A 44,423-nucleotide genomic window follows, 5' to 3' on the forward strand; every position below is an offset into this window, starting at 1 on the left:
ACCCTCACGCCCTTGAGCGCCTGATCGCTGCCAACCGCAGTTGGTACGACAAGGTCCAGGCCCTCGGCGGCACCGCATACCCCACGGGCGCCATCGCCTTCACTCAGCATGACTGGCAGACCCACCACGGGACCTCACTCACCGGCACGCGTCGTCGCTACGACCCCCACGGCATCCTCGGACGAGGCCTCACACTGTGAGGCGCTCGGGCATGCCGCAGTCGAGGGCTGGATGGCGGTGGCCTGATTCACCGCCGAGGACCTCGGTGTTCTGGTCGGTCCCCACCGCGCCGACGACTCGAACGCCCGAGCCCGGGCCCTGGCTGATCCGCGCCGATCGTGTCATCGTCGACGATTTCGGGCTCCTGCCCGTCAGTGCGGACGCAGCCGAGAGCCTCTGTCGCCTGTTCGATGCCACCCCCGATTGGTGGACACTCGCTGTCAGTTCGAACTTGCACCCCTCCAAGCACCCAGACATCCGCGCGGGACTGAGTCTGGCGACGACACCGAAACGTCACAGGTTCGCACGCGCAGACCCCAGGTCCGTTGAAGCGTGTGGACGATAGGGCGTCGGTGTGACCGCAATAGATGCGGTCGCAGCGGGATGCGTTAGAGAGATCTTAGTTCTCACTTTCACTTAGTTCGGTGGACAGTCTTTCGCAAACTATCTTTACTAGTTCCTCTGGGTGTTGATTAACTAATTCTCTCAGTCGTTGCCGCTCAAGTTTGATCAGTAGTTCTTGGTATGGATAATAGTAGCAACTATTCGAAGGACTTCTTGAGTTTTCTATGTTGCTGATAGTTGCAGCAGTTGTCCCCAGCCTGCCGGCAACTTCTTCTCCTGTCGCTCCTAGTTTATCTCTGCGTTCCCTTAGAACTCGCCCAGCGTCTATCTTGACATGCATAGTTATTCCTAATTGTCGCTAACTCTGTCGTAGTTGTATCGAAGATGTTTGGGCTCTTGCTGGCGGGATATGGCGTCTCTTGAGGGATGCGAAAGCTCCACCTCGGTAGCCTCCGATGATCCATGGGCTCTAGTCGGCTCATTCGACGAAGTCGAGAATAGGCTCAGTGTGGACGTTTTGCAAGGTGTGACTTCGATAGCGATCGGGTCGAATCAAAGCGGTCGGCGAACTAGATGAGGCCCTCGAAAGCCCAGGGGTATGTTGAAGGCGGTGAGTATTGGGTCGAGGTTGTTGAACAGGTCGACCAGCCGATTGGAGTGCAGCGTCTTCGACCGGATGCTGGCCGGGGTGAGCACGTGGCTGAAGAGGTAGGCCGAGGCGCGAGGGCTGACTCGCTTGATTTTGGAGAGGTTATCCCGGAGTGACCGATCGGCACCCGGCCATCATGTGGACCAACTCCGGCGTCTGATTGACGAAGCAGTCGCCGACCACGTCACCCTGCCAAGTTCTTCCCAAGTCGGCTGGCGCAAGTCCTGGCCTTGACAGCCCGTTCTCGTTTCTGACGCTGCTCGACCCCATTCCCGACTTCGCCTATGCGGAAGGTCCTGGCGGAGCCCCACACCGCGACCCCAGCGCCATGACGCCGAGGCCACGCGTTGTGGTTCCAGGGCGGGCACGGTCAACTCGGCTGGAAGATGACGGTCGGGCGAGTCACCGTCGCTATCCTGCCCGCTGAGGTCGACCTTCGGGTCGGCCCCGCCCGCCCTGGACATCGTTCTTACGACGGCGATGGCCTACTACGCCAGCCGGATCGGTGTGATAGCCGACGGTGCATCAGGCCCGGATGGTAAGGACCTGTCGGACCGAGTGCATCCCACCGCCATCGAGCACTGCAGGTAGATTCGAGAACTCGCCAGCATCGGAGACAAGGTATGCGACCTGATCGGTATGACTGCGCAGCAGGCCCAGGGCAAGTGCGAAGTCGTCGTGTTGTCTGCGACAGTAGGAGAATGAACCGATCAGGCGGATTGATCGGCGAAAGAGATCACGCAGCGGGACCGGAAGCCTGACGCCGGGGTGGTAAGCGTTTTGGACGATGACGGTGCCGCCATCACTTACGAGTCGCAGCGCGAGGTCGAGTGGTGCTGGGTCGGTCCCGGTAGCCGCGTCCACCACCAGGGCGAAGGTCCTTTCCGGGTGCAGTGTGGCTGGCGATCGGAACGCTGCTGGCACCGCTGTGGTCACGGTTTCATGGGGCGCGCGGCCGTCACGGTATACGACGGTGACATCCCAGCCCTGTTCGTGGGCGTAGAGGGCCGTGAGCAAGCCGACTGTGCCTGCGCCGATGACGGCCAGCCGTCCCGGCTCACCAACCGGGTGGCAGCGAAGGCCGTGGATGGCGACTGCGGCAGGGTCGGTAAGGGTGGCGTGGAGTGGATCAACGCCGTCCGGCACGGGGTGCACGTTTCCCTCGCGAACGACCATCTGCTCGGCGCATCCACCGGGTAGGTCCCAGCCGATTCGACGTAGCGCGCCACAGAGATGGGTGTTCCCTGTTGCGCAGTTCGGACAAACGTTGCATGACACGAGCGGGTCGACGGCGACGGTTCTGCCGGTCGGATCGGTGCCGACGATCTCGTGCCCAGGCCGCCACAGCTTGGGTAGGGCGAAGCTGGCGGGATGTAGCAGTTTGGGGCGATCGCTGCCGCAGATGCCGATGTGGCTGACGCGGACCAAGGTCTCGTCCGCACCCGGCGGGGCCGGTGCTACCTCATGCAGGCCCAAGACGTTGTTTCTGACTTCCCACGCTTTCATGCTCGCTCCGCGAGGTAGGCAGGCACATTTTCCACGGCGTCCAGGATCGGGCCGGGCCATTCGGTGTGGTTGAAGGCCAGGGCGTCGGAGGGACCTCGTCGGTGGACGGCGATGACGGCGCCCATGCCCGCCGTCCTCGCGCCGCGCAGCTCGTCACCCCCTCCGTCACCGACGTACAACGTCCGGTGTGGGAGCACGCGCAGTTCGTCGCAGATCTCACGGTAGAGCCGCTGCTCGGGTTTGACCGCCCCAGCCGTGCAACTGAACACCGCCGCATCCACCAGCGCGGCTAAAGGACTGTTCGGCCAGGCAGCGACGATTTCGGCACTGGCGTCGCTGAGGATGCCGAGCCTTAGTCTCTTGCTGCGCAGGGACTTCAAGGCGTAGACCACCGACGGGGCGGGTACAAGGCGTGCCCGCCCGAGGGCACACAGTTCGTCGGCGACCGGCCCGACCGCCGTGCCCGGCCCGTCGACGGCGCGAACCAGGTGCATGGCGAGGTCGGCGAGCGTCGGCAAGGCGCCGTCATGACGAACGCGCCAGGTGCCGCGGAAGTAGCGTTCAACCGTCGTGGCACTGCGGCCCATCAGGGCCGCTAGCCGTGATGCAGCTCGGGTGCGTTCGTCTGGTGTAGGAGCGCTGACAAGGGTGCCGAACAGGTCGAGGACCACGGCCTCCACGGTCAGCGATCAGGTGGTCGTGATGCGGGCGAGCTTGCGGCCCACCTTGAGGTAGAGCTCGCCACTCTTTGTGTCGAGCTTGTCCTTGACCACGGCTTCCAGCGGTTTGCGAGCGTCGTCGGCGCTCAACGTCACCTGCTCTTGGTCGCCTTCAGACTCAATCACCAGGCGAAGGCCGTTCTGCTGGGCGACGCGCCGGACATCGCCATTGCTCTTGGCGAAGCCCAGAGCCTTGACCACTTCGGCCACCGGCTGACTCAGGTCGGTGATCGTGGGCAGGTCTTCGACCTCGCTGAAGGCGCGCTTGGAGAAGCGGGCCACAAACTCCTCACGAGCCTTCATGGCCGCGTCGACGCCGTGGATGGCAGCGGTGACCTCGCCTGCCAGGATCTTCTTCAGGTCCATCGGGTGCAGCGAGCCGTCCTTGACCCGCTCGCTGGTGATGGCCAGTTCGGAGTCCAGCCACTCTGACAAGGCTCGGAAGTAGGGCTCGAGCAGCCGGTCGGGTACCGACATGATCTTGCCGAAGATCTCGCCGGGTGGGGCGGTCAGCGGCACGTAGTTGCCCTTGGACTTGCTCATCTTGGCCCCGGTGCCGTCCGTGCCCTCGATCAGTGAGGTGGCGACCACGAGTTCGGAGGTCTGGCCGCAGATGTCCATGACCTTGCGGCACATCTGCATGTTGAGGAACTGGTCGATTCCGCCGACTTCGAGGTCGCAGTTGGTCTCTACCGAGTCGAGCGCCATCACGACCGAGTACATCAGCTCGGCTAGCGACAGGCCCTGCCCGGCCTCAAGGCGCTTGCGGAAGTCCTCGCGTTGCAGCGGCATCGACACCGGGATCTGCGCGGTGATCTCGATGATCTTCGGCAGGGTGATCTGCCGCAGCCAGTCGCCGTTGTGCCGGAACTGGGCACGCTCGAAGTCGAAGAACGGGGTGACCTGCTGGCGGTAGGTGGCGAGGTTGCGGGCGATGTCATCGTCGGTCAGCGCCGGGCGTTCGTCGGAGCGGCCGGACGGGTCACCGATCTTGGCGGTCATGTCGCCAACGATGAACACGACCTGGTGGCCCATACGTTGGAAGCGGCTGAGGATGAGCATGGGCACCGTGTGCCCTAGGTGGACCTCGGCGCCGGTCGGATCGATGCCGAATTTGGCGATAAAGCGCCGGCCCTTCACCTCGGCCGCGGTGATCCGCTCGGCCAGCGCGTCAGCGGAGGGCTGTAGCTCCTGCGAGCGGGCGGCGATCAGGGCGGCCTGTTCGGCCGGAGGTAGGTCCGACAGGTCCAGGCTGCGACGCTGCGTGGTTTCGGTCAGCAGCTCCCGCACAGTGGTGTCGGCCGCGAGGTCCGCGCCCCTGAGCAGGGCGGTGGCGCGGTCGACGGACTGGCTCAGTCGGGTCATCAAAGCTCTCCGGATTCGGGTGGCGCGCGCGACATGACGTGACTTGACAAGGCATGGACGTAACGATGGTAGCGGGGCGCGGTGAGCCGATTCCTCCTGGTCAACATGGCCACAGCCTGATCAGGTCGATCACCTGGTCGGCGAACTCGCGCACCGCACGCTGCCAGGCCGGACCGGCTTCCCAGCACTGCGCGTGCAGTTGTCGCAGGCGGTCGGCGTCGTAACGAGGCATCTGGCACATGAGCTGATAGGTCGCCGACTCCTCGGGAATGGGCGGCTCGGCGGCGAGTAGACGATGGACCGCGTCCAGCGGGGTGGTCACGTCGAGGGCGGAGCCGGGGATGCTCTTGCTGAACTTGGGGTGGCCGCCGAAACCCCGGACCATCCGGGTGTAGGTGGCTGTCAGCGCGAACTCCGACCGCAACGGCACGTGCTCATCCAAGCGCGCCCGTGCCTGCTGAGCGAAGCGGACGTAGCGGTGCTCATCCACACCAAGCATCACCAGCACGGCGTCGTGGTCCTGGCCCAGAGCGAGGAAGTCGGCAGCCATCAGCGACAGCGAGAGGGCACGACGGAAGGTCATGGTCGAGTCAACGAGCCCGTGCTCGGCGTAATAACCGTGGTTGTCTTCCTCGGCGGCGTCGAAGTCAGCCTGCTCGACGTATCGGCCGAGCAGGTACATCGCCTCCAGCGCGGGCAGGTAGGCCTCCTGGGAGCGCACAGTTCCGACGTGGTCGTCGAAGCCGAGCCGCAACGTGTACTCCCGGAACCGCTCGGCCAGTTCGTGCACCTCGGCGTAAGGCCGGGCCTTGCCGTTGTAGGCGTCAAGGTCACCAAGCACGATCTGGCAGCGCTCGCCCCCGCGCTGAAGTTCGATCATCTTGAGGATGTGGGACACCGTGGCCAGGTGCGGCACCCCGGACATGCCGAACCCAGTGGTCACGACGCGCCGCTGCGGAGCGGCGTTCAGGTACTGGTCGGCATGGTGATGGCACAGATAGCGAGCGTTGAGAGTGTCGGCATCGAGCCCGGCCACGCCGAAGTCGAATCGGCGCAGGTCGAACGAGGTGTAGCCGAACTCGGCGAGTACCTGCTGGTAGTAGGACTCGGAGAACAGAACGGCTTCGGTCACCGGGAAGATCCCTCCTGGATGGTGGCGCACCCGGCCTGGTCGCGTTGGCGCTGGGCGTCGTCGCGGAACTCGGTTGCCCGGCTGCGGTATAGCGCGCCGAGGTCGACAAGCTGCCCGGTGTCTGCCCACGTCGGCGGACGTGTGGACAGTTGATCGAGGCGAGCAGCCAGGTCCGTACAGATGCCGGCCATGTAGTCGAAGAAGGCACCGGGTGTGCGCCGGTCGGTCATGCTCGCCTCGTGGACCCGGTAGCGGGTCAACGGCTCGGGCAGGCGGATGCCGTGGCTGAGGTCGGCCAGCACGTGGAAGAACAATTCGTTGGTCATCGGCAGCAGGTCGCGCGCCGCAGTGGTGCGTACCACTAGTGTGCTGGTGGACCCACCCGGATGGGTACCTTCACCGAACGACTTGCCCTTGGCATCGACCACGTACTCTCCGTGTTGAATTAGCAGCCGAGCCGGGTCGGTCAGATAAGGGGCCAGCGTTCGCAGCTTGTCCGGCGTGAAAGCGTCATCGGCGTCGAGCGGGGCGAGCCAGTCGCCGGAGGCTTCGCGGACGGCGCGGGTGAGCGTGGCGGGGAATCCCTCGTGACCTCTACGGACCACGCGGACGTCGTGAAACTGCCGATACACCTGGTGGCTCTGATCGGTGGAGCCGTCATCGATGACCACGACTTCGGCCAGTCGGTAGTCACCCGGCACCTGACCAGTCGCGCTGGCCAGGGCCTCGCCGACGTAACGCCCATAGTTGTGGTTCAACACCACAATCGACACCGAGGGCGGCCGGTTCGACGGCTGTGTCATCGGTTGCCCTCGTACAACTCGCGATATACGGCGATGACGTCGGCGTGCTCGCGACGGCGGTAATCGACGAACTTCTCGGCGTCGTGGGCGTGCCAGCCGTCCTGGATCGCCGTGTGCGCGGTCCGCATCGCATCGAGCAGACGGGCACCGTGATCGAACGGGGCGTTGTCCGGCCAGTCGAACCACATCGGTTCCGGCGCGCGACCGCGGTGTAGCGCAATCTGATCAGGCAGGTAACCGGTTCGCGCAGCCACCGGCAGCACACCGAGGTCGAGGGCGTGTTCGAGTTGCCCGGAGTGGCTAGCCCACCGGTAGGGCAGCAGCAGGCAGTCGGCAGCAGCCACGGCCGTGTTCACCTCATCGTCTGTTGGGAAAGGCAGAACGTCCACTCGCAGCCGAGGGTCGGCGGCGTGCTCGCGAATGGCCCGCCAGACCTCACCATCGTCGGCCAGGCTGGCGCGAGACGGCGCGCGAAGCAGCAGATGCAGCGTGGTCGCTGCAAGGTGTCGAGCGAAGCGCCAGCAGGCCAGGACCAGCTCGATATCCCGGTTGCGGCGAAGTGAACCATAGATCAGAAACTGGGTAGGGCCATCCTCGCGCCGTCTCGAGCGCAGCGGCGTTCCCGGCACGGCCACATACCCGTGCGGAGCCACAGTTGTGCTAGCTGCGAACCGCCGGCGCGCAGCGGCCTCAGCAGCGGGTGTGAGACAGACAAACGGCACCCCGTGCTCCGCGAGCACGCGCAACCTGTGATGGTGTGTCGCCCGGTCCCCGAAGACCGGGCTGAGGTCGTGCGCGGTGTACACCACCCGCTTTCCCGCGCGGCGGCACTCTTCGAGCACGGTGCGCAGCCGCGGAATCGACTCGAAATCCGGATGGTGCAGGTGCACTACGTCCAGCCAATCCCACGGCCGGTGCTCCAACAGCCAGGTCAGTGTGGCGTCGCGTGGTACCGCGAGTCCATTCACTGTAGTTTCGTTGAGGATCTGGATGTTTCCGTCGCGCAGTTTGCGCGCGTACGGGGTTCGGGCTGGGACGTGAAGTACGCGGATCGCCGTCACCGGTGCTCTCCGCGCCGTGTCACCACAACAAGCTGCGTTGTCAGCCCGCCCCCGCCATCGTCGCTGCGGGTCAGCTCGAACCGCTCTATCGCCACCGGGAAGCTCGCCACGAAGGCACGGAACTCGGCTTGCGTCCACTCCCGGACGTGGGCCGGGTTGAACGGCGGTCCCACGTGCGCGGCTCCCGCACGCTTGTCCCGGGCCGGCGTGGACAGCACCGCACAGGCCGCGCCGCGATCGAGCAACCAGCAGATCAGGCGCATCGCCGGGCGTGGGTCGGTCAGATGTTCCAGCACGTCCGAACACACCACCACCGACCGGGCAATGACCTCGGGCGCCAGCGGCAGTGCCGTCGCCGCCTCCAGATCCGCGTCCAGCCAAAGCCCGAACGGAAGGCGCTCACGGCACCAGTCGATGTTGGAGCCGAAGTCGACACCGATGATGTCGAGATCCGGGCTCTGCTCGCGCAAGGCCGCCAGCTTGCCCGCCCGTCCGCACCCCAGGTCGATGATCGCCGTGCGGTGGTGTTTGCGGGCCAGCGACAACACCTCCGGATATACGTCCGGTTGCCAGATGATCCCCGAGGCGTCGGTGTCCGCGAAGTACTCAGGCGGGACACGCTGGGTGTAGCCGCGGGTGAGAAAGTGCAGTTCCGGGTCGAAGTCCACGCGCTCAGGCACCCCTCTCGGCCGTGCGCGCGGCCGGGCGGCTCGCCAGTGCGGCGCCACTGCGCAACACGTCCTCGGCCGTCACCACGCCCTGAGCCAACGACGTGGTGATGCCGCTGAGCACGAGCAGGTGGGCGGCGTTGATCGCGACGAGCGCACGATGGTTGGTCCAGACCGCCGCCGGCCAGCAGTTCGCCAGTGCGCTCGATCGCTTCATCGGCCCCGCGCGGCGTCGGCACGTCGCGAGGAAGACCCGTGGTCAGGCTGTCAGCTGGTTCAGCCTCGACGGGGCCAACCACACCGTTCCGCACTCGACACCATCGCAACTCGCCGGCAAGGCCGATCTCGTCCAGGTAGTAGCCGCTGGGCAGGCGTGTGCTCAACACGTCGATGTGACGCATGCCGAAGCGGCTCAGCACGTGTGCCGCTACTTCAACACGCGGATGGGACAGGCCGAACACTGTGACATCGCCTCGTACTGGGCTCGCCAGCGGAGCCAGTCCGAAGGAGAACGGGTTCGGTGCGTGGAACCGCCCGCCGTACAGTTCGTCCAGGAGCGGAATCTCCGGCTCGATCGCTACGAAGGCGAACCCGGACTCGGCCAGAGCGGCGCGCACATCACCGGCCGTTCGGTGCTCTCGCAGCCCGAGGGCTCGCACCAGATCACGAGAGCCCAAGGCCGACGATGTAGCCGCTGAACCGACCTTGATCACACGTGCTCCGGCGGCGGCAGCCACGAGCGCGGCGGGCGTGGACACGTTCAGCGTTCGCACGCCCTTCTTGCCGCTGCCCGCCAACATCAGCACTGGTCGGTCACCGCCACTGATCACCTCCGTGGGCGCCAGAGCATCCACGGAAAGCGCACCTCGCAACAAACCCTCCACCTCGTCGGCCACAGGACCACGCGTCATCGCGGCCGTCATCAGCGACCCCAGCACCACATCCCGCGTTGGCGCGGCCAGCGCCACGGTAGCCAGGAAAGCATCGGAGAGCGCTGCCGAGGTCAAGTGATCACCTACGGCGATCCTGGTCAGCACCGCGCGAATGGCCGTGGGCAAATCGCCGGAACGGGACGACGTGGCGACCTGCCGGATGGCGGCCGAGCCTTGCGCTGCCCCCGCTGTCATTGGCCGTCTCCGGATTTCGTCGATCTCTCCCACCGATCCACGAGCATTTTCCCCGGTTACACCCGGATCGCATGTCACCTCTTGTGTTGATCGCGTCACTACTACGACCCTATTGGCCGCCGCATTGTTTTTTCGGTTACTTCAGCCGGGTTACACGAACGGAGCAGTCACGTGCCGCCAACGGTTGCGATCGGTAGCAGTCACCCGTGTAGCTATGCTCCAAACAGGCTGTCCGACTGCTTCGACCGGTCCCTGTTTCAGCGAGTGGAATCGTTGATCTAGGAGCCCGGAGGTAGCGTGGGTGTCGAGTCGCCCGGTCGCGCCACGACGAAGGTGCCTTTGCTTCGAAGTGTCGCCACGATCCCGCGCTGCCGAAGCAGTCTAGTGGCTTTGCGGGCGGTACCTACTGATACTCCGTACTGGCGGGCCAGATCCATTTCCCCCGGGAGCCTGCTGTGGATGGCCAGGTCACCGGAGGTGACCTGCCTGGCCAGGAGATCGGCGAACTGGTTATACAGGTAATCCAGGTCGCTGGGGATAAATCGATTGCCCGGGGCTGGATTGTCCGTTGGACTGGCTTGAGGTTCGTCGACGTGCATCGATCATTCTCCTTTTTGGACATGATGGTGAGACAGAGTCGCTGGGGACGCCGGGTAGAGCTCTACATTCGGAACTACAGTGGGGTTAACCGGTTGGCCATGCCCGATTGCCCAGGTCATCAGCGGAGGCGTACGGCGCAAAATCCGACGATGTGGCGGTGATCAGCCAGTTCAGGGCGTTGATGGCATGGCCTCGGCGATGCTCGACGACGGGGCCGTGTTGAGCGGGTCGCTGATAGTCGAAGCTGGCTTCGACGCGGGCAGCCTGGGCGAAGCCGCTTGCGCGGAGCGCGAGGTATTCCACATACCCGGAGCGCACCCGCCACAGGCGGGTGCCGACCAGGGCCCCGCCGTCGGCCACATCGGGTAAGGGGCGGAACCCCTCGGCGTGCAGGCGTCGACCCAGCTCACGCGCGGCTCGCGGCGACAGCGGATTCACGCCTGCCCCTCCTGTCGGGCACAGTGCTCGGCGATCCGGCCATCGACACGCGCGCGGTACAGCGCGGCCACCAACCGGCTAAGGAACACCATGGCTGCGATGACCACTGCAACGACCTGCGCGGCGAGGCTCATGCGCTGTTCCGCAGGGTCGGCACGGTGTATTGGTGCTGCTCTCGTGTGGCGGGCTCTTCCAGGGCGAGCAGGGCATCTCGCAGGGCGGCGCGCAGGCGACCGGCCTGCAGCGGCTCCAGGACGGCGACCTCGCCTGGCGGAATGATCAGCGCCACTCGGTCGTCGTCGGTGGGCAGGATGAGGATCTCCCGGCGCCGACTGGCGACATCTCGGCAGGTCGCCAGCCATTGGTCGGGTTTGCGTCGCGTTCGCCTCATGATTGCTCTCCACGTGCCGCACCGACCCGTGATGCGAATCGGTTGGTGGGTCCGGCGGAGCCAAGCCGGGTCGGGGTCTGGCCTGGCTCCACCGGAGCTAGGGGGACTGGCGATCGGTGATCGCCAGGAGGGCTACCGTGTGTCCTTCAGCACAGCAACCATGCTAGGCATAATGCCTGGCATTATGCCTAGCATGGAAGTGCTCCAAACGGGTGATCATGCGAGTCGCCAGCCGCGACCGCTGTGCATGGGGATCGAGGAAGGGGAGGACACACGATGCGACCGACGGTGCGCAGTCGTCGTCTCGGTAGCCGTCTGGGCACCTACAGGCAGCAGAGCGGCCTGTCCGGCACCGAATTGGCCGCCAAGATCGGCATCCACCAGGGAACCTGGTCGAAGATCGAGTCAGGTAAGGCCAAGGTGTCCCCCAACGTTCTCGTCCGTACCGCGCAGGCGCTGAACATTCCCGCTGAGGTGGCTGCCCAGTTGGAGGCGTTACGCCGAAAGGCCGACGAACCGGGCTGGTGGCAGGACTATGGCGACATCCTGTCCGAAGCCGTCCAGATGCTCATCGAACTGGAGACCGATGCCTCCTGGATACGTACTTACGAAGGCGAGGTCATCCCGGGCCTGCTCCAGACCCGTGACTACGCCGAGCGGGGCATCACCGCGGTCTCGCCTCACATTCGCGTGGCCGACGTCGACCGTTACCTCGAACTGCGGATGCGCCGCCAGAAACGCATCCTCGAGGGACTGCGCCTCACTGCCGTCGTCGGCGAAGCCGCCATCCGTCAACAGGTAGGCGGCCCCGGCATCCTGCGCGAGCAGCTACAACACATCACCCGCATGGTCCGCGAACGCGATGTCACCGTGCAGGTCGTACCGTTCACTGCCGACGCGCACGCCGCGCTCGGTGACTCGTTCGTGATCATCCAATGGCCCGACGAGACCGATCCCGAAGCCGTCTACGTTGATGGAGTGACATCCTGGACAGTGCACGAACGCGGCGGGGTCATCCGCAGCTACCTACACGCGTTCGGCTCCGTGCAAAGCCAGGCACTGGCCCCACGAGAATCACTGGACCTCATCCACGACGTGATCAAGGACCTACGATGAACACCGACTCCCCGACGGCACCCGCCGACCCCATCTGGCGCAAGAGCAGCTACAGCACCGGTACCGGCAACTGCGTGGAAGTCGCCCCCACAGCCGATGGCGTGATCATCCGGCACAGCAAACACCCCGACGCCGGCACGATCACCTTCTCCTACCCTGCGTGGGCAGCGTTCGTCCGCGACGCATCCAATGGCGACCCCACCAGCGCAAACGGGGTCGCCAGCATCGCCAAGATCGGCACAGACACCGTGGTCGGGTCCCTCACCGCGGAGGTTGAACTTCGCTTCGACGAAGGCGAGTGGTCCGCCTTCCTCGCGGGAGCTGCCGACGCTGAGTTCGACTTCGGCGTCCAGGTCGCCGCCTGATCAGGACCGGGGGAGGCAACCCGACGCCGTTGCGGCAACGGCCTATCAGCGTGCTGCTAGGCCTGGCGTCCGGCAACGCCCGTGTTCTTGGGCGGACGACAGTGGAATCAGCCTCCCGCCGGCGCCTTGGTTTCGCCACTACTGCAATACCATTGTCGGACGCGCTACCCGGGCCGTCTCGACGGTCTCGTTGCTGGTCTCGCTCGCGGTCTCGGCATGATGCCGCTTGAGAGCGCGGTCGAGTAACTTGGCCGGCCACCAATAGCAGCGCTAGCGGTGGGCAGGCCGCCACCGCAACGGCCGAGAGCGCTCACTTACGCCGGTGATCAAGGCCCGGCATGATCTCGGATGGGTGAGCGCACGGGAAAGGGAAGCCGTATCGGACGGCATCGAGACCGGAACCGGCTGGGCACCGACGAAGGTGCGCTGCAGTACGAGACGCCGACGGTGATCGAACTGGGTGGCGTGGTGGAGTTGACCAATGGCAGCGGGGAGGACGAAGCCCGTCGCCGTCAGCGGCGAATTCAGCACCACTGATCACAACGTGTCCGTCGGCCCCGACTGGGACATCCTCATCGTCGGCCGCAGCGTCGCCGACGTGGTCGACCCTGCCACCACAGCCGCCCGCATCGTCGAACTCGCTCACCGTACCGATAGGTTCCCGTGAACGTCCGCCCCCTGCACCAAGACGACATCCCCGCCATCCTGGACCTGATGGAACTCGGCGCACCCTACGTCCGTACCCGCGCCGCCTCCGACTACTGGCTCTACGCCCACCTCTTCTCCACCACCTGCCCCGTTGCCGTGGACGAGGGCCAGCTCGCCGGCCCATCATCGCGTTCCGCAGCCAAGACCACCCCGACGACCGCTACGTTCAAGACGTCATCACCCATGCTGACCACCGACGCCGCGGCGCGGCATCTCCACCGCCCTGCTGAACTCCGTCCGCGAGGCGGGCAGCGCCTCGGCTGCCATCGCCTCTACCTCACCTCCGAACCCGAGAACACCGCCGCACATCACACGTGGACTAGCCGAGGGATCACCAACGTCCCCGGCGACCAGCCGTGAACGGCATCGACGTCGTCTCCGACTACAAAGGCCCCGGCAAACACCGCGCCGTGTACGAGCTGCACCTGCCCTCAGCTTGAGTCCCCACCGCGCGCCGAACTCGTCAACCCCCGCTCGGCCTCCGTTCGGTCGGGCCGGGCACGGTAGGTGGACAGGCTCGACAGGGTCCCCTCCGACCATGCTGGCGCCGCTTCTGGGGCATCGATGACAGTGACCGGCAGTAGGACCAAAGCTGTGAAGCCGAGCGTCTGCCCCAGTTTTCCGGGGACGGGCCGCGGACCTGCGTCGTCGACAGCCTCCTGCCAACGACGCTGCAGATCGGCCAGTATCCCTACAGCACCCGCTTCGGGCGCGCCCACACCCGCTTCGCCACAAGTGCCTGGCAGACCGATGAGCATCGATTAGGAGAGTCGACAGCGGGATATCCGTCGACGTTCTCAGGCAGTACGACAAACGGCGACGGACATGCCTAAAACCGACAGCAGCGACGCACGCCGTGCGGGTTATTGTTCACGGTGACAACAACGCATTGCTGGTTTGAACCAACGGCTGGTCAACCACCTTTCGCGCTCTCGCATGAGCCGCATCGCCTAGTTCAGCACCAGGGAAGAGTTGTCCAGACGGGCGGGTACCTGCCCCGGCGGTCCAGGCACGCGGCAAATGGGTGTTACCACGAGTAACAAACTACCGCACTCTTGTGTGTGGTCACTAGAGTCCAACAGGGTGTTGTTGTAGTGACTGGGGAGCTCATGACAGTTAACCCGTGGGTTGTTCCCGTTGGAATGGCCGGTTCTGACGGCTTGGTGCGAATCGGCACCGGAGCCGCCGACGATGAGCTGCTTACATGCCCCTCCTACCTCGGCGTTAAGGTCCGTCCGAGGATTCGCTCGAGGCGACCGTCGTGGGCGCCAGCCGCTCAGTTCGAGATGTTCACGCTTCAACCAGTCATGGCTGCACTTGACAGCGTCGAATACTGTCAACTCTCCGAGGATGCTGCTCTGGCAGAGATTGGACAGAGCGGCACGCCACTCCACCCTGGGTTAATCAAGTTTGCACGCCACGCGGTGCACAACTTCTTGACCATTGGTTGCGAAGAAAAGGGATTGGAACCTGTTCCAGACTGGTGGGTCGTTCGCAAGACAAGTGCGCGCATCTGGGAACTCTATGGATGGGGGCGTCGCTACCAATCGACTGACGGTCGGCGTCGTGAATTTCGATTCCTACGGCTCGGTGAGGCTGCCAACCACCGACATGATCGCACAAAAACTGCGATCGCGGCTTATGTGACGGCGTTCGGCGTTCCAGCAGTATGGCCCGATCCATGGCGTGAGCCGTTCGACCTCCGTGAAGCTCGACCGGTAGATCATGCGCGGGTGGTGGAGGTAAGCCTGGCGAACGGGTCTGCCGATGTGCTATTCGACGGCACGCCTGCTGACGCCGAGGCCTATTACGCCGAGCATGGTCGGAGACGCGTAGCGTCCATCGCCGCTGGGGGACCGGCGCGCCCCGGCTCGTCATGCGCAGAGTGCAAACAGCTGACCAGCTGCGGGAGCTTGCCGCGTATTCCGGGCGTCCTGGCGTTACCAACGACGCGAGCGCCGATTCGCACCGTGTCGACGAGCGACCTGCGCTACCACCGGACATGCCCGGCCCAAGCCCACCTGCGGTCGCTCCACCTGCCACGCGCCTACGAATACGGTGCCGAAGCCGAGCTCGGTCACGCCGTTCACGCCTGGCTTGAGGACGCGCACCGGGACGGCACGGCCTGCGATCCGGCGACAATGCCGACAGGAAAGACCGCTTGGTCTGCGGGCCGCTGGCGGGTCGACGGCGACGCGGCACGGATCGGTGCCCGGATGCTGCGGCGACACATCGACGTCTGCGCCCTCCATCACTCCGACACGGTGACGCAGGTCCAGGTCGAGCCTCGTCTTGCGGTTCATGACACGGCGGCCCAGGCGGTCGTGCTTGCGAAGCCGGACATGATCTACATGGACGACGGCGGCTGGGTTTGGCGCGAGCTGAAAACCACCCAGAAGGGGCGCTGGTTTCATGACGACCTCCTCGACGAGTTCCCGCAACTGGCCCTTGCTGTGTCATTCCTCGCTGAAGGAGCGCTAGGCGGCGATGCCGCCATGGCCCGGGTCGAACTGGAGGTGCTGCGCCCGGAGGGCGCGGAGATCGATGTTATCGATCCGACCGACCCTGAACGGCTTGCCAAAGCACGCGAAGTACTACGGCGTCTCGCGCAGCCGTGGCGCGCTGACGAGACGTTCGAAGCTCGGCCGAGCAAAAACTGTCGGTGGTGTCCTGTATCTAGGTGGTGTCCGAGTTTCCCAGGCTCGGACCTACCTGACGAGGAGGACAGCGGCGCATGGTGACTGCACGCCCGGCTGTGTCGGCGGTGTTCTTCGACGGCGAACCGCTGGTACGGATGATCGCGTCGGCGCTGTTCACGCTGTCACGCCAGCGTGCGCCGCGCAACCCTGTGTACGAGGACACGGTCCAGACCGCATTCAACCACCTGGTTCTGCGCTGCCTGCGCCATGATGTGCTGCCGCCGGCCAGCGTCCCTGACATGGTCTCGTGGGCTATGCACCGCCCATTGCACGAGTGGCCGCTCGGTTTGCCGGACGACCTAGACACCGCAGACGGTTTCCTGATCGACCCACAGACGCGCCTGCCGACCCAGCAGTGCCTCGAATGGGTGATCTCGGCTCCCGATCCGGCCGCGGAACAGTACGAGAACGAGGTCATGCTCGGCGTGATCCAGCAGTGCCGGGTCGCCCGGTCGCCGGAGTCCTACACGGCGTTCCGCCGCCTGCTGATCACCCGCCCCGTCCTGACCGGCACTGAACTTGCTCTGCTGGGTGAGGACCTGGACCTGATGCTGCTGATCGACACCATCAAACGGTCCTACGAACCCGCTCCGGGGTCGTATCTGCGCGACGGACAGTATGCGCAGTGCGCCCGCTGCAAGTGTCTGCTCGTACCGATCGAGGGTGGCCGGTACCGGTGCGAATTGGACCGATGCCGACGTGAGGGCTACCCGACGATCGAGCGCACGCTGGACCCTGCCCGCGGCAACGGCGTCTATCAGCTCAGCCGCCCGCTGCGGATGTTCATCACAGGCCCAGGACTGGCCGAAACGGATCTGGAGCAAGACCTGATCAAGAAGAAGTTGCAGCCGGAAATGTGGCCGAACTTCGACGCCTACGACCTACGCATCACGCTTCCAAACAAGCAGGTCTGGGCCATCGACGTGAAGGACCGCGCCAACCCTGCGCTACTCGCCCGCACCGCGCGTGCCTTCATTCCCGCGCCGCCCTACGACCAGGCCTTTCTGGTTGTACCGCAGTACCGGTTCGACGAGCGCGAAGCTTACGCACGGATCTTCGCCCGGCACGTCGCAGACGAGGTACGCGACCGAGTTCGCTTGACGTCGGATGCCGAGTTCCAGCGGGTACTGACACGCGAACTGCGCCGGATCCGGCGCATCACCACGGTCCACTCGACGGACGGGGGCTCCTCCAATGCGTGATCGCAGCAGCTGGCACCGCCGCCTTGCCCGCCAGATCACTCCAGCCTGGCCAGCAACGCTGACCACCTTCACACCCGGCGACCTGATGGACGTCGAGCTGGGCCTCTACTTGCTCGAGACCGTGATGCCCACCCGCACCGTCACCGACGCGTGGACCCTGTTTGGTGGCTACCCCTACAGCGAAGCATTCGGAGATGTCCGCACCGACGCACAGCGGCACCGCATCCAGCGTGGCCGCCACTACCTGTGGAGCATGCGACGCCGCCGAGAGTGGCGAATGGCGGTGACCGCCTATCTCACCGTGCCGGAGGAGGTGCGCGGGTACGACATCAAGGACCTTGACGCGGTGCCCGAGCGACGCACACCCTCTCGAGCCGCGACCCGCTTCTCCGTGTACGAGGACGTCCTCACATCGGCACCCCCGTTCGATCGCAAGCCGCTGCCCCTCGCTGACGTCGGCGAATACCGGTTCCCGGTGCGAGACCGCTCGTACTCGGTGACCTTCACCAACGACTTGGTGCCTGGCCCGCCGTCGCGGCCCCACGACCTCGACGCCCTGCCGCCAGGCGGTGGCACGCCCGTCGAGGTGACTTGGGAGCAGCTCGAACAGGCCGCCCAGGCGATGGACCGCATCGAGGCTGCCCACCCGGATCACAAGGCTCACGAGTGGGAGCGCCGGCTGGGGCGGGTCAAGCTGCTCGTCCGCGACGAAGCGCGCGGCGAGTTCGCCCCAAGCGACACCTTGCGCGTCGACGGGCTGCTCAATCTCGTCGGCATGGTCGGTGCTGGCAAGTCGACCCTGCGCGACATCCTCGCCTTCTGGGCCACCACCGACAAGGCCAAACCGCGGCGGATCACCATCGTGGTCGGCGACGTTGCAGAAGTCCTCACCGTCGTCCAGCAGTTCCGCGCGCTAGGCGTCGCCGCAGCCCCAATCCTCGGCCGATCCACCCGCGAGCGGAATATCGAACGTCTCCATCGGCGCACCGCCACGGCTGGCGCCACGACCATGCTGGCGCACAACGACCCGAGCTTCGACTACCTCAGCAGCGCCTGCCCGCTTGACGCCTTACGTGGACTGGAAGCTCCGCGCCCACTCGGCATCGGCGAAGCACCCTGCGTGTCCCTCTACCCCGTCACCAAGCCTCGTACTAAGGCAACTGCGGCCGCGCTAGGCCGCGAGATACTCGACGAGCCCGTTGCCGCTGAATCAGACGTCGAAGAAGAGCGGCCGAAGCGCCATGCTTGCCCGCTGTGGACGCGCTGCCCCCGGCATCACGGTGCACGCGACCTGGTTGACGCCACTATCTGGGTCGCCACCCCGGCCGGGCTCGTCCACAGCGGCATCCCGCAACACCTCCACGAGGAACGGCTCCGCTACCTTGAACTCGCCTGCAGACTGAGCGACCTCGTCATCGTCGACGAGGCCGACCGCGTCCAAATGCAGCTCGACACTGCGTTCGCGCCGGCCACCACACTGGTGGGCCGTTCGCCGAATTCCTGGCTCGACGAGGTGTCTGCCCACAAAGTCACCGAGCTGGCCCGTCGCGGCCGGCTGCAACTCTCCGCCCGGGAGAACGACGACTGGGCCAACGCCACCGACACCGTCACAGCGGCGACCAACCGCCTCTACTCTCTGCTAATCCAGGACGCCGCCCTGCGCACGTGGATCACCGAGGACTATTTCAGCGCGCTCACCCTCCACCAATGGCTGATCAATGCCTGGTTTCCCGACACCGGCGACAACTCGCAAGACCCAGACGAGAACGTAGCGGCCGAACGCGACCAGCAGATCGCACGCATCGACCGCATCCTCGACCGCTTCCGCGACGACCCACTCCAGGAGCAATCCACCCTTACGCCGTCGGGCGAACCGGACGAGGATGCCGTCATCGTCAACCAGCTCGTCCATCTCGCGCTTGAGCTCCTGCACGCCCGGCGCGACTCGGCAACCCGAGAACGACTCCGCGATACCTTGCTCGCACTGCTTGGCGACAACGACCCCGTCGCCAGCAACATCGACGCCCACGTCACCAGGTTCGAATTCACGCTGATCTTGGCGGCTTTGCACCATCGGCTGAACTTGATGACCACCCTATGGCCGCGCGTTGAGGCGGCCCTCAACCTCGAGGCGACGTCAAACGTACTGTCGCGGCGACCGCCCAAGGACTACGAACCAATCCTCCCGGAATCCCCGATGGGCAACGTTCTCGGATTCCAGTTCCAGCTCGGCGAGCGCAACCGCGACGGTGACCAGAGCGGGGAATTGCGGTTCTTCCGCTGCAGCGGCGTCGGCCGCGAACTGCTTCTACAGCTGCCACAGCTGCCGGCGATCGACAACCGGCCCGGCCCCAATGTCTTGCTGATGTCGGCGACCAGCTGGGCGGGTACCTCCAGCCGCTACCACGTCAACACCGATGTCGGCGCCGTCCTTCGTCCGCACGACGACGAAGTACGTCTCGTCCTCGAGTCCACGTTCCGCAAGGAGTTCCTCTACTGGCCGGGCTCCTCCACCCCGCTGCGTCTGTCCGGGTCCGATACCGAGACCCGCCCGCAAGTGCTCACACAGATGCTCCACCAGCTTGCGGTGCCAGACCGCAGCCTCGCTGACTCGACCAGCATGCTCGAACAAGAACTCACCGACATCGACGACCCCGATCGCCGGAGGATCCTCCTACTGGTCGGCAGCTACATCGAAGCCAAGCGCGCCGCCGAGTACCTCAACGCGATCCCCGAATGGACCGGGCGGATCACACTGCTCGTGTCCGACGATGCGGACCTCGACAACGCCTGGCGCACACTCCCCAGCGACCCCTCGCTGCGGACCCTCAGCCGAGGTAACGTCGCCTCTTTCCCCGCCGAAGGCGGACAGATTCTCATCGCGCCGCTGCTGGCCGTGGAACGTGGCCACAACATCGTCGTCCCCGGCGGTAAGGCGGCGATCGGCAGCGTGTACTTCCTCGCCCGACCGCACCCGCGCCCTGACGACATCGCCTTGGCGATCCAAGCGATCAACGACTGGGCAGTACGCCAGGTTCGCGGACCCGAGGGGGGCTTCCGGCAGCTGGCACTCGCCGCCGGCACGCCTGACCTTGCCGGACTGGCCTTCCGTCGCGAAGCGCGCAAGAAGTGGAATCGCTTCTTGACCAGGCAACTGTCGTGGACAAGCCTGCCCCCAGAAGAGAAGGTCGCTTTCACCTGGGACCAGCTCGTCGTGATGTGGCAGGTCATTGGCCGCCTTGTTCGCGGTGGAGTCGAGGCCCGCGTCGTCTTCGTCGACGCAGCGTTCTCTCCGCGGGAAGCTGGGCTGAATGCCGTCGACACGCCGGACACCAGCCTCCTTGCGAGCATGCGTTCCATCCTCGATCCGTACTTCACTCCGGACTCCACGTTGCCGGATATCGACAAATCGCTCGTCGTCGCGCTGTACGAACCGCTGTACCGCGCCCTCGCCGATATGGACTAACCGCCAGCCGCAGCGCAACCGAGAGAGACCAGCATCGTGGCCTATAACGAAATCCAGCAAGCCGCCTTCGTCCCGAACCCCGAGGTCGAGAGTTTTACCCGCCCCCTGCACACCCTTGCCTTTCCCGCGACCTGGCGTGAGCCGATCATCAACCTCTACGCCCACGGCAGGTCTGAGGCTGCCCGAGTCAAGATCAAGAGCGTGCCGATCCGGCGGCTCAACAGCCTCATGCGCGCCGTTGCCCCCGACCTGATCACCGTGGACGGCCCGACGACTTTCGACGAGAACAAGCCCTGGCTCTACGCTGACGCCCCTTACCCTCAGGCCGTGCTCGACAGCATGATTCACGCCTGGCTTCGGAACATGCAACCCAGCAACGAGGCCTACCCCTTATTCCGTGAGACCGTCCGCGCACTGTCCACTCATGCGCTGACATGGCAGATCGAGAACGTCGACCTCCGGGCCCAAGATATCTCCCCCGGGGGCACAGCCCTGCCCCACGATCGCCTCTACCGCCTCGTCCCGGAGATCCTCGCTGACCGTATCGCACAACTCGACCCCTACGAACACGCCGGCAAGCAGCTCCTGTTCCACCGTGTCGCCGTTGACGCTCGAGCCAATGGTGCCGAGCTGATGTCCTGGCCTCCGCTCGAACACCCCACCAAAGGCCAAAACGGTGTAAAGATCGCCTACTACTCTGCGGTCATTCGCGTCGCGCTACGCACCGTGCCGTTCTCGCCAACGCCACGAGTGCACATCAGCACCGGTGTCCGCCGGTGGGTCAGCGGGCGCGTCTACTTCCCAGGAAAGAACGGCGTTTCGACCTACTTACTTACCAATGAGCCTCTCGTCCCCGACGGCACCCGGCCCCATCGATTCGCCGTCGCCTCGCTCGTCTGGGATCGCAAGTCTCGTAAGACCGTGTGGCGCCAAGGCGGGCCCGAGGGGCTGCTCAACCAGGTCTCTGCGCTCGACAACCTGCCCTCGCCGGACGTCTTCGCCAAGGAACCCGACGCCTGGATCCACGGCCGCGACGGCATCACAGCAGCGGTCGCGTTCCACAGTCGTATGAAATGGCACCCCGTCGGGACCGGGCTCATGCCCAGCGAACGCCGCCGGCTGACCGAATGGGCTGCACAAGCGCTCACCCCCGAGTTCATCTGGGCCCCGCCGCTGCACCGAAGCGAGATCAAGCAAAACCCCGCTCGCGCGTTGGAGAAGAACGTCCCGGTCAGCAAGGACGCTACCGACGTCGAACGAGCACAAGCACACCTGGACAACGCCGCAGTGAACAGCCGCAACGCCGAAAAGCGGCGTGTCCTGGCGGCCGCGACCAATGACAACCTCGTGAGCGCTGTGCTGCTTCACCAGACCAGCACCATGCGCCAGCACGTCCTGGACGCAGTCGAATCGAGTCTCGGGCTGGCGGAACATCGATGCGCAACCGGACCGGAACTCTGGTCTTGGGAAGCTCCAGAACTCAGCGTCCGGCTGCACGTACGTCCCCTCGGCGCCCTGGGGGCGCCGCTGGGGAACGGGGACAAACCGCCCCGCCGCGGACAAGAATTCGACGATGCCATCCGACAACGACGCGACCAGGTCTCAACGACGGTCACGGACCTGTGCGACAGCCTCGCCGAACGCCCACCGCTCGTCCTCATCGAACTCGAGGGACCCGACCGATTCCAACAGCCCAGAACCGATCCCAAGTTTGCGATCCGGCTCGGCTGCGCCGACGCCGGCACCGTCACCCAGTTTTTTCGACCTCCCAGCACAGAACCCGACGACGAGGACGATGCTGGATTTCGCGCAGCCGCCGCTTGGGGAGACGGCATGCGACAGCTCGGTATGCGCTTCGTCCCCCAGCACACGCTCGGCGAGGCGATCCCGGATCAGCTCAACCAGCTCGCGTTCTGGCTGGTCAAACGCCGTGTGGACGGCCCGACCCAAAACGCGCAGTTCACCCCGGTCGCGGTCCTGATCCGTCCTGGCCAGAACTGCATCATGGGCCGTACGGCGAGCATGTCGGAATGGGTTCCGTATCCCGAGCTGCTCAAGAGTCTCACCGGCCAGATCCGCCCCGACACTTTGAAGACTGACTACGAGCAGGCCGCGGCCACCGCCGCGTTCGTCAAGAACATCCTCTACCAGATGAAGAGCAAGCCCACTCTCGTCGTCACCCATGCACAAAACACCCGTAACCGCTGGCCCTGGCTACAGAACGGCGGCCTCGTCATCGACCGGATCCAAGTCGGGGCAGCTAACACCCAACGCATCGCCGCTTACGGGAAGCAGTTACGTATCGTGCGTATCGCAACCGGAGACCGCGACGAAACTGCACAGTGGTGGGCACCCAAATCCGGAGGAAGCGGCGGCATCTCCAAAGGCCTCTGGCGGCTCCAACCGTCCGACGACCGGCACCGCGTCTTCTACAGCACAACCGACAAAGCGAGCACCCACCCACTCGCAGTAGACGCCACGAAGCTAACCCCGCGAATCACCACGGCCGGTAAGCCAGACATCAAGCCAGCGAAGAACGCGTGGAACCCGGACCTGCTCGAGTTGTCGATCGCAGGACTCCAACCGGGAGACAGCCCTGAGACGTGGGCGATGTTCTTGCACCAGCAGAGGTTCTCCGAAGACTATCGCGATGGACTCGGGCTTCCGCTGATCCTGCACCTAGCGGAACTTACATCCCATTACGCACTGCCTCATGGTGAGGAGCTCGATGGCGATGTCATAGACGAGGCAGAAGACAGCGACGAGCCAAATGAAAAGGACGATGCAGCAGTAGATGAGTCCGACCCGTCTGAGGCACGAGATCGCCGCAGAAGCTGAATCCCACAGGTGCCTGGGGGAGCCGAAGTCCCAGATGCGCGAGCTCACCGGACAAGCCGCCGGCGCGTTCGGCTACGGCGTCGGGCATCTGCAGCGCGAGCGGGCATATCTCGCTGAGTTGGCCAACCGCTTGAACGAGGCGCTGGGTAAGATCACCAAGAGTGACCATGTGGCCACAGGCATCCTCAATCAAGCGACCAGTGACAGTGAGGTTCTTTGATGATCCGGGCTTCGCACATCGGGCTGCTGGTGTTGGCGGCCGTGATTCTCGCCGGTTGCAGTCCTGGAAGTGGCGTCCCCCGGCCGTCATCGGGGGCGTCATCCTCCGCGACTACGTCGACCGCAAGCAGCGCGGTCCCCTACGCCGGGGCGCCAAAGGTGGCCAATCCGCTGCCGGTGTCCACGCTGTCCGGCGACCCGTGCGCGGATGGGTTGACCGCCGATCAGACGAAGACTGTCTTCGGCCAGGTAGAGAGCGGCCAGCGGAAGGACGATCCCGTCCTCGGGTCGAACTGCGAATGGAGCAATCCCGACACGGGTGCTTTGCTGTCGGTCACCTACGACTCGACACATGACGGATTGAGTTCCGTCTACCGCGGTAACAAGCCGCGAGCCATCGTGTGGCACGAGACCTCTATCCAGGGCTTCCCCGCGGCCGCCCACCTAACGAATCTCAGCGGCCCCAAAGACACGTTCTGCGTCGTCAGTGTCGGCATCGCTGACAGTGCTTCGGTCGACATCGGCCTCACGCTCAGCCGGGCGAAGGTGGGCAAGAGTGATCCCTGCGCGGTGAACACCCAGATCGCGGACATGGTCATCGGGAATCTGAGGCAGAAGGCGGGTTCGTGATGGGCATGTTCGACTGGCTTGGTGATGCGGCGAACGCTGTGGTGCACGGCGTCGAGGACGCCGCTGAGTGGGTCGGCGACCGCGTCGAGGATGTCGAGCACTGGTTCGGTACCGCGTGATCGGAAAGACTCATCACTTCCCGGCCGGAACCGACAGGCCCGGCCTTGAACCGTTCGTCGCCTGCGGCAACCACTCCCAGCACAACACTGCGCTCGAACTCCCTACCGCCGAGGTCAGGCCTTGTGATTCCAGGGCTGGCACGGCCAATGCGGCTGGAAGCCAGGTCTAGCGAGTCACGGTCGCCATCCCGCTGCGGGGCCAGCCTTCAAGCCCGGTCTCCGCACGCCACGACTGATTGCTCGTTATCGCGTCCTGGCGCTCTACTGGATCCGCGTGACCAGGTCAGTGGCCTGAACGTCGTCTCGCCGGTCACACAGCCTGTAGTCCGGCGCGTTGTGTTTGCCCTGCTCTCGCTGCTGCAGGCGGCAGTGCGATTGATCCAGATCTGCACAGCCGAACTGCTGCCTTCCGCCAGGTGGCGAAGTGGTCTGCTTCATCGGCCACGATCACACCGGCCACGCGTCCTCGCTGCATAGGTGCTGCAGCTTCTCGACACGTTCGGAGTGCGCTAGAAAGCCCGACCTACAAGCCGGATTGGGATCTGTCCGGCGGCACGGCCGAAGCGAATAAACCTCCCAGCGCGGCCGCTGAGCGGGAACTGCGGGAGGAGCTTGGCCTCGATATCGCTGTCGGCCGCCTCCTGTGCCTGGACTGGGTGTTGCCGCACGGCCCCTCGGACGACACACTGATGTTCGTCTTCGACGGCGGCACCCTCGACGACGAAGCGGTCGCGAAGCTGCGGATCCACGATGACGAGATCGGCCAGTTGGCCTTCGTGTCCGTGTCTGAGGCTCGGACACTCCTGCGCCCGTATGTGTGGGACCGGCTCAACAGAGCCGTGCAGGCCCGCAGCACGGGAATGGCCTTCACCGTGCGGCCGACGAACCGGGCGCCGGTACGGTCACGCGCCACGACGGATAGCCGACTCGTCTCCGACCGTCGCGCTGTGCCCGCTGACGCTCGCCAACCTCTCGCAAAGCGTCCACTTCACGGTGACTGAGCCGCTACTGCAAGGCGCGGGCCGCGGCATGACGCGGCGCCTCGCGGTGGCGAACGCGGAGGGGAGCAGCGAGTTGGCGCAGTCAGGTTGGTTGAGCGACGTCAACTTCTGGATCAAGGACGATCCCAGCGCTCCGGGCAGTCCGGCTGCCGGTGCGAGCGGTGGTGCCATCGGGGGAACCGCGGGGCCGTCCGGCGGTCAAGGCTTCAGTCTCACGCGGGACGAGGCCGAGAGCATGCTTCGTCAGGTGCAGGGTGTCCTACGTGACATCGACTTCATGCAGACAAAGGCCAATGCACTAACCAAAGTCACGCCGCCGGCTCAGGACCCGGCCAGCGTCACCTTCAATGCTCGCCTGTGGGCAACGGGCAAGATGCCGGCGCATTCGGGTATGGCATCGGTCATCTTCAACGTGAACGGGCGTACCTCGACGAGCTGGTACAACGCTTGAACAATGCCCTCGGTAAGATCGCTGAGAGTGCCCATGCGGCTACGAACACCGTCAACCAAGCCGCCAATAACACTGGGATTGCCTGATGTTCCGGACTTCGCACATCTGGCCACTCGCGCTGGCCGCCGTGGTTCTTGCTGCCTGTAGCAACAGCCCGGAGCCCGGCAATCCCCAACCGTCGTCGGCGGCAGGGTCGTCTGCCAGCACCTCGTCTGCGAATAGCGCGCTGCCTTACGCTGGGGCACCACAGGTCGCGGACCCGTTGCCGGTGTCCATCCTGTCTGGTGACCCGTGCGTAGATGCGCTAACAGCTGACCAGACGAGGACGATCTTCGGACAGGTGGAGAGCGGTGGGCGGAGTGATCACGGTGCGCTCGGGCCCACCTGCGGATGGAGCAACCTCGACAGTGGCGCTTCACTGTTGGTGACCTACGACTTAACGCACGACGGGCTGAGTTCTGTCTATCGCGGTAGCAAACCGCGGGCCACCGTGTGGCGCGAGGTATCTACCCAGAGCTTCCCAGCAGTCGCCTATGTCACCGATCTGGGCGGCTCCAAGGACGCATTCTGCGCTATCAGTGTCGGTGTCGCAGACAGTGCAACGGTCGACATCGGTCTCACGCTCAGCCGGGCGAAGGTGGGCAAGAGTGATCCCTGCGCGGTGAACGCCCAGATCGCGGACCTGGTCATCGGGAATCTGAGGCAGAAGGCGGGTTCGTGATGGCCCGATGCGCAGCCGTGACGCTCCCGCTCGAGGCCCGCGGGGCGGGTCGGTAGAGCAAGGATCGGTGATAGCCGTGTAACTCACAGTCCATCGTTGCCGATCTTCATCTCAAGCCTGGCTGCATCCGGGTCCGTCTCAGTTGGTGTTTCCAGCGTTGTTGATCAGTAGGTTTCGGCGGCCAGCCAGCGGTCACCGAAGGTGACGGACGACGCTCGGCTGGCAGCCGAACAGCGGGCGCGGGTGCTGATTGACCAGCAGTTGACCAACGCCGGGTGGTTGGTTCAGGACGAGGCCCAACTCCTCGCCCGATGTCGTGTTCCTGTCAAGCTGTTACGCACTGTCACATCGCGTACCTCAGCCAGCGATCTGTCTGAACCGACGGACGCATCGATCACGGTCAAGCAACTGCGTGCCCGCGTGGTGTCGCTTCTGAAGCACCGCCAGCCGGCGAGCGGGAGGAGGCCATGACCCGTGACCAGAGGCCCCGCTGGCTTCACGACGGTGGCGGGCTGATTAGCTGTGGGTGACTTGGGGGTGCCGTTGTTGCTGTACCAGGTGATGGTGCCGTGTTGGAAGTTGGTGCGGCGGCCACTTGCGGAGCTGATCACCGAGCCCGTGGCTGAGGGGATCGCCGCCTGGTTTCTCGCGCGCGGGGCCACGCCGCCCCAGCCATGTAAGCGCTCGGCTGCAGGCGCTGCACGCGGCTCAGGACTGGTGGCGCCGCCGGGAGGACTGGCATGCGCGATGATGTTCTCGTGACGCACCGGCTGCTGCAGACTGTGTGCGGCGTGTTCGGACGGCGCGCAGGGGCTCGCGCTGGGCGTCCAACCTTCATCGTTGAGTGAGCCTCGTAAGGAGCCTTGTGAGCACGCTCGGTAGTTTCATCTGGTCGATCGCCGACCAGCTTCGGGGTCCGTACCGCCCCAACCAGTACGGCAACGTGATCCTGCCGCTCACGATCCTGCGCCGCCTCGACTGCATCCTCGAGCCCGACCGCGAAACGGTCCGGAAGTTGGCGGCGAAGTACGACAACCCGAACCGGCTCAGGATCGAGGTCAAGAAGGCGACCGGCCGACCGTTCTACAACACCTCGAACTACTCCTTCGCCAACCTGCTGGCTGACGCCGACGGGCTGGCGGACAACCTGGCCGACTACATCGACCGGTTCTCGCCCGATGTCGATGTGTTCGAGTACTTCGACTTCAAGAAGGAGATCCTCGCCCTGGAGAAGGCGGAGCTCCTGCGCGAGATCATCACGTCCTTCAAGGCTGTCGACCTGCATCCGGACGTCGTCTCCAACGCCGACATGGGCGATGCGTTCGAGTACATCATCCGCAAGTTCAACGAGGCCGCGAACGAGACCTCCGGTGACCACTACACCCCGCGGGACGCGATCCGGCTGCTGGTCGACCTGCTCTTCGCCGAGAAGGACGCCGACCTGACCGAGGCCGACATCGTCCGCACGCTGTACGACCCCACCGCGGGCACCGGCGGCATGCTCGCCCTGGCCGAGGAGCACCTACTCGCGCAGAACCCCGACGCGAGGCTGAGCCTGTACGGTCAGGAGTACAACCCGCAGTCGTACGCGATCTGCAAGTCCGACCTGCTGGCCAAGGGCCACGATGCGTCCAACATCGCCTTCGGCAACACGCTGACCGATGACGCGTTCAAGAGCCGCCAGTTCGACTTCTGCATGTCCAACCCGCCGTACGGCGTCGACTGGAAGCAGTACGCCAAGGCGGTCACGAAGGAGCGCGACGAAGCGGGCCCCTACGGCCGGTTCGCTCCCGGCCTCCCGTCGACCTCGGACGGGCAGATGCTCTTCCTGCTCCACCTGGTCCACAAGATGCGGGCTCCCGAAGACGGTGGCGGCCGGGCCGGGATCGTGATGAACGGCTCGCCGCTCTTCAATGGCGCCGCCGAGTCCGGCCCCTCCAACATCCGCAAGTGGCTGCTGGAGAACGACCGGGTCGACGCCATCGTCGCGCTGCCGACCAACATGTTCTTCAACACCGGCATTGCCACCTACATCTGGATCCTCGACAACACGAAGCACCCCGACCGCAAGGGCCTGGTCCAGCTCATCGACGGCACCTCGTTCTGGACCAAGATGCGCAAGAACCTCGGCAACAAGAACCGTGAGCTCAGCGACGCTGACCGCGCCAAGGTGGTGAAGCTGTACGCCGACTTCACCGACGCCGATCCCGACTACTCCAAAGTGCTGCGCAACGACGAGTTCGGCTACTGGACCATCACCGTCGAGCGCCCTCTCCTCGACGAGTCCGGCAACCCCGTGCTCGACCGCAAGGGCAAGCCCAAGCCAGATCCGAAGAAGCGCGACACCGAGAACGTCCCGTTCACCTACAGTGGCTCGAGTGCTGGTGCGGCCGCTAAGTCCGAGGTCATTCAGGCGTACTTCGACGCAGAGGTGAAGCCGCACGTCCCCGACGCCTGGATCGACTGGGCCAAGGTCAAGACCGGCTACGAGATCCCCTTTACCCGCCACTTCTACAAGTACGTCCCACCTCGCCCTCTCGCTGAGATCGACGCCGACCTGGAGAAACAGGTCGCCAAGATCCTCGACCTCCTGCGCGAGGTGGAGCAGTGACGGGACCGCTCTGGGGCGCCTTGCCGGATGGGTGGCTGGCCGGCCAGGTCAAGAACGCTGCGACAGTCACGCTCGGCAAGATGCTGCAGAGTAAGGACTCCGGCAGTGACGTTCGTGCCCCGTACATGCGTGCTGCGAACGTACAGCCTGACGGTGTGCTCGCCCTCCACGACGTCAACGAGATGTGGTTCGGCGACGCCGAACTGGAGCAGTTGAGCATCCGAGCAGGCGACGTTGTTGTCGTCGAGGGCGGCCAAGGCGGGTTTGGCCGCGCTGCGTATGTCGACGAGGATCTCCCGGGCTGGGGATTCCAAAACTCGATCAACCGGCTTCGACCGATTGGCGACTTCGACGGCCGGTTCATCGCGTACTATCTGATCGCGCTGCGTGGTAGCGGCTTCATTCGTGCCTACTCCAACGTTGTCTCGATGCCGCACCTCACCGCAGAGAAGCTCGCGAGGATTCCGATGCCGCTGCCGCATCCGGAGGAGCAGCGCGCCGTCGCCGACTACCTCGACCGCGAGACTGCCCGCATCGACACGCTCATCGAGGAGCAGCAGCGCTTGGTCGAGATGCTCCGCGAACGCCGGGACGGAGTAGTGACTAAGGCGTTCCTCAATTCGACAAGCGAGGAACGCGCGCTCAAATTCGCGGTGGATGACGTGACGGTGGGCATCGTGGTTCAGCCTTCGCGCTGGTACGTCGATGCCGGTGTTCCGGCGCTTCGAGGTGTCAACGTCAAGCGCGGTTCGATCTCGCTCGCAGACCTAGTCAACATCTCAGAGGAAGGTCACGCGGCTCACCGAAAGTCGCAGTTGCGCTCGGGCGACGTGGTTGTGGTCCGAACCGGTCAGGCAGGGGCCGCGGCGAAGATCCCTGACGAACTCGACGGTGCCAACGCCATCGACATCCTCATTGTCAGGCCCGGAGAAGGCATCGATCCAGACTTCTTGGTCTGGTACCTCAACTCGCCGCTGGCGGCGTCTCGCATTGAGCACGGCTCTGTCGGAGCACTGCAGGGGCACTTCAACGTAAGCGCTCTTCGAGAGTTACCCCTTCCCAATACGCCGCTTGCAGAGCAGCAGCGCATCGTCACTTATCTCGACGAGCAGATTGCGAAGATCGACACAACGATTGCGGAGACCGAGCGCTTCATCGAGCTAGCCCGTGAGCGCCGCGCTGCGTTGATCACGGCGGCGGTGACGGGGCAGATCGAAGTACGGGAGATGGCGTGACGGCGGACCACCACGAAGGCGTCTTCGAATCCGAGATCTGTGCGTACTTGAAGGCACACGGGTGGCTCTACTCCGCCGATGACACCGGGTACGACCGGGAGCGGGCGCTCTTCCCTGAGGACCTGTTCGCCTGGCTGGGGGAGACCCAGCAGGCGGCGTACGAGAAGGCTTTGAAGGCTGCGGGTTCGCAGGCGAAGTTTCTCGACGTGCTGACCACGGCGCTCGACAAGCCTCTCGAGCATGGTGGCGGGATGTTGAATATCCTGCGTAACGGGGTGCAGTACATCGGCGGTGGCCGACTGAAGATGGCGCAGTTCCGCCCCGAGACCAGCTTGAACGCGACCACCAACGAGCAGTACGCGGCGATGCGGGTGCGGGTGATGCGGCAGGTGCACTTCTCTACCGCTGACCAGCGCAGCATCGACCTGGTCTTCTTCGTCAACGGGCTCCCGGTGGCCACCGTGGAGCTGAAGACCGACTTCACCCAGTCGCTGGACGAGGCGATCAACCAGTACCGCAAGAATCGGCCTCCGCTGACCAATGGTCGGCCGGAGCCGCTGCTGTCGTTCGGGCACCGGGCGCTGGTCCACTTCGCGGTCTCTAACGACCTGGCCGCGATGACCACCCGGCTCGAGGGCGAGAAGACGCACTTCCTGCCGTTCAACATGGGCCATGAGGATGGCGCGGGGAACCCGCCGGGCGAGGGTGGGTGGTCGGCGACGGCGTACCTGTGGGAGCGGGTCTGGGAGAAGGACGCCTGGCTCAACATCATCGGTCGGCTGATGATCGTGGAGACTAAGGAGGAGTGGGACGTCGCGACCGGCACTTCGGTGCGGCGTACGAGCATGCTCTTCCCGCGGTTCCACCAGTGGGAGGCCGTGACGAACATCGTGGCCGCGGTGCGCGAAGAAGGGGTGGGGCACCGCTACCTGATCGAGCACTCGGCTGGGTCGGGGAAGACGAACACCATCGCCTGGACCGCGCACCGGCTGGCGCGGCTGCACGTGAACGACGAGAAGGTCTTCGACTCAGTGATCGTGGTCGTGGACCGCACCGTGCTCGACGGGCAGCTCCAGGAAGCGATCCGGCAGATCGACGGGTCAGGGAAGATCGTGGCCACGATCAGCCCTGAGGATGTCCGCAAGGCGGGGGCGAAGTCGAAGTCCGGGCTGCTGGCGACTGCGTTGAAGAACGGGGAACTGATCATTGCGGTGACGGTGCAGACCTTCCCGTTCGCCATCAAGGAGATCCGGGCCGATAAGGGTCTGAAGGGCCGGCGGTTCGCCGTGATCGCGGACGAGGCGCACTCCTCGCAATCTGGGCAGATCTCCTCCAAGCTCAAGGCTGTGCTGACCGCGGAGGAAGTCAAGGAGATCGAGGACGGCGGTGAGGTCGACGTCGAGTCGATCCTGGCCTCGGAGATGACCGAGCGGGCCGAGTCGGAGAACATCTCCTACTTCGCGTTTACCGCGACGCCGAAGAACAAGACCCTGGAACTCTTCGGCCGCAAGGGCCCTGATGGGAAGCCGGCCGAGTTCCACCTGTATTCGATGCGGCAGGCGATCGAGGAGGGATACATCCTCGACGTGCTCAAGGGCTACCAGTCCTACGACACCGCGCTGAAGATCGCCGGCAAGGCCGAGAACGGCGACGGTGGCGAGGTGGAGGAGGGCGCGGCGCGTAAGGCGCTGATGCGGTGGGTGAAGCTGCACCCGACCAACATCAGCCAGAAGGTGCGGATCATCGTCGAGCACTTCCACGCCAACGTCGCCCACTTGCTGGAAGGCAAGGCGAAGGCGATGGTCGTGACCGACTCGCGCAAGGCCGCGGTGAAGTACAAGAAGGCGATCGACGCCTACATCGCCAAACGGGCCGCCATGGACGCCTCATACAACTACCGCACCCTGGTCGCCTTCTCCGGCTCAGTGACGATGGTCGAGGACGAGGAGTGGGCCCCGGACTGGGGGCCGCAGCCGAGCAAGGACGACGAGTTCACCGAGGCCAACCTCAACCCCGGCGCCGGCTCAGACCTGGCCGCCGCCTTCAAGGGCGAGACGTACAAGATCATGCTGGTCGCCAACAAGTTCCAGACAGGGTTCGACCAGCCGCTGCTCTCGGCGATGTACGTCGACAAGAAGCTCTCCGGGGTCACCGCCGTGCAAACGCTCTCCCGGCTCAACCGCACCCATCGCACCGCGGGCGGGGAGCAGAAGCGCAAGACGTTCGTCATCGACTTCATAAACAAGCCGGAGGACATCCGGGCCGCGTTCGAGCCGTACTTCACCAACGCCACCCTGGAGACCGAGACCGACCCGTACGTCGTCATCCACCTCGCCAACAAGCTCGCCCAGGCCGGCATCTACACGCCCGAGCAGGTGCGCGAGGTCGCCGAACTGTGGGTCACCCGGAAGGGCAACAACGCGCTCTCGGCCGCGATCAGCCCGGCCAAGAACGACTTCGCCCGCCGCTACGCGGCTGCAATCGAGGCCGACGACAAAGTCACCCTCAACACCCTCGACCTGTTCCGCAAGGACATCTCCACCTACGTCCGGCTCTACGACTTCATGAGCCAGATCATCGACTACGGCGACCCGTACATGGAGATGCTGTCGATCTTCCTGCGACTCCTGGAGAAGGTCATCAAAGACTCATCCTGGGCCGCGGACGTCGACCTCTCCGACGTGGTCCTGGTCGGCGTCACGCACAACAAGGGGACCGCGGTCGACATCTCGCTGACCGGCGACGGCGAACTCAAGGGCATCACCAGCGCGGGCACCGGCACCCGGAAGGAGCCCAAGTACGTCGCACTGCAGGTCGTCATCGACAAGATGAACGACCTCTTCGGCGCCGAGTCGTTCACCCAGTCTCAGGTCCGCGAGTTCGTGCAGGGACTGGTGCAGCGACTGCTCGCCTACCCGGACCTGGTCAAGCAGACCAAGGTGAACTCGAAGAAGCAGTTCATGGAGTCGCCGGACTTCCAGGCGGCGGTCACCGAGGCGGTCGTCGACAACCAGGAGGCCCACAACACCATGGCCGACTACTTCTTCAGCGACGGTCCCGGTATCACCGCCGTCATCGTGGCGCTCGCGGACGCCTTCTACGAGGCCGCGATCGATCAACGTACGGACGTGTGAGCAGCCCAGGGTCTATGCTATCGTGCGCGGCCACCACACGATCTTGAGCTGTCTTCACAAACCGCCATGATCAACTGGTGGCCGCACCTGCGTTCACCCACCCCCACCAGCCAAGATCACGAAGCCCGGCTGCAGTACTAGGCCGTCGGTGGTCGGTTCGGGTTCTGCGGAAACCTAACTAACCTGAGCCCCAAGGTCCCCACCAGACCGATGATCACGAGTGGGACGGTCCATCCTGTCCGCGTACCCATCGCGCTGCCGCAACCGGAGAAGTCGTTGTTGTTGTGGTTCAGTACGGTGCCGCAGATCTGTGGCACGCCTCGGTGCGTGCCGGCATGAACCTCCGTGAACATGCCGATGGCTCCGATCAACAGCAGGACGACGCACACGAGCATCGCGAAAGTCTTCGGTCTCATCCCAGCAACATCCTCTTCGTCCCGCTGTGGCGCTGTCGAAACTGGCTATTCCGCCGTATCGTCACCTCGATGTCGCCTCGGCCAAGCCCTGTGTTACAGGTCGGCGTACTGATAAAGCAAGCAGCACAAACACAGCCGAATCAGCACCTCCCGCCCGGCTGAGGCGGTGTCGGACAAGCGGCGCTCGTGAACGCTCGCTGGCTTACCGGTCTTCCTCTTCGATGACCGTGACGCCACACCGTCAACTGTTGTCACACTCCGTGCCCATTCTGTCGACAGCGCGAGGTCGATTCCGAGCCCGTCGCGGAGCACTGGCACCTTGTACCCCGCGTCCCACGGCGCCGGCAACGGCCTCCCATAGGCTGTCAAAATGACAATCGGACGTTCACGCGGACCGGCAGGCAGGGGGCCCCGGTCTGTCCCGAAGCCGAAACGACTTGCGCACCTCCGTATCGACCCTCGCGGCTACCCGATCATCGCCGCGATCGGCCAGGCACCCGGGGACATCGACTTCGGCGCGCTGTCGGAGTCGCGAAAGCTCGCTTTGGCCACCTTCGACCTCTGCGCAGTTTGCGCGCTTCCATTCGGCGAGGAGCTGCGGTGGCAGGTTTCTTTCGACGAAGCAACGGCGATGGCGAAAACGCTCGTCTCAAATGAGGCGCCGGTCCACGAAATCTGCGCCCTGTACGCGGCCCAAGTCTGTCCGTTCGTTTCTTCACCGTATGCCCGACACGGCGACGATGTCCGTAAAGGTATGAAGCGCCCTGAGATCACCTACCTGACTGGGTTCCGCAGGACAGCGCGGGTCTTCGGTCGACGCTCAGGGCTTCAGACATCCGAAAGCGTTCTGCACTTCGAGACCACCGGCGTCGAACAGCAGCTGAAGCTGTCGACCTCGACCGAAGCGATCGAGGCCTACCAGCGGGCGCTTGAGACCGACGTGGAGGTCACGATCGACGACACCGAGCGAGAACTTGCGACGCGGCTCACCGAGTTGACGATCAAGGACGGTGAGGATTCCGGCAGTGTGATGGCGGGCGCCGCGTGGTTCGCGGGCGGTGCGTTCTGTCCGGGTGTCGGCAACGTGCAGGGCATGCGGCGCTTCACGGAAGAACCGATGTACACGGCTCTCGCAAGGCAGGTGCTGCTGGAACCTGGATTCGCGAAGAAGTTCGAGGAGACGGAGGACCTCTACACCCGCGCTGCGCTCAAGTGGCTCAACAGCCGAGATGACCTGCCCGAGATCCTGGCGGGCTGGCGCAACACCGCACTGAACCGGGCGTGGCATGGACGGCCGTCACCTGGCAAGAGCAGCGGTGGAACTGATCCCAAGAAGTCCAAACGCAAGCTTCAAAGCGCGGCTCGGCGTAAGAATCGCCGATGACTGAGAAGCTGGGCTGCACTCACGCACGATCTCCGCTGGGCCACCCCGCATTACGACTACTCCATCTCCTTACCGTGGCCACTCGCGGTCGCCAAGCAAATCGCTCAGTACGTCATGCCCCTAGACCTCCTCGACGATGTTGACGAAATCGAGGCGGACATTTCATCACCCGTCGATGACGGGAACTAGTCGCCGCCCGGGTTGGCGGAGCTATACACTCCGATCTCCGCCAACCCGACATTCATCAGCCTGAATTAGCGACGGACCCAAGGAGCCTTCTTGTCCACTTGCCCCTTCTGCGGCTTCACCGGCAAGCTGACCGCCGAGCATGTATTTGGGAACTGGCTTTCGCGGATCGGCCTGGATTTGGAACCAATTGCGCACGGCGCTGGGCCGCTGAATCGTGTAGGGCAGGACCTGGGTGTGCGTCCGCCGTTCCGCCAGACGGTGCGCGTCTGTGGCGGCTGTAACAATGGCTGGATGAGTCGCATCGAGGCGGTCGCTGCGCGGGTCCTGACACCCTTCATTCTGGGTGAAGCGGGGCAGATCGCGGCCGAAGACGCGGGAGCCGTCGCGGCGTGGGTTCAGAAAACAGCGCTCACGGCCATGCTCGTTTCGTCCGAGACCCAGCGCAGCGCAGGCTATGGGCTCCCGCAATCGGAGTACCGTGGGCTGTCGAACGCCAGAAACGAGATGCAACCGCTTTCGGCCAGTCATTTCTGGGTCGGGCGGTATACCGGAGAGAGCCGGTTCGCCTCGACGTGGGTCACGCCGTTGACGGTGACGGCCAGTGAGTTGCCTGAGCCCGACCGGCCGCAGGGTTACGCGATGACCCTCGTGCTGGGGCAACTGTTGCTGCACGGCGTGCGGTTCACGACGCCAAGCCTGCAAGTCGAGGTGACCACCAGGCAGGAGTTGCCGCAGTTGTGGCCACCGGCGGAACGAGTCGTGTGGTCCAGCGGGATGCCCGTAGACGATGAGGCCTTCCTCGGCTTCGCCGCAGGCAAAGACCTTCGTTCGATGGAGCGGCATATCGAGGTACGGCCGTGGAGGCCCGCGACGGAACTTCCTGAAAGCAGGACTGTTGACGGCATGGTGGAGCTGCCGACCGCCTGCGGCAAGCACGTCGTGTACTACCCCGCCGGCCTGGTTGACGAGGCGCTGCGCGGCAGGTTCTACGCATTCGGGACAGCCTGTGACTGTGGCACGGCCTACCTCGTCCAGACCGAGCCTGATGGCGCTCACTGCAAGGCAGCGAACTCGGTGGATGTCATCTCCGAGTTGTACGAGGGTCTGCCTGGAAAGGAAGTTGTGCTTGAGGACCAGCACGGCGTGTTCCCCTGCAAGCGACTGCCGGAACCCTCAGAGCACTGATGTGTAAGTGAAGCAGAGATACTCATGATCGTGGTCGTTCGCATCCGACGGCGGTTTCGGCCGGGGTACCCCAGAGTTCCCGGATCGAGCAAGTTCTCTTGGTCCATCAGGCTGGCGGTTTCCGCACGTTTCCTGCCGATATCTCGCGCACTGTCGGCGGTCGGCGCTACCGTGACGGTATGAGCAAGGACGGTCTGACGCGGTTGGTCGTGTCGCTTATGGTGTCCGGCGGGGTGACCGCCGTGGATGCCGCGCATCCTGCCGATGCTCATGCTGCTGTGCTCCGCGCGGTCCGTCTGCCAGGTGGCGAGATGCTCTCACGTGCCTTTGGCACGGAGGTGCGTACAGTGCCGGACCCTAGCGTTGGGCTGCGCGTCCTCGGCCTGACCCAGGCCCTTTGGAGGGCGGTCGGCCGCGGTTGGCTTGAGCCCTGCGATGGAAGCGGGCAAGCGCTACTCGTGCTGTCGGACGCCGCTGCACAGGACCTTGCAGCGGACCTCAGCCAACTCGACCAATCCCAGGGCTGCGCGGTGCGTCAGGCCGGTGACGCCTGGGCAAGGGACTCCACCTGCCTGAAGAACTCGGCCAGCGCCTTCGCGTCTCCCGCGTCCGTGTAGCTGGTTAGCCTGCGGATGCTTCGCCAAGGGCTACCCGGCTTCTGCCACTCGGCGGTTACCTGTACCCGTCCGGCGTGACGTCCACGCGCCACTTCGATTGCCTGGACGCGGTAGCGTCGGCGCCTCGCAGGGATCTTGGTGGGTGGCCAGGTGCCGACCCACTCGCCGAGCAGGTCTGTCCCCGATACACGTCGCCAGTCAACGTATTGCAGCCCGTTCAGCTTGCGGAGCGCGGAGCGTGCTGTGTCTGGCCTCCTGGCAGGTTCCACCCGCACCAGTGAACTGACAAACTTCCTCACGTTGGGCGGCACATGCGGCGGGAATGTGTACCACCGGTCGGTCATCGCGCGCTTCCCCGCGGCAAGGCGAGTGTCAACCTCGGAAAACTGGATCTGCTCGTACGGGAACCTGCCGGCGAGCATCTCGATTGTTGTGACCCCTAGCGAGTACAGATCAGACCTGAGAGTCACGTGCCCAGTGGACTTGGCCTCGGGTGCGAGGTACAAGGGCGTGCCACCGTAATCCGGCGCTGTGCCAGTGCGGGTGTCGATTTTGCCGGCGGAGCCTAGGTCGGCGAGGACTGCGTTCTCCCGTGACTGGTCGAGAAGGACATTGCCGGGCTTGACGTCCCTGTGTACATACGCGCGATCCTGGTGCAGGTACTCCAGGGCATCCAGCACCTGGCCGCAGATCCTCATCGCGTCGGCCAACCCGAATCCGTGCCCGTCCATGAGCGCGTCGTAGACGCTCCCTCCGGGGTAGTAGTCGCAGATGAAGGTCACGGCGTCCAGACCACGGAACTGGGGGTCGGGTTCCCACTGGGCGTCCCATACCTCGATCAGATGCTTGTGCCGGGCTTCCTTCAGCAGGTGCGGCTCGCGGGCCACCCCGTCGGGCACGCTGAGGAGGGAGATTGTCTTCTGTACGACGTCACGATCGAAGATGTCGTGCCTCGCAAGCCGGCAGATGCCGACGTTGCCCTCCCCGATTGTGTGGAGGATCTCGTAGGTGGGCCGTTGAAGGAGGTCTCCGACGATGGGCATATCTCACTCTCCGACGATCTCTGCGCGTGCCGCCACCGCGGCGAGATCCCGTTTCTTCGTCCAGTATTTCCCTACCGGGGTAGCGAACACGCTGGCCACGTGGTCGGCAACCGCGCCCTTGCGGGGAAGGCCCAGCCGGGAGCGGAGCGTCGCGCGGGCGAGCCGGACGCAAGTCACTTCGGCGTCTACAGCGCACGATGCCAGCAGCGCCTCAGCAGTGAACCGGGTCCGCATGTCCGCAAGCTTCGGAACCCGCCCACCCGGTTCCATGTCTAGGATCACGACCCGATTTGGGGACAGTGCCGCCAGCGCATGGACGCACTCGTCCCGGAACGCCACGATGGCGTACCCGGCGTGGGGGCCGTCGCGCAACTCAAGGCAAGTCGGCTCGGTCTCTAACACACCGTTGTCGTCGACCAGACAGAGCCACAGCTTGCCGCCCGCCGCGTTCACGCCGAGAACTCTCAAATCTAGTTACTCGCCCCTCATCAGTGCCGGATCCGCAGGACCCCAGAATAGGGGCACAGGCTAATGTGGCCTCGACGACCTCACCCTTCAGCTCTGCGTAGGTAGTGTCGCGAGCTATCGGCCGAGCTCAGTAAGCGCCTTTCATCCGGCGGTTGCTTCGTCGATGAGTCAGCTCTGGAGCACTCGGCGGTACGGCGTCGGTGGTCAATACTGCTGTGACCTTGTGGGCGTCGCCGGACACGACACCGTCCGGACAGCCGTCGGCGATCCAACACAGCACGTCCAGTTGTCTGGCGTTGAGCGAGTCGGTGAGACGCACACGAGCATCGAACCTCAACAAGGCTTGGTCTTCACAGTCGCCAGCCCGAGCGGGCATTAAATATGTGGTTTCGAGACCAGCACCACCTCGGTTGGTGTGCGGCCTCCCATGAGGTGGCTGGCTCGGGGGTGTTGGTGTCAGGCTGGCGCGGGGCCCAAGGCAGCCATTGCCGATCGATGCAGGTTGTCAGGCTCGCCTCGCCCTGGTCCATGTGGCGGCCGCTAGGCAACCAAGGCCACCCCCAGCGCCGTCTACTTGAGCACCCACTGGCTCTGGTGAGAGGCGATCTGTGGTGCGGGGACGCCGTTGACTCGCAGGTTGCGGGTGAAGACGGCCGTGCCGTTTCTGAGGTCCCGATCCTGCTGCATACGCCAAACGGGTGAAACTCGGTGTTGTGTGCCTAGAGTGCACAAAGTACGCGCTTTGTGGGTTTAGCTGGCGCGGTCGTGCTGTCGCCTGGAGGGATATGACCGTCTTGCCTGAAGTTTTCCTACCTGTGATCGCGGCTTCGATCTGCGCACTCGTCAGGTTCGTGACGACAGCCGTTGTGGCCGCCTACATCGTGCACCGAACCGGCGGGACCAGTGGGTTACGGGACTTCGCCGAGGTCGTCCGGGCTTCCGAGCCCGTGAAGATCTGGCCGATCAGACGGCCTCGGTTGGGTCGATGTTACTGGTCGCTTCTCGTGCCGGGCGTTCATCAGCCGCCCACAGGCCTATCTGGGCAGAGAGCCGTGCACGTCGATGCCGACTTGGGCATGACCTCAGCCTCGCCGTCAACGAGGGGAGTGCCGAAGTCGTAAAGGACGAGTTCGTGGGGACCGGTCGCTGAGAATTTCACGAGCCGCTCCTCCGGAGCCGCACCGGTGGTCGGACCAGCGGACTTTCCGTATGCTCGCCGCGGACCCTGCTCTCCCGGCTTGGGATGATTGCGCTTCGGTGTCGCTAACGCCAAGGGCGAATCGCGGCGGAGTCGGGTAGTGAGGAACGTGCAGATGAGGAACACCGACGCCGCGCCCTCCGTGATCCACACGTTCGCTTCGATCGTCATCTAGAGATCCTTTCGACGCACTGTGGTGCTGTGGATCATTGGAGTTCGCTAGCCTCAGCTGAGTGAGTGCTCGAGGAGACTCCCGTGCGGAGCAACCTGACGATGGGCCCGCTAAGCAGCCCGCCTGGGCGAAACTACTCGGGGATGCGGAGCGCGCGTACGTGCACAGTGAGGAAGCCGGGCTTGCGCAATTGTCGGGTGCGTCAGGCCGTTACCTATACGAGCGACTGGGCGAGAAGACCTTTCAGCGTCTCTGCAATGCGTTATTGACACACAAGTACCCTGGTGTCACATGCATGCCGGTCGGTCACAGTGACGGTGGGCGCGACGCAATGCGGCACGATGAGGATCAGGGTCTGATCGTTTACCAGGTCAAGTGGGCGGCGTCCCCGCCGCCCAAGCCCATAGCGTGGCTCAACGCCGCGATCCTCAGGGAACGTACAAACATCGAGCGGCTCGTCTCCGAAGGCGCCCAGTCATACATTCTGATGACTAGCGTCTCTGGTACCGCAGTTCCGAACCGGGGAACCATGGACAAGCTGCGCACTGAACTGGAACGGTATTCGTCTGAGCTAGGGATCCACATCGAATGCTGGTGGCGCGCGGACCTGGACGCACTCATCGATGCCGCTCCCGACTCCCTGAAGTGGTCTTACGGCGACATGCTCGCCGGGTGGGACCTCATTCGGTACCTCAACCGCTCGGAGACGCTGGCGGAGCAGGACCGCGTTCTGCGCGATCTCGTGCGTCAGGTCATCGCGACTCAGTGGGAGGAGGACGCCAGAGTTAAGTTCAAGCAGGTCGACCTCGTCTCCTCGGCGCTGGGCGACCTGTTCGTCGACGTTGAAGCCGTGCGTATCGCCGCACCCGGCTCATCTGCCAGGGGCAAGGACCGCCGAGTCCCTCACGAGTTGGGTGGTGCGGCGGCTTACCTGCTCAAGGCCGACTACAACCAGACTCTGGTGTTCGGTGCTCCTGGACAGGGCAAGTCGACGCTGGGGCAGTTTCTCTGTCAGGTTCATCGCGCGGCCTTCCTCGACAACGCATCCCTGTTCCCAGCCCCGCCTGGCGTGGCGGGGGTGACCACGCCACGCCTGCCGCTGCGGGTCGACTTGCGCGATTACGCCTCATGGCTCGCGGGTGTGGACCCGTTCGCGGTTGCTGCACGAGACTACCTGACGCCTGCGGAGCGCCAACCGGATCCGTCCCTGGAGGCGTTCTTGGTACGGCTGGCTCGAGCGAAAAGCGGTGCCCTCCCAGTGACCGCTGAAACGCTGCAGCGGATCTTCACAAGGTTCCCGCTACTGCTGGTCCTCGACGGGCTCGATGAGGTCGCAGAACCGGGTGAGCGCCAGCTTGTCGTAGCTCAGATCAACGATTTCTGTGCGCGTATTCGGGCAGGAGTGCAACCGGCCCAGGTTATCGTCACAACGCGTCCGAACGTGGTGCAACTCGCCGAGCCCTCCTCCGCTTCGTTCGAGAGCATCAGCCTGCAACCGTTGAGTACCCAACTGCGGAGCACCTACCTCGGCCTGTGGAGCCGAGCACAGGGCCTTGTCGACCGGGATCGCGAGACACTGCGTCGAATCTTCGAGGTCCGTGCGGTCGAGCCGCACATCGCGGGGCTGGCCGAGAATCCGATGCAGATGACGATTCTGCTGTTCCTCATCCTCAAGCGTGGTGAATCCGTACCGCACGCTCGAACCGAGCTGTACTCCTCCTACATGCAGACATTCCTGGACCGGGAAGCCGAAAAGAGCATCGCAGTCCGGCGGCACCGAGCGGATCTGGAAGAGGTCACCGCTCACCTCGGCTGGGTGCTACAGGAGCAGAGCGAAGCCGGCGAGGTTTACGGTCGGCTCTCAGTCACGATGATCAAAAGGGTCATTCTGTCGTACCTGTATAGCGTCGGCAAAGATGTGACGCTCGTTGACGAGTTGTTTACCGCCGTGACCTACCGGGTCTGGGCGTTGTCGAGCAAACAGCAGGGCACGTTTCAGTTCGATATCCTGCCGATGCAGGAGTATTTCGCTGCCAAGCACCTGTACGAGGTCGCGGGTGCCGGGACGCGTGATTTCGACAAAACTCTTGTGTTTCGTCAACTCGTCCGACGTCCGTATTGGATGAACACTTGCCGCTTTTACGCTGGTTTCGCTACCGTGAGCGAGCTGATCGTACTTGCTGAGGTGTTGAAAGACGAGTTCGAGCTCGAACACCGCCCGGCGCATCTACGTCTCATCACCTGGACATTGCTGGCAGACGGGGTGTTCAGTCGGCGACCGCGGACACAGAACGAGGTGGTCGAACTGCTCGCCTCCAACGCGAGCGCGATCATCTTGTGCCATCTCGACGGTCGCCAGGATGGGTTGCCCCTGCTGGCGGTGGAGCACGGCGGTGAGCAACTGCTCGGGCGGCTTTGCGCGTTGATTGCGAAATACCCTTCGGCTGGAGTAAGTCGTGCTCGGGTCAGGCTCATCCGATGTTTAGGTCCCACATCGCTCGCTTTCATCGAATGGTGGGCGTCGCAGATATTCGCGGCTGCCGGGGGTGATGCCGAGACGGCGTGGCTCCATCTCACGGTGGCGGGTCCAGATATACCGGAGAAAGCTTGGAGTGAAGACCTAATCCACCGCCTGTCTTTAGCTGATCCGGCCGCCGCAGACGTCGCGTTGACGACCAGTGTCCCAATCGGGGAGGACTCGCCGCTTGAATCGCTGCTGGTGGCTCACGTGCTCGACGGGCAATGTTCGGGTATTTCCAGTCATGGCGTCGGCTTCCCACGAGAGTTGCTGCGGATTTTTGGCCCCAAAGGTTTCATCGCGTCCGCGAAGCAGGGAGAGGGGCTTCGTCACGCCGATCCCACCCGCAGGGTGGGTTTCTCCACGACGCGATCGCGAGACCTCCCAGCGCTGGAGAGACTGGTCTCACGCGACGACAGGTTCGGCGAGGCGGCGCTCGCTATGCTGACTGGGAAAGGGCAGCAGCACACCACGTCGCCCTGGGCCAACACCGCGCGTGCTCTCACGGCGATCTTCGGGCCGTGCTGGCTCGCTGCGGAGATCGCCGTGATCGGTGCGGCGAGCGCTCCCGAGGTACTGAAGACCGGTGGAGACATCACCCCAGGTTCTGACCCTCTAGGGCCTGCCGCGGACTACGGCCGGTTGCTCACTGAGATTCGCGCAAACACCGCGAAAAACACGTGGTGGATGGACCAGTTCCATCGGTACCCGGACCCGCTCTCTCGATGCACCTGGAGCCTCGCGCTAGTTGCCGTAGCCGCACCGGCCGTGGTACTGCGATGTCTCGACCTGCTGGAGACCGCGGTCGCCGAAGCCCCTCCCGAGCGGCGACGGGCGCTCTTGTTCTCATCTAGCAACCTCGGGAGGAGTCGAGTCGCTCGTCGCCTGGAGTTGGCTGCGCTCGGTGGCGTGCATCGCCGCAGTCCCGACGTCCTTCTTCTCCTCAGCCACTACGCGGTCGAATCTGCTGGGCTTGACCCCTTGCCGGGCTTGCCGTTTGAGCCATTGACAGCGATGGCTTCGCGCGGCAGGGTCGGCTGGCCCGGCGTGCACGCCCTCGTGGCACGTCTCCTCGGTACGCCCAGTGAACAGGCGGTGGAGGCGCTAAAGGACTGCCCGGCCGAGACTGATCTACTCTCCACAGTCGAGGGATTAGAAATCCCCCTCGAGCATGCTCGTCGAATTTTCAAGGAACCGACACGATTCCCTGCATCGGTTGTCGTCTTAGCTGAAAAGATGCTCACCGGAGCAGCGCGTGAGGAATCAATACGCGGCACTGCCTCCGACGAAGGCTGGTTTCGCGAATGACGACTCTCCACAGGCGTGGTCAGGTCGCATATCTCAAGAGCTTCTAACACAATGAGTGGATCTCGAGTCGACGCCAGCAGATGAGGTGCATCCGAGGGGGAGGAATGCTTTGTGAATATCGTCGCGTGTTTCCTTTCGGATGCGGACACGTCGGAACCAGTGCAGCAGTGCGAAGCACTGCTCGACCACCCATCGGTGGACGCCCAGTCCCGAGCCGTGCCGGCTGCCGACGGGCGATCACTGGCTGGATTCTCTTTTCCTGTGTCAGCGTGCGGTGTCGTGGTCATAGGGCGGTCGCGGACACCACGTCGGGTCTCCTGTGTCAGTGGTCGCTTTTGCCGCGGATGGGTAGTAACGCTCCGTCGCCTGACGACAGGGGTTCTTAGG

General features: G+C 64.4%; 38 protein-coding genes and 3 pseudogenes. 23 read left to right on the plus strand and 18 right to left on the minus strand.

Going from position 1 to position 44,423, the window contains the following annotated elements; genetic code table 11:
- Positions 1 to 200: pseudogene (locus tag FNH05_RS38770) on the plus strand (FAD-binding protein); the annotation flags it as partial.
- 419 nt (positions 201 to 619) lie between these two features.
- Here FNH05_RS38770 and FNH05_RS39950 read toward each other — a convergent pair.
- The 14 genes and pseudogenes from FNH05_RS39950 to FNH05_RS01880 form a co-directional block, all read right to left on the minus strand.
- A complete protein-coding gene (locus tag FNH05_RS39950; protein WP_144585281.1) occupies positions 620 to 904 on the minus strand; it encodes a helix-turn-helix domain-containing protein in 285 nt (94 codons plus the stop codon).
- Positions 905 to 1,738: 834 nt separating this feature from the next.
- The gene (locus FNH05_RS01825; protein ID WP_186382324.1) at positions 1,739 to 2,719 is read right to left on the minus strand and encodes a zinc-dependent alcohol dehydrogenase; all 981 of its coding nucleotides are present in this window, start codon (positions 2,717 to 2,719) and stop codon (positions 1,739 to 1,741) included.
- Positions 2,716 to 3,390: an HAD family hydrolase gene (locus FNH05_RS01830; protein ID WP_144585287.1), complete on the minus strand. Its 675-nt coding sequence runs from the start codon at positions 3,388 to 3,390 to the stop codon at positions 2,716 to 2,718. The genes FNH05_RS01825 and FNH05_RS01830 overlap by 4 nt, the downstream gene beginning before the upstream one ends.
- A gap of 18 nt (positions 3,391 to 3,408) precedes the next feature.
- Complete coding sequence (tyrS, locus tag FNH05_RS01835) at positions 3,409 to 4,803, minus strand: tyrosine--tRNA ligase (RefSeq protein ID WP_144585290.1); 1,395 nt, start codon at positions 4,801 to 4,803, stop codon at positions 3,409 to 3,411.
- Between the two features lie 100 nt (positions 4,804 to 4,903).
- Positions 4,904 to 5,935 carry a nucleotidyl transferase family protein gene (locus tag FNH05_RS01840; RefSeq protein ID WP_144585293.1) on the minus strand — a complete coding sequence of 344 codons (1,032 nt, stop codon included), beginning with the start codon at positions 5,933 to 5,935 and terminating at the stop codon, positions 4,904 to 4,906.
- Positions 5,932 to 6,738, minus strand: coding sequence for a glycosyltransferase family 2 protein (locus tag FNH05_RS01845; protein WP_144585296.1), 807 nt, complete (start codon positions 6,736 to 6,738; stop codon positions 5,932 to 5,934). Before FNH05_RS01845 ends, FNH05_RS01840 begins: the two co-directional genes overlap by 4 nt.
- A complete protein-coding gene (locus FNH05_RS01850) occupies positions 6,735 to 7,799 on the minus strand; it encodes a glycosyltransferase family protein (RefSeq protein WP_144585299.1) in 1,065 nt (354 codons plus the stop codon). Before FNH05_RS01850 ends, FNH05_RS01845 begins: the two co-directional genes overlap by 4 nt.
- Complete coding sequence (locus tag FNH05_RS01855; protein ID WP_144585302.1) at positions 7,796 to 8,479, minus strand: class I SAM-dependent methyltransferase; 684 nt, start codon at positions 8,477 to 8,479, stop codon at positions 7,796 to 7,798. Before FNH05_RS01855 ends, FNH05_RS01850 begins: the two co-directional genes overlap by 4 nt.
- Positions 8,472 to 8,684 carry a hypothetical protein gene (locus FNH05_RS39695; RefSeq protein WP_144585305.1) on the minus strand — a complete coding sequence of 71 codons (213 nt, stop codon included), beginning with the start codon at positions 8,682 to 8,684 and terminating at the stop codon, positions 8,472 to 8,474. The genes FNH05_RS01855 and FNH05_RS39695 overlap by 8 nt, the downstream gene beginning before the upstream one ends.
- Before the next feature lie 61 nt (positions 8,685 to 8,745).
- A pseudogene (locus tag FNH05_RS39955) lies at positions 8,746 to 9,594 on the minus strand (hypothetical protein); the annotation flags it as partial.
- 278 nt (positions 9,595 to 9,872) lie between these two features.
- The gene (locus tag FNH05_RS01870) at positions 9,873 to 10,193 is read right to left on the minus strand and encodes a winged helix-turn-helix domain-containing protein (RefSeq protein WP_144585307.1); all 321 of its coding nucleotides are present in this window, start codon (positions 10,191 to 10,193) and stop codon (positions 9,873 to 9,875) included.
- Between the two features lie 85 nt (positions 10,194 to 10,278).
- On the minus strand, positions 10,279 to 10,632 hold the full coding sequence (locus tag FNH05_RS01875; RefSeq protein ID WP_144585309.1) for a hypothetical protein: 354 nt from the start codon (positions 10,630 to 10,632) through the stop codon (positions 10,279 to 10,281).
- Positions 10,629 to 10,766: a hypothetical protein gene (locus FNH05_RS37745; RefSeq protein ID WP_186382325.1), complete on the minus strand. Its 138-nt coding sequence runs from the start codon at positions 10,764 to 10,766 to the stop codon at positions 10,629 to 10,631. The genes FNH05_RS01875 and FNH05_RS37745 overlap by 4 nt, the downstream gene beginning before the upstream one ends.
- The gene (locus FNH05_RS01880) at positions 10,763 to 11,023 is read right to left on the minus strand and encodes a hypothetical protein (protein WP_144585312.1); all 261 of its coding nucleotides are present in this window, start codon (positions 11,021 to 11,023) and stop codon (positions 10,763 to 10,765) included. The genes FNH05_RS37745 and FNH05_RS01880 overlap by 4 nt, the downstream gene beginning before the upstream one ends.
- Positions 11,024 to 11,299: 276 nt before the next feature.
- On the opposite strand from FNH05_RS01880, the gene FNH05_RS01885 reads away from it, so the two are divergent.
- The 21 genes from FNH05_RS01885 (at position 11,300) to FNH05_RS01975 (ending at position 36,712) form a co-directional block, all read left to right on the plus strand.
- On the plus strand, positions 11,300 to 12,139 hold the full coding sequence (locus FNH05_RS01885) for a helix-turn-helix domain-containing protein (protein ID WP_144585315.1): 840 nt from the start codon (positions 11,300 to 11,302) through the stop codon (positions 12,137 to 12,139).
- Complete coding sequence (locus FNH05_RS39865; RefSeq protein WP_144585317.1) at positions 12,136 to 12,504, plus strand: DUF397 domain-containing protein; 369 nt, start codon at positions 12,136 to 12,138, stop codon at positions 12,502 to 12,504. The genes FNH05_RS01885 and FNH05_RS39865 overlap by 4 nt, the downstream gene beginning before the upstream one ends.
- A gap of 348 nt (positions 12,505 to 12,852) precedes the next feature.
- On the plus strand, positions 12,853 to 13,041 hold the full coding sequence (locus tag FNH05_RS01895; protein WP_144585320.1) for a lasso RiPP family leader peptide-containing protein: 189 nt from the start codon (positions 12,853 to 12,855) through the stop codon (positions 13,039 to 13,041).
- Between the two features lie 7 nt (positions 13,042 to 13,048).
- Complete coding sequence (locus FNH05_RS39700; RefSeq protein ID WP_281287589.1) at positions 13,049 to 13,171, plus strand: hypothetical protein; 123 nt, start codon at positions 13,049 to 13,051, stop codon at positions 13,169 to 13,171.
- Positions 13,168 to 13,572 carry a GNAT family N-acetyltransferase gene (locus FNH05_RS01900; protein WP_222426483.1) on the plus strand — a complete coding sequence of 135 codons (405 nt, stop codon included), beginning with the start codon at positions 13,168 to 13,170 and terminating at the stop codon, positions 13,570 to 13,572. Before FNH05_RS39700 ends, FNH05_RS01900 begins: the two co-directional genes overlap by 4 nt.
- 947 nt (positions 13,573 to 14,519) lie before the next feature.
- The gene (locus FNH05_RS01905) at positions 14,520 to 15,953 is read left to right on the plus strand and encodes a PD-(D/E)XK nuclease family protein (protein WP_222426484.1); all 1,434 of its coding nucleotides are present in this window, start codon (positions 14,520 to 14,522) and stop codon (positions 15,951 to 15,953) included.
- The gene (locus tag FNH05_RS01910) at positions 15,947 to 17,113 is read left to right on the plus strand and encodes a pPIWI_RE_Y domain-containing protein (RefSeq protein WP_144585322.1); all 1,167 of its coding nucleotides are present in this window, start codon (positions 15,947 to 15,949) and stop codon (positions 17,111 to 17,113) included. The genes FNH05_RS01905 and FNH05_RS01910 overlap by 7 nt, the downstream gene beginning before the upstream one ends.
- Positions 17,106 to 20,579: a pPIWI_RE_Z domain-containing protein gene (locus FNH05_RS01915; RefSeq protein WP_144585325.1), complete on the plus strand. Its 3,474-nt coding sequence runs from the start codon at positions 17,106 to 17,108 to the stop codon at positions 20,577 to 20,579. The genes FNH05_RS01910 and FNH05_RS01915 overlap by 8 nt, the downstream gene beginning before the upstream one ends.
- Before the next feature lie 36 nt (positions 20,580 to 20,615).
- Positions 20,616 to 23,417 carry a pPIWI_RE module domain-containing protein gene (locus tag FNH05_RS01920; RefSeq protein ID WP_144585328.1) on the plus strand — a complete coding sequence of 934 codons (2,802 nt, stop codon included), beginning with the start codon at positions 20,616 to 20,618 and terminating at the stop codon, positions 23,415 to 23,417.
- A gap of 34 nt (positions 23,418 to 23,451) precedes the next feature.
- Positions 23,452 to 23,637: a hypothetical protein gene (locus tag FNH05_RS01925; protein WP_144585331.1), complete on the plus strand. Its 186-nt coding sequence runs from the start codon at positions 23,452 to 23,454 to the stop codon at positions 23,635 to 23,637.
- Complete coding sequence (locus FNH05_RS01930; RefSeq protein WP_144585333.1) at positions 23,637 to 24,266, plus strand: DUF3558 domain-containing protein; 630 nt, start codon at positions 23,637 to 23,639, stop codon at positions 24,264 to 24,266. Before FNH05_RS01925 ends, FNH05_RS01930 begins: the two co-directional genes overlap by 1 nt.
- The gene (locus tag FNH05_RS39705; RefSeq protein ID WP_281287590.1) at positions 24,263 to 24,385 is read left to right on the plus strand and encodes a hypothetical protein; all 123 of its coding nucleotides are present in this window, start codon (positions 24,263 to 24,265) and stop codon (positions 24,383 to 24,385) included. The genes FNH05_RS01930 and FNH05_RS39705 overlap by 4 nt, the downstream gene beginning before the upstream one ends.
- A gap of 416 nt (positions 24,386 to 24,801) precedes the next feature.
- Positions 24,802 to 25,386: an NUDIX domain-containing protein gene (locus FNH05_RS01935; RefSeq protein WP_222426485.1), complete on the plus strand. Its 585-nt coding sequence runs from the start codon at positions 24,802 to 24,804 to the stop codon at positions 25,384 to 25,386.
- Positions 25,387 to 25,414: 28 nt separating this feature from the next.
- Positions 25,415 to 25,837, plus strand: coding sequence for a hypothetical protein (locus FNH05_RS01940; RefSeq protein WP_144585338.1), 423 nt, complete (start codon positions 25,415 to 25,417; stop codon positions 25,835 to 25,837).
- Between the two features lie 85 nt (positions 25,838 to 25,922).
- Positions 25,923 to 26,558 carry a DUF3558 domain-containing protein gene (locus FNH05_RS01945; protein WP_144585341.1) on the plus strand — a complete coding sequence of 212 codons (636 nt, stop codon included), beginning with the start codon at positions 25,923 to 25,925 and terminating at the stop codon, positions 26,556 to 26,558.
- 865 nt (positions 26,559 to 27,423) lie between these two features.
- Positions 27,424 to 29,169 carry a type I restriction-modification system subunit M gene (locus tag FNH05_RS01950; protein ID WP_144585344.1) on the plus strand — a complete coding sequence of 582 codons (1,746 nt, stop codon included), beginning with the start codon at positions 27,424 to 27,426 and terminating at the stop codon, positions 29,167 to 29,169.
- Positions 29,166 to 30,404, plus strand: a complete 1,239-nt coding sequence (locus tag FNH05_RS01955) for a restriction endonuclease subunit S (protein ID WP_144585347.1) — start codon at positions 29,166 to 29,168, stop codon at positions 30,402 to 30,404. The genes FNH05_RS01950 and FNH05_RS01955 overlap by 4 nt, the downstream gene beginning before the upstream one ends.
- Positions 30,401 to 33,538, plus strand: coding sequence for a type I restriction endonuclease subunit R (locus FNH05_RS01960; RefSeq protein ID WP_144585349.1), 3,138 nt, complete (start codon positions 30,401 to 30,403; stop codon positions 33,536 to 33,538). Before FNH05_RS01955 ends, FNH05_RS01960 begins: the two co-directional genes overlap by 4 nt.
- A 786-nt stretch (positions 33,539 to 34,324) precedes the next feature.
- Positions 34,325 to 35,338 carry a hypothetical protein gene (locus FNH05_RS01965; RefSeq protein ID WP_144585353.1) on the plus strand — a complete coding sequence of 338 codons (1,014 nt, stop codon included), beginning with the start codon at positions 34,325 to 34,327 and terminating at the stop codon, positions 35,336 to 35,338.
- A complete protein-coding gene (locus FNH05_RS39960) occupies positions 35,339 to 35,527 on the plus strand; it encodes an RNaseH domain-containing protein (protein WP_144585374.1) in 189 nt (62 codons plus the stop codon).
- 90 nt (positions 35,528 to 35,617) lie between these two features.
- Positions 35,618 to 36,712 carry a hypothetical protein gene (locus FNH05_RS01975; protein WP_144585356.1) on the plus strand — a complete coding sequence of 365 codons (1,095 nt, stop codon included), beginning with the start codon at positions 35,618 to 35,620 and terminating at the stop codon, positions 36,710 to 36,712.
- Between the two features lie 535 nt (positions 36,713 to 37,247).
- On the opposite strand, the gene FNH05_RS01980 is transcribed toward FNH05_RS01975, so the two are convergent.
- The 3 genes from FNH05_RS01980 to FNH05_RS01990 all read right to left on the minus strand — a co-directional run bounded on the left by FNH05_RS01980 (position 37,248) and on the right by FNH05_RS01990 (position 40,209).
- Entirely contained in the window at positions 37,248 to 38,372 is a 1,125-nt protein-coding gene (locus FNH05_RS01980; protein ID WP_144585359.1) for a serine/threonine-protein kinase, read from the minus strand.
- Positions 38,373 to 38,375: 3 nt separating this feature from the next.
- Positions 38,376 to 38,825, minus strand: coding sequence for a hypothetical protein (locus FNH05_RS01985; RefSeq protein WP_144585362.1), 450 nt, complete (start codon positions 38,823 to 38,825; stop codon positions 38,376 to 38,378).
- Positions 38,826 to 39,858: 1,033 nt separating this feature from the next.
- Positions 39,859 to 40,209, minus strand: coding sequence for a hypothetical protein (locus tag FNH05_RS01990; protein WP_144585365.1), 351 nt, complete (start codon positions 40,207 to 40,209; stop codon positions 39,859 to 39,861).
- A 332-nt stretch (positions 40,210 to 40,541) separates the two neighbouring features.
- On the opposite strand from FNH05_RS01990, the gene FNH05_RS01995 reads away from it, so the two are divergent.
- Positions 40,542 to 44,036, plus strand: coding sequence for an NACHT domain-containing protein (locus FNH05_RS01995; RefSeq protein ID WP_144585368.1), 3,495 nt, complete (start codon positions 40,542 to 40,544; stop codon positions 44,034 to 44,036).
- A 43-nt stretch (positions 44,037 to 44,079) separates the two neighbouring features.
- Here FNH05_RS01995 and FNH05_RS39055 read toward each other — a convergent pair.
- Positions 44,080 to 44,316 (minus strand): annotated as a pseudogene (locus tag FNH05_RS39055) (IS5/IS1182 family transposase); the annotation flags it as partial.
- Positions 44,317 to 44,423 lie beyond the last annotated feature (107 nt).

The sequence above is a fragment of the Amycolatopsis rhizosphaerae genome, from assembly GCF_007713715.1.
In the GTDB taxonomy this organism is placed as follows: Bacteria; Actinomycetota; Actinomycetes; order Mycobacteriales; family Pseudonocardiaceae; genus Amycolatopsis_E; species Amycolatopsis_E rhizosphaerae.

Bases quoted from the DNA above. Each gene is read 5' to 3' on its own strand.
- FNH05_RS39950 (WP_144585281.1), bottom strand. From the start codon at position 904: ATGCATGTCAAGATAGACGCTGGGCGAGTTCTAAGGGAACGCAGAGAT.
- FNH05_RS01825 (WP_186382324.1), bottom strand. From the start codon at position 2,719: ATGAAAGCGTGGGAAGTCAGAAACAACGTCTTGGGCCTGCATGAGGTA.
- tyrS (WP_144585290.1), bottom strand. From the start codon at position 4,803: ATGACCCGACTGAGCCAGTCCGTCGACCGCGCCACCGCCCTGCTCAGG.
- FNH05_RS01845 (WP_144585296.1), bottom strand. From the start codon at position 6,738: ATGACACAGCCGTCGAACCGGCCGCCCTCGGTGTCGATTGTGGTGTTG.
- FNH05_RS39695 (WP_144585305.1), bottom strand. From the start codon at position 8,684: ATGAAGCGATCGAGCGCACTGGCGAACTGCTGGCCGGCGGCGGTCTGG.
- FNH05_RS01870 (WP_144585307.1), bottom strand. From the start codon at position 10,193: ATGCACGTCGACGAACCTCAAGCCAGTCCAACGGACAATCCAGCCCCG.
- FNH05_RS37745 (WP_186382325.1), bottom strand. From the start codon at position 10,766: ATGAGCCTCGCCGCGCAGGTCGTTGCAGTGGTCATCGCAGCCATGGTG.
- FNH05_RS01880 (WP_144585312.1), bottom strand. From the start codon at position 11,023: ATGAGGCGAACGCGACGCAAACCCGACCAATGGCTGGCGACCTGCCGA.
- FNH05_RS01885 (WP_144585315.1), top strand. From the start codon at position 11,300: ATGCGACCGACGGTGCGCAGTCGTCGTCTCGGTAGCCGTCTGGGCACC.
- FNH05_RS39865 (WP_144585317.1), top strand. From the start codon at position 12,136: ATGAACACCGACTCCCCGACGGCACCCGCCGACCCCATCTGGCGCAAG.
- FNH05_RS01895 (WP_144585320.1), top strand. From the start codon at position 12,853: ATGGGTGAGCGCACGGGAAAGGGAAGCCGTATCGGACGGCATCGAGAC.
- FNH05_RS01905 (WP_222426484.1), top strand. From the start codon at position 14,520: ATGGCTGCACTTGACAGCGTCGAATACTGTCAACTCTCCGAGGATGCT.
- FNH05_RS01910 (WP_144585322.1), top strand. From the start codon at position 15,947: ATGGTGACTGCACGCCCGGCTGTGTCGGCGGTGTTCTTCGACGGCGAA.
- FNH05_RS01915 (WP_144585325.1), top strand. From the start codon at position 17,106: ATGCGTGATCGCAGCAGCTGGCACCGCCGCCTTGCCCGCCAGATCACT.
- FNH05_RS01925 (WP_144585331.1), top strand. From the start codon at position 23,452: ATGCGCGAGCTCACCGGACAAGCCGCCGGCGCGTTCGGCTACGGCGTC.
- FNH05_RS01930 (WP_144585333.1), top strand. From the start codon at position 23,637: ATGATCCGGGCTTCGCACATCGGGCTGCTGGTGTTGGCGGCCGTGATT.
- FNH05_RS01940 (WP_144585338.1), top strand. From the start codon at position 25,415: ATGACGCGGCGCCTCGCGGTGGCGAACGCGGAGGGGAGCAGCGAGTTG.
- FNH05_RS01945 (WP_144585341.1), top strand. From the start codon at position 25,923: ATGTTCCGGACTTCGCACATCTGGCCACTCGCGCTGGCCGCCGTGGTT.
- FNH05_RS01965 (WP_144585353.1), top strand. From the start codon at position 34,325: ATGACAATCGGACGTTCACGCGGACCGGCAGGCAGGGGGCCCCGGTCT.
- FNH05_RS01980 (WP_144585359.1), bottom strand. From the start codon at position 38,372: ATGCCCATCGTCGGAGACCTCCTTCAACGGCCCACCTACGAGATCCTC.
- FNH05_RS01990 (WP_144585365.1), bottom strand. From the start codon at position 40,209: ATGACGATCGAAGCGAACGTGTGGATCACGGAGGGCGCGGCGTCGGTG.
- FNH05_RS01995 (WP_144585368.1), top strand. From the start codon at position 40,542: ATGCGGCACGATGAGGATCAGGGTCTGATCGTTTACCAGGTCAAGTGG.